The 44,227-nt window shown below is 47.6% G+C and carries 35 protein-coding genes and 2 pseudogenes (1 of these 37 only partly in view); 9 read left to right on the top strand and 28 right to left on the bottom strand.

What is annotated here, in order from left to right; all coding sequences use genetic code 11:
• The 6 genes from HWY38_RS16550 to fabD form a co-directional block, all read right to left on the bottom strand.
• Positions 1 to 9,102, bottom strand: a 9,102-nt coding sequence (locus HWY38_RS16550) for an SDR family NAD(P)-dependent oxidoreductase (protein WP_224182214.1), incomplete at its 3' end; no start/stop codon positions are given.
• A 39-nt stretch (positions 9,103 to 9,141) separates the two neighbouring features.
• Entirely contained in the window at positions 9,142 to 9,879 is a 738-nt protein-coding gene (locus HWY38_RS16545; RefSeq protein WP_007408405.1) for an SDR family oxidoreductase, read from the bottom strand.
• A 14-nt stretch (positions 9,880 to 9,893) separates the two neighbouring features.
• Positions 9,894 to 11,258 carry a long-chain fatty acid--CoA ligase gene (locus HWY38_RS16540; protein WP_263433366.1) on the bottom strand — a complete coding sequence of 455 codons (1,365 nt, stop codon included), beginning with the start codon at positions 11,256 to 11,258 and terminating at the stop codon, positions 9,894 to 9,896.
• Positions 11,255 to 11,527: an acyl carrier protein gene (locus HWY38_RS16535; RefSeq protein WP_003153264.1), complete on the bottom strand. Its 273-nt coding sequence runs from the start codon at positions 11,525 to 11,527 to the stop codon at positions 11,255 to 11,257. The genes HWY38_RS16540 and HWY38_RS16535 overlap by 4 nt, the downstream gene beginning before the upstream one ends.
• Positions 11,528 to 11,551: 24 nt before the next feature.
• Positions 11,552 to 12,532 (bottom strand): LnmK family bifunctional acyltransferase/decarboxylase, encoded by a 981-nt coding sequence (locus HWY38_RS16530; protein WP_224182212.1) that lies wholly within the window; start codon positions 12,530 to 12,532, stop codon positions 11,552 to 11,554.
• 40 nt (positions 12,533 to 12,572) lie between these two features.
• A complete protein-coding gene (gene fabD, locus HWY38_RS16525) occupies positions 12,573 to 14,831 on the bottom strand; it encodes an ACP S-malonyltransferase (protein WP_224182211.1) in 2,259 nt (752 codons plus the stop codon).
• A 733-nt stretch (positions 14,832 to 15,564) separates the two neighbouring features.
• Here fabD and loaP point away from each other — a divergent pair.
• Positions 15,565 to 16,095, top strand: coding sequence for an antiterminator LoaP (gene loaP, locus HWY38_RS16520; protein ID WP_007612427.1), 531 nt, complete (start codon positions 15,565 to 15,567; stop codon positions 16,093 to 16,095).
• Between the two features lie 44 nt (positions 16,096 to 16,139).
• Here loaP and HWY38_RS16515 read toward each other — a convergent pair.
• Positions 16,140 to 16,323 (bottom strand): annotated as a pseudogene (locus tag HWY38_RS16515) (AzlD domain-containing protein); the annotation flags it as partial.
• Between the two features lie 5 nt (positions 16,324 to 16,328).
• On the opposite strand from HWY38_RS16515, the pseudogene HWY38_RS16510 reads away from it, so the two are divergent.
• The 3 genes and pseudogenes from HWY38_RS16510 to HWY38_RS16500 all read left to right on the top strand — a co-directional run.
• A pseudogene (locus HWY38_RS16510) lies at positions 16,329 to 16,541 on the top strand (hypothetical protein); the annotation flags it as partial.
• Between the two features lie 139 nt (positions 16,542 to 16,680).
• On the top strand, positions 16,681 to 17,697 hold the full coding sequence (namA, locus tag HWY38_RS16505) for an NADPH dehydrogenase NamA (protein WP_032874116.1): 1,017 nt from the start codon (positions 16,681 to 16,683) through the stop codon (positions 17,695 to 17,697).
• A gap of 113 nt (positions 17,698 to 17,810) precedes the next feature.
• Entirely contained in the window at positions 17,811 to 18,584 is a 774-nt protein-coding gene (locus HWY38_RS16500; RefSeq protein ID WP_032874113.1) for an alpha/beta fold hydrolase, read from the top strand.
• Between the two features lie 49 nt (positions 18,585 to 18,633).
• Here HWY38_RS16500 and rpmG read toward each other — a convergent pair whose 3' ends face one another.
• Positions 18,634 to 18,783 carry a 50S ribosomal protein L33 gene (gene rpmG, locus HWY38_RS16495; RefSeq protein ID WP_003153246.1) on the bottom strand — a complete coding sequence of 50 codons (150 nt, stop codon included), beginning with the start codon at positions 18,781 to 18,783 and terminating at the stop codon, positions 18,634 to 18,636.
• Positions 18,784 to 18,861: 78 nt separating this feature from the next.
• Complete coding sequence (rnz, locus tag HWY38_RS16490) at positions 18,862 to 19,788, bottom strand: ribonuclease Z (RefSeq protein ID WP_224182210.1); 927 nt, start codon at positions 19,786 to 19,788, stop codon at positions 18,862 to 18,864.
• A gap of 208 nt (positions 19,789 to 19,996) precedes the next feature.
• On the opposite strand from rnz, the gene zwf reads away from it, so the two are divergent.
• The gene (gene zwf, locus HWY38_RS16485; RefSeq protein WP_012117935.1) at positions 19,997 to 21,466 is read left to right on the top strand and encodes a glucose-6-phosphate dehydrogenase; all 1,470 of its coding nucleotides are present in this window, start codon (positions 19,997 to 19,999) and stop codon (positions 21,464 to 21,466) included.
• 90 nt (positions 21,467 to 21,556) lie between these two features.
• Here zwf and gndA read toward each other — a convergent pair whose 3' ends face one another.
• Together gndA and HWY38_RS16475 are read right to left on the bottom strand one after the other, a co-directional pair.
• Positions 21,557 to 22,966 (bottom strand): NADP-dependent phosphogluconate dehydrogenase, encoded by a 1,410-nt coding sequence (gene gndA, locus HWY38_RS16480; RefSeq protein ID WP_003153241.1) that lies wholly within the window; start codon positions 22,964 to 22,966, stop codon positions 21,557 to 21,559.
• A 108-nt stretch (positions 22,967 to 23,074) separates the two neighbouring features.
• A complete protein-coding gene (locus HWY38_RS16475) occupies positions 23,075 to 24,319 on the bottom strand; it encodes a DNA polymerase IV (protein ID WP_032874108.1) in 1,245 nt (414 codons plus the stop codon).
• Positions 24,320 to 24,394: 75 nt separating this feature from the next.
• On the opposite strand from HWY38_RS16475, the gene HWY38_RS16470 reads away from it, so the two are divergent.
• Together HWY38_RS16470 and HWY38_RS16465 are read left to right on the top strand one after the other, a co-directional pair.
• The gene (locus HWY38_RS16470) at positions 24,395 to 24,676 is read left to right on the top strand and encodes a hypothetical protein (RefSeq protein WP_003153239.1); all 282 of its coding nucleotides are present in this window, start codon (positions 24,395 to 24,397) and stop codon (positions 24,674 to 24,676) included.
• A gap of 32 nt (positions 24,677 to 24,708) precedes the next feature.
• Positions 24,709 to 25,545 carry a membrane protein insertase YidC gene (locus tag HWY38_RS16465; RefSeq protein ID WP_038459107.1) on the top strand — a complete coding sequence of 279 codons (837 nt, stop codon included), beginning with the start codon at positions 24,709 to 24,711 and terminating at the stop codon, positions 25,543 to 25,545.
• A 114-nt stretch (positions 25,546 to 25,659) separates the two neighbouring features.
• Here HWY38_RS16465 and HWY38_RS16460 read toward each other — a convergent pair whose 3' ends face one another.
• The 3 genes from HWY38_RS16460 to mce are packed head-to-tail and all read right to left on the bottom strand — an operon-like array spanning position 25,660 to position 28,730.
• On the bottom strand, positions 25,660 to 26,775 hold the full coding sequence (locus HWY38_RS16460) for a M20/M25/M40 family metallo-hydrolase (protein WP_224182209.1): 1,116 nt from the start codon (positions 26,773 to 26,775) through the stop codon (positions 25,660 to 25,662).
• Between the two features lie 16 nt (positions 26,776 to 26,791).
• The gene (locus HWY38_RS16455) at positions 26,792 to 28,315 is read right to left on the bottom strand and encodes an acyl-CoA carboxylase subunit beta (protein WP_411908477.1); all 1,524 of its coding nucleotides are present in this window, start codon (positions 28,313 to 28,315) and stop codon (positions 26,792 to 26,794) included.
• Positions 28,302 to 28,730 (bottom strand): methylmalonyl-CoA epimerase, encoded by a 429-nt coding sequence (gene mce / locus HWY38_RS16450; protein WP_224182208.1) that lies wholly within the window; start codon positions 28,728 to 28,730, stop codon positions 28,302 to 28,304. The genes HWY38_RS16455 and mce overlap by 14 nt, the downstream gene beginning before the upstream one ends.
• A 93-nt stretch (positions 28,731 to 28,823) precedes the next feature.
• On the opposite strand from mce, the gene prli42 reads away from it, so the two are divergent.
• Positions 28,824 to 28,919, top strand: a complete 96-nt coding sequence (prli42, locus tag HWY38_RS16445) for a stressosome-associated protein Prli42 (protein WP_007408390.1) — start codon at positions 28,824 to 28,826, stop codon at positions 28,917 to 28,919.
• Positions 28,920 to 28,932: 13 nt separating this feature from the next.
• Here prli42 and HWY38_RS16440 read toward each other — a convergent pair whose 3' ends face one another.
• The 6 genes from HWY38_RS16440 to brxB form a co-directional block, all read right to left on the bottom strand.
• Positions 28,933 to 29,463 (bottom strand): L,D-transpeptidase, encoded by a 531-nt coding sequence (locus HWY38_RS16440; protein WP_038459114.1) that lies wholly within the window; start codon positions 29,461 to 29,463, stop codon positions 28,933 to 28,935.
• A 69-nt stretch (positions 29,464 to 29,532) separates the two neighbouring features.
• Entirely contained in the window at positions 29,533 to 30,486 is a 954-nt protein-coding gene (locus tag HWY38_RS16435; protein WP_007408388.1) for an aromatic acid exporter family protein, read from the bottom strand.
• A 76-nt stretch (positions 30,487 to 30,562) separates the two neighbouring features.
• Positions 30,563 to 31,285: an amino acid ABC transporter ATP-binding protein gene (locus HWY38_RS16430; protein WP_045208196.1), complete on the bottom strand. Its 723-nt coding sequence runs from the start codon at positions 31,283 to 31,285 to the stop codon at positions 30,563 to 30,565.
• The gene (locus HWY38_RS16425; protein ID WP_003153227.1) at positions 31,278 to 31,937 is read right to left on the bottom strand and encodes an amino acid ABC transporter permease; all 660 of its coding nucleotides are present in this window, start codon (positions 31,935 to 31,937) and stop codon (positions 31,278 to 31,280) included. The genes HWY38_RS16430 and HWY38_RS16425 overlap by 8 nt, the downstream gene beginning before the upstream one ends.
• A gap of 61 nt (positions 31,938 to 31,998) precedes the next feature.
• Positions 31,999 to 32,766 carry a transporter substrate-binding domain-containing protein gene (locus tag HWY38_RS16420; protein ID WP_003153224.1) on the bottom strand — a complete coding sequence of 256 codons (768 nt, stop codon included), beginning with the start codon at positions 32,764 to 32,766 and terminating at the stop codon, positions 31,999 to 32,001.
• A gap of 245 nt (positions 32,767 to 33,011) precedes the next feature.
• The gene (brxB, locus tag HWY38_RS16415) at positions 33,012 to 33,449 is read right to left on the bottom strand and encodes a bacilliredoxin BrxB (protein WP_015417784.1); all 438 of its coding nucleotides are present in this window, start codon (positions 33,447 to 33,449) and stop codon (positions 33,012 to 33,014) included.
• Between the two features lie 178 nt (positions 33,450 to 33,627).
• Between brxB and HWY38_RS16410 the strand changes: the two genes are divergently transcribed.
• Positions 33,628 to 34,524, top strand: a complete 897-nt coding sequence (locus HWY38_RS16410) for a YegS/Rv2252/BmrU family lipid kinase (protein WP_022552989.1) — start codon at positions 33,628 to 33,630, stop codon at positions 34,522 to 34,524.
• Between the two features lie 43 nt (positions 34,525 to 34,567).
• On the opposite strand, the gene HWY38_RS16405 is transcribed toward HWY38_RS16410, so the two are convergent.
• From HWY38_RS16405 to HWY38_RS16370, 8 genes are all read right to left on the bottom strand, one after another.
• On the bottom strand, positions 34,568 to 35,830 hold the full coding sequence (locus HWY38_RS16405; RefSeq protein ID WP_224182207.1) for a dihydrolipoamide acetyltransferase family protein: 1,263 nt from the start codon (positions 35,828 to 35,830) through the stop codon (positions 34,568 to 34,570).
• A 21-nt stretch (positions 35,831 to 35,851) separates the two neighbouring features.
• The gene (bfmBAB, locus tag HWY38_RS16400) at positions 35,852 to 36,835 is read right to left on the bottom strand and encodes a 3-methyl-2-oxobutanoate dehydrogenase subunit beta (protein ID WP_003153216.1); all 984 of its coding nucleotides are present in this window, start codon (positions 36,833 to 36,835) and stop codon (positions 35,852 to 35,854) included.
• A 12-nt stretch (positions 36,836 to 36,847) separates the two neighbouring features.
• Positions 36,848 to 37,840 carry a thiamine pyrophosphate-dependent dehydrogenase E1 component subunit alpha gene (locus HWY38_RS16395; RefSeq protein ID WP_224182206.1) on the bottom strand — a complete coding sequence of 331 codons (993 nt, stop codon included), beginning with the start codon at positions 37,838 to 37,840 and terminating at the stop codon, positions 36,848 to 36,850.
• Between the two features lie 22 nt (positions 37,841 to 37,862).
• Entirely contained in the window at positions 37,863 to 39,284 is a 1,422-nt protein-coding gene (gene lpdA, locus HWY38_RS16390) for a dihydrolipoyl dehydrogenase (protein WP_082998725.1), read from the bottom strand.
• Positions 39,274 to 40,389: a butyrate kinase gene (gene buk / locus HWY38_RS16385; RefSeq protein ID WP_224182205.1), complete on the bottom strand. Its 1,116-nt coding sequence runs from the start codon at positions 40,387 to 40,389 to the stop codon at positions 39,274 to 39,276. Before buk ends, lpdA begins: the two co-directional genes overlap by 11 nt.
• Before the next feature lie 17 nt (positions 40,390 to 40,406).
• Complete coding sequence (gene bcd, locus HWY38_RS16380) at positions 40,407 to 41,501, bottom strand: branched-chain amino acid dehydrogenase (protein WP_007612452.1); 1,095 nt, start codon at positions 41,499 to 41,501, stop codon at positions 40,407 to 40,409.
• A gap of 13 nt (positions 41,502 to 41,514) precedes the next feature.
• Complete coding sequence (yqiS, locus tag HWY38_RS16375) at positions 41,515 to 42,408, bottom strand: phosphate butyryltransferase (protein WP_015417787.1); 894 nt, start codon at positions 42,406 to 42,408, stop codon at positions 41,515 to 41,517.
• 123 nt (positions 42,409 to 42,531) lie between these two features.
• Positions 42,532 to 44,227, bottom strand: the 3' portion of a protein-coding gene (locus HWY38_RS16370; RefSeq protein ID WP_063636704.1) for a sigma-54 interaction domain-containing protein. Its footprint extends 374 nt past the window's final position; 1,696 of the gene's 2,070 nt are visible here — the last part of the coding sequence; the start codon falls outside the window, past its right edge — the gene reads right to left on this strand; it ends in the stop codon at positions 42,532 to 42,534.

Raw genomic sequence — 44,227 nt, 5'->3', positions numbered from 1 at the left:
GTCAGCCGCACATACGGCGCCGCTTATGTCCTCAGCATTCATTCCGCCATACAGCGTCACGTATCTGAAAGACTCTTCTTGTCCGCCGCCTTCATTCGGCGGTGATTCCTGCCACTTTGGCTGAAGCAAGAGCGGTTTTCCCTCCGTTTCCTCTTCCAGAAAACGGGCGGTGAGCCCCGTCAATCGGACACATACCGCACCGTTTTCATCACACAGCTCAATATGATAGGCGCCGTCCGCTGAGGAAAGCACCGCCCACATCGTCTCCCGGCACGCAGAAAACACCTGCATATCCTGGAGGGCAAACGGCAGAAACGGCCGTCCGGACGCGGAACCGTCTGAGAGCACGAGGCCGATAGAAGCCTGAAGAGCGGCGTCCAGCATGCTTGGATGCAGGATGAACGGCTCCTTTTCCTCGCGGGCGGACGGCGGAAGAGTGAGCTTTGCGAGCACTTCTCCGCTTCCGGCATAGACGGCGTCAAGCGCCTGATGAGACGGTCCGTAGGTGATGCCGAGGCTGTCGAACGCTTCATAGCACTCAGCCTTTGACATACGCCGGCCGCTGCAGCGCGCCTGAACCGCTTCCACATCGAGAACAGGAGCACGCTCCGTCTCTTCGAGCACGGCCTTTCCCTGGAAAAAGACAAGCGGCTCTTCTCCTTCGGCATACGCTTTAAAAGCGATGTCTCCGTTTTCTTCCGGCTGAAGTCTTACATGAAGCGTCACTCCTTCAGAAAGCGCCGTCACCGGCCGGAGCCAAACGATCTGTTTAAGCCGGACACCCGTTTTCCCGCCGGGCAAATCTTCAGCGGCAAGTGTAACGGCGGCCCGGGCCATTTCTAAAGCAGCCGCGCCCGGAAGCACCGGTTTTCCATTGACGATATGATCGGCAAAAAACGGTTCATGCCCAGAAAAAACAGAAGTAAAGCGCTGGGCGGTAAAGGTCGATGTATTCGTATGGAGCAGCGGGTGAAGTCTGGCTGCTTTCTTACTTTCCGCTGAGCCTGTTTTGTCAAGTGACACATCAGCTTTTGTCACCCAATATCGGTCTTTGGCAAAAGGGTAGGCCGGGAGACTGATGCGGCCCGGGTTGCTCTGATAAAGAGCTGACCAATCGACGTCAAGTCCTTTAACCCAAAGGTCAAGCAGCTTTCCGTATTTCCCTTTTTTCAGCCAGGCATTTATAGTAAGCACCATATCTTCATCAGAAGTGAGCGAAGCCGCCAATGAATGATGTTTGGCTGTCCTGCCCCGCCAGATATGAGCATGTTCGATATTATGATCGTTTGAGAAACTCATAAGCTTCATTTTCAGTTCTTCTATCGACTCGGCCGTAAATGCAAGCCGCTCAGCCATCGGTTCTCTTCCCGCCTGAAGCGTGTAAGCGATCTTGGCCAAATCTCCGTCAGAACGTTTTTTTCTTATGACATCATCCAGAAGCTGGCGGGCGCGCTCTGTCAATTGCTGCTCATTTCGCGCTGATAAAATGATAACAGCCGGTTTTTGCGGAGAAACGAGCACGTTTTCCATTGGTTTCAGGCTCTCAGACGGCACATATTCCTGAATGATGACATGTGCGTTTGAACCTCCTGCTCCAAACGAGGAAATGCCGGCAATTCTCGGATATTCCTTCATTTCACCCGTGATATTCAAGACAGGTCGTTTCCATTCCGTTTCTTTTTGTTGCACGAAAAACGGAGTGTGCTCAAACTCAATATTCGGATTCAATTCCGCCGCATGCAATGAAGGGGCAATCCTCTTATGTTTCAATTGCAGAAGCAGTTTGGTGATCCCCGCAATCCCCGCAGCGCTTTCTAAATGTCCGATATTTGATTTAATGGAACCGATGGAACAAAACTGCCTGTCTTCTGTTGTCAGGCGAAAAGCTTTCGTTAACCCGTCGATTTCAATCGGATCACCGAGCGCAGTGCCCGTTCCGTGGGCTTCCAAGTAACTGACCGTTCTCGGGTGAATGTCTGTCCGTTTCAACGTCTCTGCGATCAGATCAAACTGCGCTTTCGGATTCGGCACCATATAAGCGTTTGTCCTGCCTGCTGCGTTCAGCATGCTTCCTTTAATAACGCCGTAAATATGATCGCCGTCTTTCTCCGCTTGAGCAAGCGGCTTTAACACAATCGCCCCTACTCCTTCACCGTCAACAAAACCGTCCGCACTGTCTCCGAAAGATTTGCATTTATCACCGGGAGACAGCATTGAAAAAGCAGACAGCCGCTCATAGTGGGCCGGATCAACGATAAGATTGACCCCGCCGGCAATCGCTGTTTCACTCATTCCGCTCCGCAGGCTTTCTGCGGCGAGATGGACAGCTGTTAAAGAAGAAGAGCATGCTGTATCCACAGCCATACTCGGCCCTTGGAAATTGAACAAAAACGATACTCTGTTTGCGATAGACCAGTCGCTGGGGACTGTCGGGTAATTGCTGTTCATCACACCGACAAAGACTCCGATTTTCCGGCTGTCACAAAGCGTGGCCGGGGTGTACCCCGCATCTTCAATGCTTGAATAAGCAGTCTGCAGAAACAACCTTTCCTGCGGATCCATCCTTTCAGCTTCCGCGGGAGATATACGGAAAAACAGCGGATCAAATTTATCAATGTCATCGAGAAAACCGCCCCATTTTGAATAAATGGACCCCCATTTTCCGCGTTCCTCGTTATAAAACGTTTTCCAGTCCCAGCGATCTTTCGGCACTTCAGTAATAGAATGCCTGCCGGCTTTTACATTTTCCCACAGCTCATCAACGTGATCGGCGCCCGGATATCGGCCTGACAGACCGATGACAGCGATATCCTGGATATAGGGATCTCCGTTCGTCCTGCTGCCTTCCTCGTTTTGAGGAATCTTGTTTTGTTTTACATTCAGGTTATCTGTGTGATCAGACAGCTGCTCCTCACGCACACCCATCGCTTTCATAAATGCTCCCCGCTGAGAAAGAAGCAGGTAATCCGCGATTTCTTCTATCGTCTGATATTCAAAAAAGAGGGTGCTGGTCATTTGCTCAAACACGTTACGAAAAGCATTCGTGAGCCTGACGACCAGAATAGAATCCAAACCGTATGCGGTTAAGGAAACCGACGGATCCATTCTCCCGCTCGGAATCTTCAGCGTTTTTCCTATTAATTCCGTCAGATATGCGATGCCCCGTTCTCTTACGTTTGGAATCGGCGCGGCGCTTTCTGCGGGAGCCTGCACCCGTCCGGCGTTTTCGGGATGAGCCCGTCCATTCCCGAATTGCCGCTCGAGCGCTTCTTTACGGGAAGACAGAAAGTAATCAGCAAGCTCATCAATGGTTTGATATTCAAAAAACAAAGTGCTGCTGACAGAACCGAAGACGTCTTTTAACGCGTTGGTCAGTCTGACGACCAGTATGGAATCCAATCCGTATGCGGTTAAAGGTTCATGGGATAAAAGACGATGCGCCGGCACTTTAAGCGCTTCACCGATTACCTTCTTCATCAGCTCAACGCTTTTTTCTCTCAGGCTGAAATGCAAAGTATCATCCGAAAGACCATCTGCGTCATACGGACGGCGCTCCGGCTTCTCTTCTGACGCCTGCGGGAGGGCAAGCCTGACCATTCCGTCACTTTCAGCCGCTATAATCTGCTGGCCTAAGTCGTGTGCGGCTTCAGCCGGAAACAGAGGATGGACGAATCCTTCAAGCGAAAGCGCTTCCGCCCAGCCGGACGGCTCAACCCCCGGACAGCCCGGAATCCGTAAATCATGATCCTCATACAGCCACCAGCCTTCAAGAAGGCCGAACGTCACATGGTTGAATATGGTGCGGCTGTTGATCTCATTTATAAACAGCTGGCCGTTTTTTTGCAGCATTGCTTTCGCATGGCGCAGCGCAGAGCGGATATTTTTTGTCGCATGAAGCACATTGGTCGCGATCACTGCGTCATACGTGCCGATGTCCGGCGCTTCTGTTGATACCGGCTGCTCAGCGTTGAATATTTTATAAGTGACATAAGGATATTCCGGACCGAATATGTCTTCTGCATGTAAAAGAAATGCTTTAGAAATATCCGTGAAACAATATTCGGCAATATGCGCTTCATACGGTTTCAATTTTCTCATGACCGCGGCGCTCGTCCCGCCCGTTCCGGCTCCGATTTCTAAAATGCGGATTTTCACCTGCGGGTCTTTTTCCAGACGTTCCTTCAAAACTTCAATCAATGTGTCAGCAAGCTTGTCATTGAAAAAATCAGAAATGATATTATTGCGGTAAATGCCTTCCACAAGACGGAAGGAGGAGTCAGGGAACATCACTTCCGTTGCAGGAAGCTTACCGGTTAAAATGTCTGGAAGCACACGCAATGTCTCTTCTGCCAATCTGACATGCGCCCTCATGTCTTTCTGGCGCAGCCAAGTCTCTTTTTTCCGCTCCCATTCCTCCCACACCTGCCCTAAATCCGTTTTTTCCGGAGCAAGCGCTAATTCAGTCAGGAGGACAAAGCTCTCTTTCAGCCATCTGCTGTATTGTTCCGTTATGCCGGCAGCCGATTGAAATAACGGCAAAGCCTGATCAAGCCCGGCTCCCATCTCATAAAGGGTTGATACAAGCATTTTTTCAATAAGGGATTCCATCTCTCTCATGCAGCTCATGACACTTGATGCTTTTAACCGCTCAGCTTCGTCATTCTGCGTGATGTTAACCGCTAATTGTCCGAGTGCGGAAGGAATCTTTTCCGGATAAACCGTTACTTGTTCTTTCAGATCGTCTTTCATAAAAAGTGGATCTGTCGTTTTGATCAGCGCCAGCTGGTCATGAGGTCCGGAAAGCAGGGTTTCCAGCGTTTTCATCGCTTCGGGCGCCTCAATAGAAGCGATTCCGTCCCGCTCCATCCGTTTCCGGTATTGTTCTGAAGCCACGACGCCGACACTTCCCCAAAAACCCCAATTGACAACTTTTACAGCATACGGCGCTTTCTGTGAGATCCGCTTAGCAAAAGCGTCTTTAAACGTGCACCCGGCGGCATAATTGCTTTGTCCCGGCGCTTTTTGAAACGACATCATCGAAGAGAAAAACAGCAAGAAATCAAGTGGTTCCCCTTCAGCTACCCGGGCAATCTGCAAGCTGACATCAGTTTTTGCAGAAAGTGAAGCGCGGAACTGCTCCTCTTCCATATTGGCAAAACTTCGGTCTGATAACACGATGGCGGAGTGAATGATTCCGCGGACCTTTCCATTTTCCTTCACAATAGTGTCATACGCCCGTTTGAGAGAGTCATAATCCGCAGCATCCGCGCTGAAATATTGCGGTGCGGGACCTAAAGCTGCGAGTCTTTTCAGCCTTCTTTCAATCTGTATATCTTTTTTCCTTCTCCCGATCCAGACAATTTTCGCCTGATAGGTCTGAATCATATATTCAGTCCATACTTCCCCTATTCCGCCTGCTCCGCCGATAATCACATAAACCCCGCCGTGCCGGTATAATGAAGGCTCATCTGTATGAGGCCGGCAGACGGCCAATTGCTGGCAGTGCCACTGACCTGCACGAAAGACCCACGGGTTTCCCTCGGGGTCCGCCGGTAAAGAGAAGACATCGGGAAGATGCCGGTATCCCCTTTGAGATTCCAAATCAAGAAGCCGGATGCTCCAATTGCTGTATTCTTTTGCGAGCGACCCCGCTAATCCGTGTATGCTTGCATGACTGGGATTGACCTCATCATGTTCATGAATTGGCTGTGCTTGAAACGTGCAGATTGTCAATGATAGTTGTGCCGTGTCAAAATTCAGAAGCAGAAGCGCTTTTATCAGCCGGAAAAGCTGCATGACCCCGTGCTCCTGTCCGTCGGCCGTATCCGCATCATAAACGGATGGAACGGGATGATCCGGCGCCGCCCATATCATGTGTTGAAAAGAACCTTGCGCTTTCAGTGTTTCAGCCATTTGTTCCGCGCTGTCCAAAGAAGTGATGTCCGGAAAACGGACATCGGAATACATCTCTTTCAAAGCCTGCTGAAAATCCAGCCCGGCCCCGATGACGATTATTTTTTCTTCACGCATGAAAGGCATGCCGGTTTCCGGAATGGTGACGGTGTTCCAAACCGGTGTCATAAGCAATTCCGTTTCACGGCTTTTCTTCGGCGTGAGGCCGGCTTTTTGGTTAAACCCGGCGCTTTCCTGCACCTCTTTTATGATAAAATCTTTCACTGCCGCCAACAGCACGCCGCGCTCATCACAAATATGCAGATCAAATTGGTGAACGGAGGCCGCTTTTACCTCCGCATGCACAAATACGGTTTTCGCTAACGGTTCAAGCAGCAGTATTTCTCCGAAGGAAAACGGTACGATAAGCGCAGGCTCTTTTTGAAATTGCAGCACATGCGCCATTGCGGTTTGAACAGCGCCATCCATTAAGGACGGATGTAGGATGTACTGTTTAAAATCGGCTTCCAAGTGTGACGGGAGCGTTAATTTGGCCAGTGCTTTCCTTTCTGTATAAGAGAATTCGCGGATGACCTGAAAACTGTCCTTTTGCACGATTCCCGCCTCAGAGAACGAGTGATAGATGTCTTTCGGCTCCGTTCTCTGCGCAAATGGCGCCGGGAGCTGAAAGACCGGGGCCTCAAAAGACACTCCTTTTTCTTTACAAATCACTTCTCCTTGCGAAAAGAGAGCGCCGTCCGCTCCTTTTTCTTTAATTACATAGCTTATACGCTCTTTTTCTGCTTCAAACTCTATCATGACGGATCTTGGGTCTGTCCCTGTCACAATCGGCTCCATGTACCACACACTTTGAAGAGAGACGGCCGGGCGTTCTCCCCACAATGTCGCGCCGTATGCCGCCATTTCCAGATGACAGACTCCGGGAAGCACATATTTTTCGTTCACTAAATGATCTTTAAAGAAATATTCATCCTTGGAAAATATCTTTTGAAACGTTCCTTTCCGGGCGGATGAAATATTCTCATCAAGCAGAGGATGAAGCGCTTCACGCCTTTTGGTATTTTGGGGCTTTTTTGTATACCGCTTTTTTTGATCGGTCAGCCAGGACGTTTCCTTTAAAAACGGATACGTAGGAAGCGGAACTTTCTGATACGGCGTTTCCGGCTTTTTGCAACCTTGAAGGCCTTTCACCCACAGCGCGGCAAATTTCTCAGGATCTGAAACGGACTGACCTGAAACGTCCGGCCGCCCGGGTGACGCTTTTCCGAAGTACATATGCCTGCCGTCGCTGTGACCGCTTACAAATTCGTCCAATCGCTGTTTCAGCTCAGAAAGGGATGATGCAATGACAGCAAGCCGGAAGGAGAAAGGCTCTCTGCCTGACAATAAGGTGGCAGCGATATTTTCCAGACTGTATCCGCCGGCAGAAGGCGAGTTTTCCAATCGGGCAAGAAAGAAGCTCAATTTCCCGGCATATTCTTTCAGCTGCTGTTCGGAATGTGCGCTTAATACGACGGCATGAGGTTTTTGCTCAGTATTCCCGTCCGCTTGCCGTTTTGGCTGATAAGCACCTACGATCAGATGGGCATTAGAGCCTCCTGCGCCGAATGAACTGATTGCGGCGATTCTCGGTTTATCTCCTTCAGCCGGCCACGGCCGGTTGTTTCGGACGACATAAAATGGCGAATCAGAAAAAGAAATCTTGCGGTTCAGTTCCTCGGAGTGCAGACTGGCGGGAAGCGTTTCATGTTTCATGCTTAAAAGCACCTTGATTAAACCGGCGATCCCTGCAGCCGCTTCCAAATGTCCGATATTGGATTTCACCGAGCCGATTCCGCAGTCATTTTTCTCATCGGTCTGTTTATCAAATGCCATAGACAGTCCGCGTATCTCAATCGGATCGCCGAGCGCCGTGCCGGTTCCGTGAGCTTCAATGTAGCTGATATCCGCCGGACTTACCGCGGCTCTGTTTAGAGCGGATAAAATCAGGTCCCGGTGCGCTTCCGGATTCGGCACCGTATACCCGGTCGTTTTGCCGCCGTGATTAGTGGCGGACCCCTTAATGACACCGTAGATGTGGTCTTTGTCCGCAATCGCTTTTTTCAATGGTTTTAACAAAACGGCTCCCACGCCTTCGCCGGGCACGTAACCGTCTCCGCCTTCACCGAAACTGCGGCATTTTCCTTCAGAAGACAGAAAATGCGATTGGCTTAAAAACATGTATTTTTGCGGATGTAAGCTGAGGTTGACGCCTCCGGCAAGCGCCATTTCACAGTCGCCCGACATAATGGCCTGACAAGCCTGATGGACGGCGACAAGCGATGAAGAACACGCCGTATCAACAGCAATGCTCGGGCCATGGAGATCAAGGAAATAAGAAACCCGGTTCGGAATGCCCCAATATAAGGAGCCGGGGCCTTTGTACTGATCTTTCAGGAAACCTTCTTCGTGTGCAATTAATGAATATTCATTCCAGGTCACTCCGGCGAATACCCCGATTTGATCCGTCGGCCTCGCCGCCGGGTTCCCGTAACCGGCATCCTCCATCGCTTCCCAGCAGCACGTGACATACAATTTTTGCTGGGGGTCCATTAAATCAGCTTCCCACGGGGAAACAGAAAAAAACAGCGGGTCAAATTGATCCGGATGATCAATAAAACCTCCCCATTTACTGTATGACGCGTATTCTGCCGTTTTCTCTTCCGAGTAATAAGAGCTGTCCCATCTGTCATCTGGGATTTCGGAGACACAATCTTTATTTTCCATTAAATTGTCCCAAAAATCATGCTGGTTTTCCGCTTTCGGAAACATCCCGCTCATTCCGATAACCGCAATATCAGAGCTCCCGTCCGTTGCCGGTTCAGGCACCTTTTCAGCCGCCTGTACAGGAAGCAATTCTTCTTCCTGCCGGCTTCCCGTATCAGGCTCCGTTTCTGTGAATTCAAGAACGCTTTCGGGATTTCGTTTCTGCGCACTTAAAAACTCACTCAATTTCTCAATGTTCGGATATTCAAACAGCAGCGTTTCAGAAAGGCCGGTAAATTCTTTATGCAATATGGTCATGATTTCTTCACTGATGAGAGACGTCACGCCAAGAGTAAAAAAAGCGGTTTTATCTTCCGCTTCGGTCACCTCGGCACCCAGCTTTTGCGCTATTACCGTTCTTAAAAATTCGTTAATACATTTCATGAGGATACCATCCCTTGTACAAAAGAATTTTTCTGTGCTTTAACAAGTTAATCCGCCGTCTATGGCCATTGTCTGTCCGGTCATAAAGGACGATTCAGGAGAAAGCAGGAAACGAACGAGTCCGGTCATATCGTCTGTTTCGCCTAAACGTCCCATCGGCGTCCTTCTGATAATCTGCGATTTTTGTTTTTCCGGCATATTTTTCGTCATATCGGTGTCCACAAAACCGGGCGCAAGTGAATTGACACGGATTCCTTTAGACCCGAGCTCCCTGGCCAGGCTTCGCGTCAAGCCGTCAAGAGCCGCTTTGGATGCGCTGTAGACTGAAGTGCCTTTAAATCCTCTTGAGCCGATAATGGAGCTTATGTTAACGATTGAACCGGAATTTTGTTTCAGCATGACACGGGAAACGTTTCGGGTCAGCTTGATGACTGAGCCGATATTCAGATTGAGTATGCGGTCAATGTCTTCATCATTGGTCAGGGGCAGCAGCTGATCAAGGTTCAAACCGGCGTTATTGACCAAGCCGTCTATTCTGGAAAACTTGCGGTATACTTGAAGAACAAACTGTTTCATGGCGGCATCATCCGCCGCATCCGCCGCTTCCCAATAAAAGCGGCCGCGGTACTTTTCACTCTCTCTCAATGTGTTAATAAAATCAGATTCACTGCGGCTGAAAGCGGCTACTTTGTAATCCTCATCCAAAAGCGTCTGTACAATCGCTTTTCCCAGCCCCCGGCTTCCTCCGCTGACGACCGCTACTTTTCCGTTATTCATATTTGCCTCCTGTTTTACACGTTTCTTATTTTTTTAAATCGATCATTAGACAGTTTTCGATCTGTAACAGAGATGATCTGCGGTATCTGATATGGCTGCAGCTTCTGTTTGCAATGAGCTACGGCCCGCTTTCTGAAAGATTTGATATCTTCCTCTTTTTCAAGCACGGCCTCTGCCGTGACAATCTCGCCCGTAATCGGATTTTTTCTGCCCGTTATGAGAACATCCCGGACATTCGGTATCTCCAGAAAGACGCTTTCCACCTCTGCCGGAAACACTTTCTCTCCGCCCACATTAATGATTTCGCTCTTTCTTCCGAGAATTCTTATATATTCGCCGTCTGTTTCCACCTGGTCACCGGTGTCATACCAGCCGTCTTCATCGAAAGGTGACGGTGCGTTTAAATAGCCGAGCATCGCCGACTCAGAACGGACCCAAAGCGTGCCTCCGGTAATTTTGGTCTCTGTTCCGGCGCCGCCTACTTTCATCCAAGTGGATTGGCTGTCTTTTGATTTCGTTGAGAATATCCCCAGTTCAGTTAATCCGTATGTTTGTTTCAGCCGTACATCCGGAAACATCCGGTGGATGCCGCGCAGCGTTGATTGCGGCATCGGTTCTGTGCCGTAAGTGATCAGCCGGAGTGAAGAGAGGTTATAGCCGGCATCCGCCTTGGACATCAGCAGCATGTTTAAAAAGGTCGGGGTGGCGGGGAGCACTTGGACAGCATGTTTGTCGACCGCCTGATAAACGGACTCCGGCGTTCTGCTGACTGATGTGACGATCGTTCCCCCGTTAAACAGAATCGCAAACAGCGTATTAATGCCGCCGATATGATCTAATTTCAAAAAAATGAGCGTACGCAGCGGTTTTCTCTTCGCCGTTTTATATTTTTCAAGCAGCCGGCCGGCGCTTAACACGGATGCTTTGCTTTTGCCGGAGGTTCCCGATGTGAAAATAATAATGCCTGATTCCCCTCTCTTGCGCAGGTCATCAAGCAGAGGGTGAGAGTCGCTTTCAGAACCTTCACGAAGCGTCCAGCTGTCATTTTCATTTATTTCAATGATTTGATTCACTTTCGCGTCTTCAAACATATCGAGATGCTTTTCCCTTGATTCATTGCTGAGAGGGACAACGATATTTCGGTTTAACAAAAGCGCCATCAGCAAAAAAATGGCGTTCGGGGAATAATCCCCGATAAGCGCCACACATTCTCCTTCACGTATTCCGTTTTGTTTAAGTTCTTTCTGAAAAAAGCTGATTCGTGTCAGCAAATCATCATACGTAAAAGTCTGCCCTTTAAAAATGAGAAACTCACTGTCTTGCGTTTCCCTAAGCTTATCAGTCACCCAGCTGATATCTCCCCTGCTTTCTGTTTTCATGATTGTGCACTGTCCATATATTTTTGATAAATATCACAAATGCTGCCGACGGTTGTAATGCTGGAAATCGTTTCTCCTTGGGAAAAAGGATCTACTCCGGTTTCCATCTCCATCTGTGCGACTAATTGAGCGATATCCAGTGATGAGAAGCCCAGATCCTCTATGACTCTCACATCATCTCCCGCTTCGACGGCCCGATATGACTGCTGTTCTTGAATGTCCTGAATGATTTGAGCGATGATCTGCTTCATTTCCTTGGTTTGTTCCATTTGCTTTCAGCTCCATTCTTCATTTTATAAACTTCTGATGACCCGTTTATAATCCGGAATATGATCTTGTGAAGAGGTCGGCACCGCCAGCAGCTTATCCACCTTGGAAATGGCCAGCAATGTATGATTTCTTTTCATATAGACTTCAATCTGATAGCTGATTTTCGCCACTGAGATCATACCGAGGGACTCACCGTGAAAGTCGGGATCGCATTCTTCAATGTGTCCCGTCATATAAATATCAAGCTCTTCATCTGCAAAACAATTTCCGTAATAATACGTCTCTCTTTCAAGCAAAAATAAATGCCGCGCGATTGAAACCGGAAAACCCGGCTTCGACCGGCGCGTCATCCATTCAAATTCCGCCGCATCCATGATCTTGCTGAATTTCGCAAACACCATGGCATGCCCGGGCGCAGCATCCTGATCAACAGGAACCCGATATGAAACGGGGTCTGCTGTTTTGATATTGCCCGGCTTCATACCGAAGGCGTCCGTTCTGATTTTCTTTGACCGCATCAGCGCGTAAGGCGGCTTGGCTAGCTTAGAAAGTTCCGTAATGCACTCAGCCTTAGGCGCTGAGACTTTGCGGGTCGAACCTTCTGTTTGTGTGACGTCGACGACAATTAAACTATTGGCTTTCATAGAAGGAAAACGTCCCAGGTCCCACTCGCCTTTATCAGAGCTGACCGCTCCTTTCGGCCCGAACAAATAATCAGATTCTAATATGGTTTCTCCAAACCGGGAGATATCGACTCCGACGGAAACCTCGTCCCATAATCGGTACTGATCAAGAGGCTGATCTGAAGGAACTTTGAGATGTGTCATAAAATAAGCCGGATACAAAATCAGCCCTTGGTGATCGGCCATCTGATCAGGCCGGAATCCCGTTCCGTCCGTTAAATGGTGACTGTGTGCGTTGCCGAATAACAGCAGCAGCGCGTACTCATTCAAATTCCCTAACCCGACATGGCTCATCGTTAATTCATGATTTTCAATCAGCATGGTCTGTCCTCCGCAGAAAAAATGTAATGGCTGGTCATACTCAGCCTGTAATCAATACCAGCCTTTGCGCAAGAAGGCCGGCTGTTTCTTCCATGAGCTGTTTGCCGATCAGATCGACATGCCTGTTTCTCCAATTTTCAAGCGGGGTTCCTTTCACCCACTGATTAAACGCGCCGAGCGCAGGGCCGCAATGAATTTGGTAATCTATTTTACTTTCGCTTTTCCCTTCCAGAGCGAGCCTTGTCGTATGAGAAAAATACCATTTAAATACCATCGCCATTTTGTGTTTCGGATTCTGTTCGGCTTTGGCGATCTGTTCAGGAGATTTATCACGTTTCAACTGCTCATACACTTCTTCAAAACCGCGCTGGAAATACTTATCTTCAATTAATGTTTTCGTTTTCTCATCTATTTCATCTAAAGAATTGTATTGTCTGTACAAGTCAAAGAGTTTATTGGCTCTTGCCGGGAAAAACAGTCCTTTTTTCAGCACCTGCACCCTTGCGCCCGCTTCAAACATATCTCCCGCGGGAGCGTATGACGTATCCTGCACGTTCGCTTCCTGAAGCAGATCTTTCACTGAATCACTTGTCCCGGCTTCGACTGTGCATTGATTAATAGAACCGGTTCCGATAAATTCGGCGCCGAGCAGAAACGCCGCAGCAGCCGCTTCCGGAGTGCCGATGCCGCCGGCTGCGCCGATTCTTACTTTTTTCGCATAACCGTGCTTCTCCATCATGCGGTCTCTGAGTCTGATCATGGCAGGCATTAATGTATACGGAATCCCTTGGTCGGTATGCCCTCCTGAATCCGCTTCAACGCAAATGTCATCAGCCATCGGAATTTCTTTTGCAAGCGCCGCTTCCCCGGCTGTCAGCCGATTATCAGACACAAGTCTTTCCAGCACATGAGCCGGAGCCGGATTCAGAAAGGCCTCAGCGACTTCAGGCCGGGATACTTTCGCGATAATTCTGTTTTGAACTGACACCGATCCGTCATGATTCCTGCTTAATCCCTTTGCCCTGTATATAACGAGAGCGGGGGTTATGCCCATAAATGCCGATGCTTCAATAAGATGAATGCCGTTTTTCAAATATAAATCTATCATTCTGACTTCCTTGTCAGGTGACATCATATGATGAAGAAGATTCATTCCGAATGTTTCCCCTTGCCGCAGTGCAGACCGGATGGTTCCGATGGCCTGTCCGATCCGTTCGATACTCAATCCGCCCGTTCCGAAAAAGCCCAGCATTCCCGCTTTTGCCGCTTTAATGACCATCTGTTCCGAAGCAATTCCCCTGTACATGGAGCCCGTCATGTAAGCATATTGGATGTTATAATCTTTTTTAAAATCTTCGTTCCCTAATCTCATTCCCGCCGTTTTTTGCGGATCAGCTGCCGATGCTTTAACATCAGCAGTATCAGACTCTTCTTTCGGCATAGGTAATGGGGCGGCATCTTTTTTAATCTGACGCGTCAGTTTTGTCAGCACTTCCCCGGGGCCGACTTCTGCAATTTCATTATTTTCAAGTCCCATCAGACGGCGTATCGTGTCCGTCCACTTTACCTGATTGGTCATTTGCAAAGTCAGATTCGTTTTGATTTCATCATTCTTATAAGGTGCGGCATGAAGATTTGAGATCACCGGAAAACGAAGAGGCGAAAACGCCGTTTCTTCTAAATAATCCGCGAACTCTTTTTCAGCATCTTTCATATAGCGGGAATGGAAGGCGCCGCTCACATTTAAAGGAAGGTACATTCTCACGCCGGCTTTTTCAAAGACGGGGCCCGCTTTTTCAATGTCTTGTTTCGTTCCGGCGATCACAATTTGTGAAGGTGAATTGTGGTTAGCGATATCAATGCCGGTCAGATGATAATCGGATAGAACCTCTTTTACTTGTTCAGCCGTAAACCCCAAAACCGCCGCCATGCCTCCGGGAGCTGCCTTGCTCATGAGCTCCCCTCTTTTTTTTACAAGCTGCAAACCGGTCTCAAAATCAAAGCAGCCGGCCGCAAATAACGCATTATATTCTCCTAAACTGTGCCCTGCGGCGTAATCAGGCTCTCTGCCGGACTCTTTCATTTTCTTTAAATAACTGAGTGCACTCACCGTATATAACGCCGGCTGGGTAAATTGCGTTTTCCCCAGCTGGTGATTCGGATCCTCCAGACACAATTCTTCTATAGAGTAGCCTAATATGTCATCAGCCTGACGTGTCAGATCTTGAAATTCATCAAACAGTCCGGCTCCCATTCCTTTAAATTGAGAACCCTGCCCCGGGAACACAAACGTAAGCATCTTATCCTCATCCTTTCCGCATCGCCAATTTTGTACATCACATGTGGTTCTCCATACAAAAACGTCTCTTATATCATATATTGACTGGTGTAAACACCGGCATAAAAATAAAAACACAAGCGCGTTTGCGATTCATCACAGGTTTAAAAATCGCAAACGCATTGTGTTTTCCTTTTCTAACATAATTTATATTAAAACATATTGCTTGTTTACTGAATGTTTCTCATGACAAGCTGCAGTGCCAATATGCCCGAAAACAGCCATGACGGCACACTTCTCCCTTATCATGTATATGTAGATATATACACTGCAATCATTTTTATAATCCCTATTTCCTCTTCAACGTGCCGAAACAGCGATTGAAATTTAATAGGTGCTTTACATCAATTTAATAAATTTAACAAATAGTTGCTATTTAAAGAGAATAATATCAATTTATAGATAATAATGTCAAGGCTTTATTTCGTTATTTTCTGACATTTATTCCACAGTTTTATATTCGGTGGACAGTCGGCATAATTGTTTCAGGATAAATGTCAGATAATTCCCTGAACCCTTTTCATGTCAAAGAAAATTCATCGCTTCTCTGTCAATTGGGTCTATACTTATTTTTCATTTTCATATATTATGTAAAAAAAAGACGAATTAGAAAAATTTTTAATCACTTTAAATACTATCCATTAAATACTTTCTTTGTATAATAATTTCTTATTATTCTAAGGAGGATCCAGTCATGAAATGGTACGCACTTTTTGTAGAGTCGGGAAAAGAAGAAGCAGTGCAAAAATTTCTGCGTCTGCAGTTTGATGAGCAGGCTCTCTACTCAATCATACCCAAGAAAAAAGTCACAGAACGAAAAGCCGGAATCAAATACGAGGCACTCAAAAAGATGTTTCCGGGATATGTTCTGTTTAAAACGAAGATGACAGAGCGGACATTTCATAAAATCAAAGAACTCCCCATTTCATGCAGAATCGTGAATAACGGCGCATATTATTCCAAAGAGCGTAAAACCTATTTCACGACAATTAAGGATGAAGAAATCCTCCCTATTATCAGGCTGATCGGAGAAGGAGACATTGTAGATTATTCAAAAGTCTATATTGAAAATTCAAAAGTAACCGTTGCCTCAGGGCCTCTTAAAGGAATGGAAGGCATTATTAAAAAGATCGATAAAAGAAAAAGACGCGCCAAAATCTGCCTGTCTTTTATGGGACTGGACAAAATGGTCAACGTCGGAATTGAAGTGCTCTCCAAACCCTAGCATTTCAAAAAAAGCATCAACAGCATGTGCCGTTGATGCCCTTTTTATATAAACAGACGAAAGCCCGACATCAAAATAACTCCGCTCACCACCGTCACGGTGAGACTTTTTGTTTTCAAGGCGATCACGATGGTCGGGATAAGCACGATCAAACCCGGCCAATTGATCAAAAGCGTTTGCTGTAAAAATGCAGACCGGCACATAAGAAAGCCACTTTAATACAGGCTGCGCCCATGACGTTACTGAATATTCACTTGCAGCTGAAAAATATGAGCCCCGACGATTTCAGAGCCGCTCAAAAAAACGGAATATTCGGTGCCTTCGGCGCAGTGATCTTCATCAGCAGTATTTTCATCCTGACAAACTGGTTCAAAGGTGGCCACGCAGTCATCGGTGCGTTTCTCATCTATATTTGCTATATGATCGGCTGTAAATGCCTGTTATGAAGATACGGCACCGATGTGTATAAAAAAATGCCCTTCCAGAACAATAATAACAATGCGCTCAGTCGTGAGCAGTTTATATGACTGAATGATCATGAATTGTTATAATTAATGTCTACAAACATTCCGGGAGGCGAAATAAATGGCCAGAAAATTATTTACCCCATGGACCGTTAAAGATGTAACGATCAAAAACCGTATTGTTATGGCACCGATGTGCATGTATTCCTCACATGAGAAGGACGGAAAACTGCAGCCTTTTCATATGGCGCACTATATATCGCGTGCAATCGGTCAGGTCGGTCTGATTATCGTTGAAGCGACAGCCGTTAATCCGCAGGGACGTATTACCGATCAAGATTTGGGCATTTGGAGCGACGATCATCTCGAAGGCTTTGCCAAACTGACAGAACAAGTGAAAGCGCAAGGGTCTAAAATCGGCATTCAGCTCGCGCACGCGGGACGTAAAGCTGAGCTTGAGGGAGACATTTACGCTCCGTCAGCTATTCCGTTCGACGAGCAGTCCAAAACACCGGCTGAAATGACGACAGAACAAATTAAAGAAACCATTCAGGAATTCAAACAGGCAGCGGCGCGCGCGAAAGAAGCCGGCTTTGACATTATTGAACTTCATGCGGCACACGGCTACTTAATGCACGAATTTTTGTCTCCTCTGTCCAATCACCGTACAGACGAATACGGAGGCTCACATGAAAATCGCTACCGCTTCTTAGGCGAGACCATTGAAGCCGTCAAGGAAGTCTGGGACGGCCCGTTATTTGTCCGTATTTCTGCATCGGATTATACAGACAAAGGGCTGGACATTGCGGATCATATCGGTTTTGCGAAGTGGATGAAAGAACAGGGAGTCGACCTCATTGATTGCAGCTCAGGCGCACTCGTTCAAGCTGATATTAACGTCTTCCCAGGCTACCAAGTGAGCTTCGCGGAGAAAATCCGTGAACAGGCCGAAATTGCAACAGGTGCCGTCGGTTTGATAACGACGGGAACAATGGCGGAAGAAATTCTGCAAAACAACCGCGCTGACCTTATTTTTGTCGCGAGAGAACTTCTGCGCGATCCGCACTTTGCAAGGAGTGCAGCGAAGCAGCTGAATACTGAAATACCGTCACCGGTTCAATACGACAGAGCATGGTGATGAAGTGACAGCCGGAGTTTTTCGATCCGGCTGTCTCTTTTTTTATTTTTTGAGAAACGATTGCCGAAGCTTCTCCGTCTTCCCTATAGAACCAATTAGAGGGGATGACTCCAATGAAAGCAGCATGGATGGAAAGGACATATCTGATTGACGGGTGTCCGTTTTATACGAAACACCGTAAAGGCGCCGGCGAAGTGACGATCGTCTTTGAAGCCGGCTACGGCACTTCTTCTGAAACATGGACATCATTACTCGCTGACATAGATGAAGAATTTGGGGTTTTCACATATGACAGAGCCGGAATCGGCAAAAGCGGACAAAGCCGAAACAAGAGAACGGCGGACCACATGGTACAGGAATTAAACACTCTTCTTCTGAAGGCCGGCGTCAAGCCTCCTTATCTTGTCGTCTCGCATTCATACGGCGCGATTATCAGCAGACTTTGGGCGAGCCGGAACCGCCGGGATATTCTCGGGATGGTGATGCTTGATCCGGTTTCTGAGGATCAGGAGACGAAAGTGCTTCCGCTTCTTCCCGAAGAAATGAAAGCTGCCTATTTGAAACAGTTCGTATTGGAAGGATCACACGCGGAATTTTTGACGAGCCTTCGTCAGATCAAGCATCAGCAGATTCATTTCGGCGATATGCCGCTGTTGATTTTATCATCGGGAGAGCGGGATGAGCACTTAAAGCACGCTCATGAACAATGGGTGAAACTGCACAGAAGCATGCTTGATGTCTCTTATCAAAGCGGATGGATTCAGGCCAAAAACAGTTCTCATGCCATTCACCACGATGAACCGCACATCGTCCACCTTGCCATTTATGATGTTTGGTGCGCGGTGCGCCAGCAAATGAATGCTCCTGCCTATCAGGCGGTAAACTGATTAAACAAAAGCCATTGTGCAGCGGCACAATGGCTTTTGTTATCGTGATCTATTTTGTCTCACGATGCAACGTATACTTTTTCAACCGGGGTGAATACTTTTTCATTTCTAACCGGTCCGGATTCGTCCGTTTGTTCTTCGTCGTAATATAATTTCTGTCCCCTGTCTCTGTACAGGCCAATGTAACATTTACACGCATCATTTTCACCCCTTATATAAATCGTAATTATTACGTTTTATTATATCTCACCAGAAAAAAATGTCAAGCGTCCATTTTTTAAGACCGCTCCACAGTGACCTCCATGAAGTCAAATGCGATCTTACTGTTTTCAAATACCGCTTTCGCCTCATGTTCGAGACGCTCTATCGGCGATTCACCCTGATACCTTGCGCTGATATGAGTTAAGATCAGCTGTTTGGCGCCTGCTTTTTTTGCCGTTTGCGCAGCCTGTTCTGTCGTCGCGTGATAATAATTATGTGCGAGCTTTGCATCTTCCTTGGCAAACGTCGCTTCATGAACAAGCACATCCGCATTGCGCGCCAGCTCCGTTACCCGCTCTGATGCCCTCGTATCCCCGGAAAAAGCGACGATTCTCCCTTTTTTCGGGGGTTCCAAAAAATCCCGCCCGTTAATGATTCTGCCATCGTCAAGTGTGACCGTTTCGCCTTTTTTGATTTTCTGATAGACGGGTCCGGGCGGGATATTCATTTCTTTTAATCTGCCGGCCTGCAATGCGCCGGGAATATCCTTTTCCTGAACCCGGTAGCCGAACGCTTCCACGCCGTGAATGACGGATGCTGCGGTAACAATGAATTGCTCATCTTCAAAAACCGTCCCCTCTTCGATTTCATGTACGGTAAGAGGATACGTCAGATGAGTCGCCGTCACGTTCAGGCTTGTTTCGATAAAGGCTTTAATACCTTTTGGCCCGTAAATCGTCAGCTCTTCTTCACCGCCCTGAAATGAACGGCTCCCCAACAGACCCGGAAGACCGTAAACATGGTCGCCGTGAAGGTGGGTGATGAAAATCTTCTCAATTTTCCTCGGTTTGATTGTTGTATGTAATATCTGATGCTGAGTGGCTTCTCCGCAATCAAACAGCCATACGGAACGCCTTTCTTCAAGAAGCTTCAGCGCGACGGACGTTACGTTTCTCATCTTTGCCGGCATGCCGGCCCCCGTCCCTAAAAATAATAATTCCACAATGCTTCCTCCTAGATCTTTGTACTACTAAGGATACAGGATCAGGCTGAAAATGTGAATTCACCCGGGCCTTCTCCGGCCTGATTAATTTTTTTCCGCAAACCGCAAAAAACAGGCTGAAATGTTTGCTTTCAACGAATTTTAGATTTAAAATGAAGGAAATATGCGGGGTTTTAAACCATGCTTCAGATAAAGTGAGGTACTCTAAGTGAAAACAAACGACAAACCAAAAGCAGTAATTGTAATATTTGGTGCCACAGGGGATTTGGCAAAACGAAAACTTTACCCATCCATTCACCGTTTATATAAAAATGGTCAAATTGGTGAAGAGTTTGCAGTTGTAGGTGTTGGAAGAAGACCTTGGTCAAACGAGGACCTCCGGGAAACCGTTAAAACGTCTGTTTCTTCTGCCGGGCAAAAAGACATAGACGATTTCACATCTCATTTTTATTACCATCCGTTTGATGTAACGAATCCGGGTTCCTATCAGGAGCTGAATGTCCTGCTTGATCAGCTTGAACATACATATGAAATCCCGAACAACAGAATGTTTTACTTGGCGATGGCTCCTGAGTTTTTCGGCACTATCGCAAAATCACTTAAAAACGAAGGTGTCACAGCGACAAATGGCTGGTCCCGTCTCGTCATTGAAAAACCGTTCGGCCATGACCTGCCGAGTGCGAAAGAGCTTAACAAAGAAATACGCGAAGCTTTCACGGAAGATCAAATTTACCGGATCGACCATTACCTAGGCAAACAAATGGTTCAAAATATCGAAGTCATCCGGTTTGCGAATGCGCTGTTTGAGCCGCTGTGGAATAACCGCTACATCTCAAACATCCAGATTACGTCAAGTGAGGATCTCGGCGTTGAGGATCGTGCGAGATATTACGAGAAATCAGGCGCACTCCGTGACATGGTTCAAAACCATATTTTACAAATGGTCGCTCTCTTGGCGATGGAACCGCCGATTAAACTGAACACGGAAGAAATCCGCAGCGAAAAAGTGAAGGTGCTGAGAGCCCTCCGCCCTGTCGCTCCAAACGAAGTGAGTGACTTCTTCGTCCGCGGACAATACCAAGCGGGAACGATTGACGGAAACGCTGTACCGAGCTATACAGATGAGCAAAATGTAGCACCGGATTCCAATACGGAAACATTCGTGTCCGGAAAGCTGTTAATCGATAACTTCCGCTGGGCCGGCGTTCCGTTTTATATCCGCACAGGGAAACGGATGAAAGAAAAATCAACGAAAATCGTCGTTCAATTTAAAGACATTCCGATGAACCTTTATTACGGCAATGAAACGAATGTAAATCCGAACCTGCTTGTCATCCATATTCAGCCGGATGAAGGCATCACACTATATCTGAACGCTAAAAAATTAGGCGGAGCCGCACATGCTCAGCCGATTAAGCTGGATTACTGCAGCAACTGCAGTGATGAAATGAACACACCGGAAGCCTATGAAAAATTAATCCATGACTGTCTGCTCGGTGATGCGACAAACTTTGCCCATTGGGACGAAGTGGCGCTTTCATGGAATTTCGTCGATGCGATTTCCGAAACGTGGGCAGCCGACAAAACCCTTTCTCCGAATTATGAAGCCGGGTCAATGGGACCGAAAGCTTCGGACGATCTTCTTGAAAAAGACGGTCTCCACTGGTGGAATATATAAGAAAACAACAAAAAACCGCGGCGCCGTTCATGACGGCCCGCGGTTTTTGATATCAGAAAAGCCCCCGCAATAACTGCGGGGGCTTCTTCATTACTTCATCCATTCAGTATGGAAAATGCCTTCTTTATCTGTGCGTTCATACGTATGCGCGCCGAAGTAATCACGCTGCGCTTGAATCAAGTTTGCAGGAAGCACTGCCGTACGGTAGCTGTCGTAATACGCAAGTGCGCTTGAGAACGAAGGTACCGGCACGCCTTGAGCTACGGCAAGTGAAATCACTTGGCGAAGGGCGCCTTGGTAGCTTTCTGCAATGTTTTTGAAGTAGCTGTCTAACAGCAGGTTGTCAAGCTCCGGTTCACGGTCATATGCGTCTTTGATCTTTTGCAGGAACGCCGCGCGGATGATACAGCCGCCGCGGAAGATCATCGCGATTTCACCGTATTTCAGATCCCAGTTATATTCTTCAGACGCGGCTTTCATTTGGGCGAAGCCTTGTGCGTAAGAACAGATTTTACTCATGAAGAGCGCTTTTCTGACCGCTTCAATCAGCTCTTCTTTATTTTCAGTGACCGGCTTAACGTCTGGTCCGGACAGAAGGCCGCTTGCTTTCACACGCTCTTCTTTCATTGCGGAAATGAAACGCGCAAAAACAGATTCAGTGATAATCGGAAGCGGCACGCCTAAGTCAAGAGCGCTTTGGCTTGTCCATTTACCCGTTCCTTTTTGGCCTGCTTTATCAAGGATGACGTCAACAAGCGGTTTGCCCGTTTCTTCATCTTTTTTAGTGAAAATGTCAGCCGTGATTTCGATCAGATAGCTGTCAAGCTCTCCTTTGTTCCACTCAGCGAATACTTCGTGAAGCTCTTCGGCAGACAATCCGAGCACCTGTTTCAAAATGAAATATGACTCAGAGATCAGCTGCATGTCACCGTATTCGATACCGTTGTGCACCATTTTTACATAGTGCCCCGCTCCGTCCGGGCCGATGTATGTCGTACAAGCTTCTCCGTCCACTTTAGCAGAAATGGCTTCCAGAATCGGTTTCACGAGTTCGTGCGCTTCCTTTTGGCCGCCCGGCATAATAGAAGGCCCTTTCAGCGCTCCCTCTTCACCCCCTGATACACCCGTTCCGATAAAGTGAATGCCGCTTTCGGCAAGCTCTTTGTTCCGGCGCTGCGTATCTTTATAGTATGTATTTCCGCCGTCAATCAAAATATCGTCTTTTTCCAGATGAGGAAGAAGAGATTGAATCGTCGCATCCGTTGCAGTTCCCGCTTTAACCATTAATAAAATTTTACGGGGTGTTTCAAGAGACTGAACAAACTCCTCAATGCTGTATGTACCGACAACATTTTTGCCTTTTGCCTCTTCTAAAAACTCTTCCGTTTTGCTGCTTGATCTGTTGTATACAGACACAGAAAATCCCCGGCTTTCGATGTTAAGAGCCAGATTTTTACCCATTACCGCAAGACCGATAACTCCGATTTGTTGTTTTGACATATTCTAACGTCCCTTCTTCAAACGTTTAACCATTTTAAAATTTAAATTAAAATAAAATGATATTTATACTAAAGAAATTATCATACATAACCCCTTTTTTCAAGTTATTCACCTTTTCTTTTCATCCTGGAAAAAGTCTCTGTTAAAGCTCGTTCCCCTTGTTTTGCTTTCTTCTTTTTTTATAACGGCGCCTTTTCTGATCAGGTTTTGGCCGTACTTTTCATTCAGCTCGTTCATCATCTGAAAAATCGGCTCATCCTTTGCGTCCTCCTTGAATGAAAACAGATCAAGCTGTTTATACGCCTGCTGTTTTTCAACCAGTTCCGTTCCGGTGATGCCGAGAAGCCTTACCGGGTTTTGGTTCCAGTGCTTGTCAAACAGTTCCATCGCCGCTTCCATGATGTCTTTTTTCTGATCAGCCGGATTGCTGAGGGTCATGCTTCTTGTGACTGTTTTCCAATCCGCATACCGAATCATGATGAACAGCCGGCAGGCCATGACCTCCTTGCGCTGGAGCCGTTCGCTCACAGACAGCGCGAGCCGTTCAAACACGCCCGTTAATTCATCCCAGTCAGCCGAATCATGCGACAGGGTGGATGAGTTGCCGACGCTTTTAAATTCATAAATCCGCTCGGGATTGACTTCTGCAGGATGGATGCCGTTCGCTTTATCCTTCAGCCTCGGGCCGTTTATGCCGAGAAGCGTTTTCAGCGCATGTTCATCTCCTTTTGCCAAATCACCGATCGTTTTGATGCCGAGCGTTTTTATTTTTTCCGCAGTTTTCGTTCCTATACCGTGCATCTCTTCAATCGGAAGAGGCCATAAGACGTCCGGCAGCTCTCTTTTTCTTAAAATGGTGATGCCGAGCGGTTTTTTCATGTCAGACGCCATTTTGGCGAGAAATTTATTCGGGGCGATGCCGATGCTTGACGGAAGCAAAAGCTCTTTTTGCAGTCTCGCCTGAATGTCTTCGGCTGTTTCATACGCCCTGTGTCTGTGCGGTGTGTCCGTAATATCCATGTATCCTTCATCAATAGAAACAGGCTCGACTAAATCCGTATACTCCCTCAGAATGCTGAACATTTCTTTTGATGAACTCCGGTAGCGGTCAAAATTCGGAGGCACGACGATGAGTTCCGGACAGAGGCGTTTTGCCCGCCACACCGGCATGGTGGTCTTTACGCCCCGCGCTCTCGCTTCGTAGCTGCAGGTGACGATGATTCCTTTCCGTTCCTTCACGTTTCCGGCAACGGCGATAGGTTTTCCTCTTAAAGACGGATCATACGCCATTTCTACGGAGGCATAAAAACTGTTCATATCGATATGAAATATAATTCTCCCTTTTCCGGCCACTCCCGGCGCCTCCTTTCCTTTCATAGACAACCTTATATATATGTAGTAAAATAAGAGCTGAATGGATGTGATAAAATGATTCTTGAGTCAATGAATGACTTTTTATTTTTAGTCGATTTTTTCACAATTATTCTTCCCGCTCTGACCGCGATCGGCATCGCTTTTCTTTTGCGTGAACGCCGCGCAGGAGAGCATTGGAGAACGAAACGAATAGATGAACATCAAGCAGTCGTTCAGCTGAACCGAACAGACTTTCTTATTATTATATATCATCGCATTACAACTTGGATACGTAAAGTCATCCGCATGAATTCACCGGCGAATGATGATGAAGATGTCAGCTTCCTCCTTTTATAACGGCAAGTGAAGATAAAAAGGAGGAAACATAATTGTCTAAAACATATCAAAAATGGATCGCATTCGGATTGTTTTTTATCGTACTGTGCACAGGCCGCTCGGCTTTTGCGGCGACATCTCAGACTCAGACGGGAGGCCTCGGGAATATCGGTTTTTTCCACGATTACCTGATCGAGCCGTTTTCGGCACTTTTAAAAGGTGTGGCGGGCCTGTTCCACGGTGAGTACGGACTGTCGATTATTCTGGTGACGATTATCGTCCGGATCGTTGTATTGCCTTTGTTTGTGAATCAATTTAAGAAACAGCGGGTGTTCCAGGAAAAAATGGCTGTGATCAAACCGCAGGTCGACAGCATTCAGGCTAAAATAAAACAAACGAAAGATGCGGAAAAACAAAAAGAACTGCAAATGGAAATGATGAAGCTTTACCGTGAGCACAATCTGAATCCGATGGCAATGGGATGTCTTCCGATGCTGGTGCAATTCCCGATTTTGATCGGTTTTTATTACGCCATCCGCTCAACGCCGGAAATCGCTTCACACTCATTTCTGTGGTTCAGCTTAGGGCATTCTGATATTCTTGTATCACTGTGCGCGGGGGCCATGTATTTCTTACAGGCTTATATTTCCCAAAAATTAAACGAGAAATATTCACCGGCTGCTCAAAATCCGGCCGCGATGCAGTCAGCAAAAATCATGGTCTTTATTTTCCCTGTCATGATGACCATTTTTTCACTTAACGTACCGGCTGCGCTGCCGCTTTACTGGTTTACAAGCGGACTGTTTTTGACAGTGCAGAATGTACTTTTACAGCAGACGCATCATAAAAAGAAACAGGCTGCGGCTCAGGCGGAGCCCGCCAAATCATAATACTGAAACCCTGCCGGAACCTATCCGGCAGGGTTTTTTTCTTGTATCTGCAAAGCTTTAAGCCTAATACCATCAAGAATGAAAAAAGCACCCAATCAACTGGGTGCTTCGTTTTTAGTTGGCCGCTGTTTCGATAATGGCAACGACCATTTCCGCCGTTTTGACGAGCTCTTCAATCGGCATTTTTTCATTTTTCGTATGGATTTGTTCATAGCCTACTGACAGGTTGACTGTCGGAATGCCGTGGCCGGCAATGACGTTTGCGTCACTTCCGCCGCCGCTTGTCTGAAGTTCGCTCGGACGGCCGATTTTTGCCGCCGCTTTTTTCGCGACTTCCACAACCTGATCGCCGTCCTGATATTTGAAACCCGGATACATGACCGCGATGTCCACTTCCGCGCGGCCTCCCATCTCAGCTGCAGCAGATTCGAAAGCTTCTTTCATTTTCTGCACTTGCGCTTCCATTTTTTCAGGCACTAATGAACGCGCTTCAGCCAGAATATCAACCTGGTCGCAGACGATATTGGTTTGCGTGCCGCCTTCGAAACGTCCGATATTAGCCGTTGTATCTTTATCAATACGGCCGAGCGGCATTTTTGAGATAGCTTTTGACGCGATTGTAATCGCGGAGATGCCTTTTTCCGGTTCTACTCCCGCATGAGCCGTTTTCCCGAAAATGGTTGCTCTCACTTTCGCTTGTGTCGGCGCGGCTACAATAATGTTGCCGACTTTTCCGTCTGAATCAAGCGCAAAACCGTATTTCGCGGTAATGTCTGAACGATCCATTGCTTTTGCCCCGACTAATCCCGATTCTTCTCCGGCCGTGATAATGAATTCAATGGTGCCGTGCTCGATGTTTTGTTCTTTCAGCACTTTAATGGCTTCAAACATTGCGGCAAGACCCGTCTTATCATCAGCGCCGAGAATCGTCGTGCCGTCGGATTTTACATAGCCGTCTTCCACAATCGGCTTAACGCCTTTGCCCGGAACAACCGTGTCCATGTGGGATGTGAAATAAATCGTATCCGCATCTTTTGTGCCCTTTAACGTACAGATTAAGTTGCCGGCTCCATGCCCCGTCACTTCTTTTGTATCATCTTCTTTTACGCTCAATCCTAAATCAGTGAATTTTTGTTTGAGCACCTTGCTGATTTCCGCTTCATGTTTTGTCTCTGAATCAATTTGAACGAGTTCAAGAAATTCTTCAAGCAGACGTTTTTCGTTTACCATTTTCAGTTCCCTCCGTTTAAAGCGGTATATTACCGTGCTTTTTTTTCGGTCTTTCCTCTTCCTTATGCGCAAGCATGTCAAATGCCTGAATCAATTTTTTCCTCGAGTCTTCCGGCCGGATGATATCATCCACCATTCCGCAGGCCGCCGCTTTATACGGACCGGCGTTTTCCTTTTCGTATATGGCTTTTTTTTCGCGCTTCGTTTTCTCCGGGTCGTCAGAAGCCTGTATGTCTCTGCTGTATAAAATCGACGCCGCGCCTTCCGCTCCCATCACGGCGATTTCCGCATTGGGCCAGGCGAATACAAGATCTGCCCCGAGCCCTTTCGAATTCATGGCGACATAGGCGCCTCCGTAAGCTTTTCTGATGATGAGCGTCACTTTCGGCACCGCCGCTTCGGCAAAAGCATACAGCAATTTTGCTCCGTGACGGATGATTCCCGCATGCTCCTGCTGAAGGCCCGGGAGAAATCCCGGAACATCAGCGATCGTCAATAACGGAATATGAAACGCGTCGCAAAAACGGATGAATCTCGACGCTTTGTCAGCGGCATCAATCGTGAGGCTTCCCGCCAAGTGTTTCGGCTGATTTGCGACAACACCGACTGTACGCCGTCCGAGTTTCAGAAAACCGACAGCAATGTTTTTGGCAAAATACGGCTGAATATCAAAAAACGTTCCGTCATCCGCCAGTTCTTTTATAACCTGTAACACATCGTAAGGTTTCGAACTGTCCGCGGGAACGAGGGTGTTTAATAACGGTCTGGCGTCTTCCTTTTTAACGGGCAATGCCGTCTGTCCGCCGTGCGGGAGATAAGAAAGCAGGGTTTTCACAGCGGAAAGAGCCTCTTTTTCCGTTCGTGCGGAATAGTGGGCATTTCCGCTTATCACATTATGTATTCCCGCACCGCCTAAACTTTCCGCGTCAATCTGTTCACCCGTAACCTGTTCAATGACTTTCGGGCCTGTAATAAACATGTGCGACGTATGTTCCGCCATAATCACAAAATCCGTCAATGCGGGTGAATAAACAGCACCGCCGGCACACGGCCCAAGGATGACAGAAATTTGCGGAATCACTCCCGAGTAAAGGACGTTGCGCCTAAAGATATGACCGTATCCATTTAATGATACCACACCCTCTTGAATTCTCGCACCACCTGAGTCGTTCAGCCCGATGATCGGAGTTTTATTTTTCGCCGCCAGATCCATTACCGCCGCGATTTTTTCCGCATGTGTCTCGCCGAGCGTCCCGCCGAGTACGGTAAAGTCATGGGCAAACAAATACACGGGCCGTCCGTCAATTGTGCCGTATCCGGTAACGACTCCGTCTCCCGGAGCATTTCGGGACCCGGGCATGCGGCTTTTGGCAAACGGCTGCAGCTCTGAAAAACTGTCTTCGTCCAATAAATAGTCAAGTCTTTCTCTTGCCGTCAGCTTGCCTTTTTTGTGCTGTTTTTCATTTTTTTCCGCACCGCCGCCATTTGTTAAAAAGGAACGTCTTTCGTTTAAGTGTCTGATATGATCACTCATGCTCATCTTGAGTTTCTCCTTTTTCAATTGTTTCACAAAGCTCAATCAGGACCCCGTTCGCCTCTTTTGGAGAGAGAAATGCGATCTTCTTCCCGCCCGCTCCGTTTTGCGGTTCATGATGGATCAAAGTCATGCGGCATGCTTCAAGCTCCTTGATCGTTTCCTTCATATCGGCGCAGCGGAATGCCAAATGATGCAGCCCTTCGCCTCTTTTCTGTAAAAAAGAGCTGACGGGAGACGCGTCCGACAGCGGCTCAATCAGCTCAAGCTTTGTGCCTCCCGCCTCTAAAAAAGCAACTCTCACATTTTGGCCGCTTACCAGCTCGTCTCCCATATACGTAAGCCCGAGCATCCGTTCGTAAAATCCTTTCGCAGCTTCAATAGAGCTGACGGCAATGCCGACATGATCAAGTTTTTTCATAGCGCGGCCACCTGCTTTCCGCCATAGGATATGGCTTGTTCATACAAGCAAAACACGTTAAAATGATAGACAGTAATCTTAAGGAGTGAAACAATGTCTCAAAAATTTATGAAAAGCGCCGTCATCGTCATTTTGGGCGTATTTATACTTTCAACCCTCCTCTCAGGCATTATGATGTATTTGCGGTAAAAAAGCAGGCGCCTCATTGCAAGGGGGTTTCCTGCTTTTTTATGAGGGCTTTCCGCTCTATTGCAATGTCCTCGAATGAGCGGTTTTCTTTTGTAATCAATACTTTCGTTCCGGGAGGGATAATCCGGAAAATACGGATGACATCCCGGTTTTTCATACGGATGCAGCCGTTTGATACAAACCCCCCGATCAGCTCTTCTCTGTTTGTTCCGTGAATGCCGTATATCCTGCCGTCGGTTCCTTTCGCGTCAAAACCGATCCAGCGGGCGCCGAGCGGGTTTTCCGGCGCGCCTCCCTCTACATTTTTCTTCCGGTAATACGGATTGACGGCTTTGACCGTTACCGTAAATTCTCCTTCAGGCGTCAAATCATCCGTTTTTCCCGTCGCCACCTGATAAATGCCTTCTATTCGGTTATCCTTCACAACAGCAAGCGCATTTGTGGCTTTATTGACGATAATATAAGGGTCACCCGGCAAAGGGTTCGCGCCAAGCGGCCAAAGCGGAGACAGCAGCAGGGCGGCTGACAATAAAAAAAATCGCATGGGCTCCCCTCCTTTTTTCATTAGAATGACCAATGAAAGGAGGACTCATGCGATTGATCCATATGTTTTTTACAGCTTGATGCCTTTGAAATAACTTTTAATCACGAGATATTGTTCCATCTCACCGAGGAGGTGGAACAAAGCCGCCCGAGCTTCAAACTCCTCGCGCGTTGCCGGGAGCGGCATTTCTTCAAATTCCGTTCTCATTTCTGCAAGTCTTTTTAAAAATTTATGAGCGGTATTGCCGGGATGAATGGCTTCCCTTAATTCATGGATGAAATGGGCGATTATTTTGCCCTGCTCCACCGTTATTGAAATAGAGGTAATCTTCGGCAGCAGCCGTTCAATGATTTCAAATTGTTTCTGTCTCATCTTAAAATAATGATAGTAGAGATTTTCATGGCGCAAAATATGATTCTGCACGTCCCGATAGGCGAGGTTTTTCGCCTCTTGAATCATCTGATGCGTCTCCGGTATTTCCTTCCCCGACCAATCTTGCTCACCAGTTAACAAATACCGTTCGATTTCGGCGAAGATGACGGAAAAGTTGTCCTCGATTTTTTTCCGGTACGCCGCGAGTTTTCTGTCGAGGCTCGGCATATACAGATTCATTAACAGCGCGACGCCGATACCTACGGTAATCAGCTGGAACTCATTCCAGATAAACGCCATCGTAATGCCGCCGGACATATATAAATGAAGAATGATTACTGAGCTGGTAACGATCCCTTCGTTTATTTTTAAAACGACTGTAGTCGGAATGAACAGCACCAGCAATATTCCGATCGCAAACGGATAATAGCCGATCAGTCCGAAAAAGACATATGAGAAGACGATCGCCAATAAACAGGCGGCAAATCGGGCCCACGAGGCCTGAAGCGACCGCTTTTGCGTAATCTGGATGCACAATATGGTGATGATTCCTGCGGATGCGAAGTTTTGCAGATGCAACAGCTGGGCTAAATAAATGGCCAGCGCCGTTCCAAGTGCGGTCTTTAGTGTGCGGTAACCGATTTTAAACATTGCTTGCTCCATTCTGTTTGTTTCTTTCTCAAAAAAAAGAAGAAGAGCATTCTTCTTCTTTTCTTCCAGTTATATTTTATAATATTTTTTCTAAAAAGTCCTGTGCTCTTTTTGACTTCGGAGAAAGAAAAAATTCTTCCGGCTGCCCGTCTTCCACAATCGTCCCTTCATCCATAAATAATACGCGGTCTGCGACTTCTTTGGCAAATCCCATTTCGTGCGTTACGATCACCATCGTCATGCCCGTCTGCGCGAGCTCTTTCATTACCTCAAGAACTTCTTTGACCATTTCCGGGTCAAGAGCCGAGGTCGGTTCATCAAACAGCATGATGTCAGGATTCATGGCAAGCGCACGCGCGATGGCGACCCGCTGCTTCTGTCCGCCTGACAAACGGTTCGGATAGTCGTTCCGTTTGTCAAGCAGTCCGACTTTTTCAAGGAGAGCGCACGCCTTTTCCTCCGCCTCCTGTTTAGACTCTTTCTTCACGCTGACCGGCGCGTATGTGATATTTTCAAGCACCGTTTTATGAGGAAACAAATGAAAATGCTGAAATACCATGCCGATATTTTCCCGCACTTTCAGTTTATTCGTTTTAGAGGCGGTAATTTCGTTTTCTTTAATGGCAATCGTTCCGCCGCTCGGGGTTTCCAGCAGATTTAAGCAGCGCAGAAACGTTGATTTGCCGGAACCGGAAGGGCCGATGACAGCGACGACTTCCCCTTCTTCGATCTGTGTTGAAATGTTTTTCAGTACTTCATGTTTCCCGAATGATTTTGACAGATTGTCGACCTTAATCATTGGCTTTCAGCTTCCTTTCTACGCCTTTTCCGATGAATGCTAAGATCAAAACGAGCACGTAATAGATTAAGCCCGCCACGATAAGAGGTTCTAAGTAGTTGTATGTTGCGGCGCCAGACTGGTAGGCCCGTCTCATAATGTCGCCAAGACCGATAACTGTGACGATCGCCGATTCTTTCGTTAAGGTGATTAATTCGTTAATAATAGCCGGAGAAATGTTTTTAAACGCCTGCGGCAACAGCAGATCTTTCATCATTTTTCCGTATGGCACGCCGAGAGCGACGGCAGCCTCTTTTTGTCCTTTGTCAATTGCGTTGATTCCCGCTCTGATAATTTCAGAGACGTAAGCGGCTGAATTGAGCGATAATGCGGTGACCGCCGCCCAAAATTGATCGATCTGAAAGCCGAGGAGCTGCGGCATACCGAAATAGATGATCATCAGCTGCAGCACGAGCGGCGTGCCGCGGAATATCGAAGTATAAAAATCCGCAATCCATTTCAGCGGACTGATCGTGCTGATTTTAAATAAGCTGAGCACGATGCCTAATACAAGACCGATGACCGCCGAAACGAGCACAATTTTCAATGTGACCGCAAGGCCTTCCAATATAAAAGGAATTTGGGGGATTGTCGCTGAGAAATCCAAATTCATACGTGTGATCTCCTTTGTCTTTATTCAAGATAAAAAGCTCAACGAAAAGTTGAGCTTTCTTTTATTTCTCGTTGGTGAACCATTTTTTCTTCAGTTTTTCGATTTCTCCGTTTTTCTCCATTTCTTTCAGCGCTTTGTTGAACTTCGCTGTCAGATCACTGTCTTTGCGGAACGCAATCGCGGAGCCCGATTCGTCTGATTTCGCATCTGCTGACGCAAAGCCCTGCAGATCGTTATTTGAACTGAAATAGCCTTGTGCTACGATGTCTTCGATAATCGCGGCATCAAAACGCCCGGATTTGATCTCTTCGGTTAAGTCTGAGATCCGGTTGCGGTCTTCGAGCTGAAAACCGTATTTCGAAGCGAGCTTCTTGCCTTTTTCTTCTTGAATGGAGCCAAGCTGAACACCGACGGTTTTGCCTTTCAGATCATTTAGGGATTTAATGCTGCTTCCCTTTTTCGTAACGATCATATTGTTAGCAGTATAATAAATATCAGAAAAATCAACTTGCTTTTTCCGTTCCGGCGTAGGTGTCATTCCAGATAAAATCATATCTACCTGCTTGGACTTCAAGGCTGTAATCAGGCTGTTGAAGTCCATGTCCTGCACCTCAACGTCATAGCCGGTCTTTTTGCCCAGAGCTTTTGCCAGATCAACGTCAAACCCGGTGATCTGATCGCCGTCTTTATATTCAAATGGTTTATAGTCAGCCGATGTACCCATAATCAGCTTGTTCTTTCCGCCTTCTGAGCCTGAATTGCCTGATCCGCAGGCGGACAGCGCAAAGGTGATACATGCGGCAGCTAATACCAACAGCCATTTCTTCATGATTCATTTCCCCCATATCTACTGATCTCTTAAATTTGAATATTTATTCGTTAACTTGTATTTTAAACACTTTTTAATTGTGATGCAATACTATTTTTGAAAAATATATTTTCCTTTCTGTGTTTATTATAGTCATTGTTTTTCAGATTAGTGACAGCTGAACGCCGATGTATAAATATTTATATTTATACAGATTCCATATGAAAAAACCCCGCAAGCGCTTGGCTCCGGGGTTTTTCTTTCACTTATACTTCTTCACAATATTCTTCAAATGCTTCCTGCAGTTTTGTGACGACGGCCATCGGCTCATGGCCTTCAATTTCATGGCGTTCCACCATTTTCATGATTTTACCGTCTTTTAAAATGGCAAATGACGGAGAGGACGGCGGATAGCCTTCAAAGTACTCTCTCGCTTTGGCTGTCGCTTCTTTATCCTGTCCGGCAAATACCGTCACAAGCTGATCCGGGCGTTTATCGTAATGTACGGAATGGTATGCGGCAGGCCGTGCAATACCGCCTGCGCATCCGCACACAGAGTTGACCATGACGAGTGTCGTTCCTTTTTTCGAAAGCGCATCGTCCACTTCCTCAGCGGTTTTCAGCTCTGTATACCCGGCGGCCGTGATTTCCTGGCGGGCTTGACGCACGACATCATTCATAAATAAATTAAAATCCATATTCAACTGGGACCTCTCCTTTTTGATCATCTCTTCTTATGATAGCAAGGAACCTCCCTATCGGCAAATGACACCGCTCATATCCAATTGTTTTTTGTCCCTTTTATGTTCCCGATGTAAGTTTATGACCCTTTAAAAACGGGAAACTTGGTAAGGAGATTGTCTGAAATAAAGGAGCAGTCATATGAGCCAACGGAAAGCAGTTTTAATTTATAACGGAAACGCCGGTCAAAAACAGATTGATAAAACGCTCGGCACGGTCGTCCCCATTTTGGCCCAGTCAGCTGACGAACTTTTGATTAAACCGACCAAACATCAGGATGATGCCCGTCAGTATTGTGAAAATCTCGACAGTTCAGTTGACCATTTATATATTTTAGGCGGGGACGGCACTGTGCATCAATGCATCAACAGCATCAGCAAGCTTGATCACAGACCCGCTGTCGGCATTTTGCCGGGAGGAACGTGCAACGATTTCTCCCGGGCGCTCGGCATCCCGCAAAACCTTCAAAAGGCCGCTGAAGCGCTCGCGGCCGGACATAAACAGATGATTGACGTCTGTAAAACGGATGACGGCTATTTTCTGAACTTCTGGGGCATCGGACTGATCACCGAAGCATCAAGCCATATCAATGAAACTGAAAAAGCATGGCTTGGTAAAATCAGCTACTTCACGAGCGCCTTGCGGACGATGACAAGCGCGAACCCGTTTCCTGTCAAATTGACGATTGACGGCGAGGTGAAAGAAGACGAAGCCGTAATGGTGCTTGTCATGAACGGGCATTATATCGGGACAAACAGAGTTCCCCTGCCTGATGCCAGCCTCCGGGACGGCTTAGCCGATGTGTTAATCTGCCGCAACACAAGCCTTGCCGCGCTGCGGGAGCTGATGACGATGGAGCAGGGTTCATTTGATGATTTCAAAGGGGAGCTGTCCTATATTCAGGCCTCCAGAATTGAAATCGAAACCGGACGTGAAATGGACGCGGATACAGATGGCGAGGTATACGGAACAACACCTTGTACGATCGAAGTGAAAAAACATCATCTCACTATGCTTGTTCCCGAGGATTCACAATGAAAATAAAAAAACTCCTTTTGCCGCCCGGGCAAAAGGAGTTTTTTTAATAGACGGAAGTATGTTCATCAATGTTTTCTAAGATCTCTTTGACGCGTCCGAGGAATCGGCCGCACACGAGCCCGTCGAGCACTCTGTGATCTAAAGACAGGCAAAGATTAACCATATCACGAACAGCGATCATCCCGTTATTCATAACAACCGGACGTTTGACGATAGATTCTACCTGAAGAATCGCCGCCTGGGGATGATTGATAATGCCCATAGATTGAACTGACCCGAAAGATCCCGTGTTATTGACGGTAAATGTGCCGCCCTGCATATCTTCCGCGGTAAGTTTTCCGTTTCTCACTTTTTTCGCAAGATCCGTTATTTCTCTGGCTATGCCTTTAATCGTTTTTTCATCAGCATGCTTAATAACCGGAACAAACAGCGAATCTTCCGTGGCAACGGCAATGGAGATGTTGATGTCTTTCTTTTGGACGATTTTGTCTCCCGCCCACATGCTGTTCATCTGCGGGAACTCCTTGAGAGCCTGCGCCGCCGCTTTTACAAAGAAAGCGAAAAACGTTAAATTAAAGCCTTCTTTCTGTTTAAATGAGTCTTTAATGCTGTTTCTGTACGCCGTCATGTTCGTGACGTCGACTTCCATCATCGTCCAGGCATGCGGAATTTCTGTTTTGCTTTTATGCATATTGGCGGCGATGGCTTTTCTGACGCCTGTAACCGGAATTTCAATATCACCGGCTGACAGAGCTGGTGCCGGTGCTTGTTTTTGCTGTTGTTTCGGCGCTTGTTGCGTTGTTTGAACGGCAGCCGGCGCCGGTGCTTCCGACTTCTGCTGCATTCCCGAATCAATGATCTTTTGAATGTCTTTTCGCGTAATTCTTCCGCCTGCACCCGTTCCTTCAACTTCTTCAAGCTGAATGCCGTGTTCTCCCGCTAATCTGAGCACGGCCGGCGAATAACGCGCTTTATTTGACTGATCTTTACCTTGACGGTTTGCATCCGTGTCTGAAGGGGTATTCTGCTCTTCTTCCCGCTTCGGCGCCGCTTCGGTTTCCGTTTCTTCTGTTTCAATTTTGCAGATGATCTCGCCGACTGCAAGAGTCTGGCCTTCTTCTCCCACAAGTTCTGTAATCGTACCGGTAAAAGAAGACGGCACCTCCGCATTCACTTTATCTGTCATGACCTCCGCAATGGGGTCATATTTATTCACTTGATCACCGGGGGATACCAGCCATTTGCTGATCGTCCCTTCCGTCACGCTCTCTCCGAGCTGAGGCATAGCCATTTGTTCAATCGCCATGTCAAAAACCTCCTTACGTCTTTAAAACTCCGCTAATTCTCTCATCGCGGCTTCTGCTTTGTCAGGATTCATCATGAAGTATTTTTCCATTGTCGGCGCATAAGGCATTGCCGGAACGTCAGGACCTGCAAGCCGTTTGATCGGCGCGTCTAAATCAAATAAGCAGTTTTCAGAAATAATGGCGGCGACCTCGCTCATAATGCCGCCTTCTTTCGTATCTTCTGTGATCAGCAATACTTTTCCCGTTTTAGACGCGGCTTCAATGATGGCTTCTTTATCTAACGGATAAACCGTACGCAAGTCTAATACGTGCGCGGAAATTCCGTCTTTTTCAAGACGCTCGGCAGCCTGCAGAGCAAAATGGACGCATAATCCGTACGTAATAACAGTAATGTCGCTGCCTTCGCGTTTTACATCCGCCTTTCCGATCGGAAGGACGTAATCATCCGCAGGGACTTCGCCTTTAATCAGACGGTACGCCCTCTTATGTTCGAAAAACAGCACCGGATCTTCGTCACGGACTGCAGCTTTCAACAGCCCTTTTGCGTCATAAGGAGTTGAAGGCATGACAATTTTAAGGCCCGGCTGGTTGGCAAAAATAGCCTCCACAGATTGGGAATGATACAACGCGCCGTGCACGCCGCCGCCGTAAGGCGCTCTGATGACCATCGGACAGCTCCAATCATTGTTTGAACGGTAGCGTATTTTTGCCGCTTCTGAAATGATTTGGTTGACCGCAGGCAGAATGAAATCAGCAAACTGCATCTCGGCAATCGGGCGCATGCCGTACATCGCGGCGCCGATCCCGACACCGGCAATCGCTGATTCAGCAAGCGGCGTATCCATCACCCGCTCTTCTCCGAACTGTTCATAGAGACCCGCCGTGGCTTTAAACACGCCGCCTTTTCTCCCGACGTCTTCCCCGAGAACAAACACGCGCGGATCTCTTTCCATTTCTTCTTTCATTGCTGCATTAATACTGTCAATATAAGACATTACAGACATAAGTATTCCTCCCTACTTCGCATAAACGTGATCAAGCGTTGATTCAGGAGATGCGTATGGCGCTTTCTCCGCTTCGTCTGTCGCTTCGTTTACGATAGCCATGATGTCATCCAGCATGGTCTTTTCTTCTTCTTCACCTAGAAGCCCGGCTTCTTGCAAGTATGCTTTGTATAAAAGAAGCGGATCTTTTTTCTTTGCTTCTTCTACTTCTTCGCGTTCTCTGTAGCTGCTGTCGTCGTCATCACTGGAATGCGGTGTCAAACGGTAGGAAACCGTTTCTATTAATGTAGGGCCTTCGCCTTTAGACGCCCGTTCGCGCGCTTCTTTTACGGCCCGGTAAACTTCCAGCAGGTCGTTTCCGTCAACAGTGACTCCCGGCATGCCGTAGCCTGCCGCCCGGTCGGATATTTTCTCGCACGCCACCTGTTTGTCATACGGGACAGAAATGGCATACTTATTGTTTTCACACATGAAAATGACCGGCAGTTTATACACGGCGGCAAAGTTTGCCCCTTCGTGAAAATCCCCCTGGTTGGAAGATCCTTCTCCAAAGGTAACAAAAGAGACGATATCCTTTTTATCCATGCGTCCCGCAAGCGCGATTCCGACTGCATGAGGAACCTGCGTCGTAACAGGGGATGAGCCCGTTACGATTCTGTTTTCCTTTTGCCCGAAGTGGCCCGGCATCTGCCTTCCGCCTGAGTTCGGGTCAGCTGCTTTCGCAAAACCCGACATCATCAAATCCTTTGCAGTCATACCGAATGCAAGCACAACTCCTATATCTCTGTAGTACGGAAGCACATAGTCGGTATCACGGTTTAAGGCATAGGCCGCGCCTACTTGTGCCGCTTCCTGTCCTTGACATGAAACAACGAACGGAATTTTGCCCGAGCGGTTTAAGAGCCACATTCTTTCGTCGATTTTTCTGGCTAACAGCATGGTTCTATACATTTCAACGGCTTCTTCGTCAGAGAGCCCTAATGCTTGATGGCGGTTTGTAGTCATTCAAACCCCTCCTTCTTTCCTTTTAAAAATGAATCGCGTTTCCGTCTGCTGCTAACGCAGCTTCTCCAATCGCTTCTGACAGCGACGGATGCGGATGTATGGATTGGCCGATTTCCCAAGGCGTCGCGTCGAGCACCTTGGCAAGCCCCGCTTCAGAGATCATATCGGTGACGTGCGGGCCGATCATATGAACACCGAGAATATCATCTGTATTCCGATCGGCGACGATTTTGACAAAGCCGTCGCTTTCTCCGTATACAAGAGCCTTTCCGATCGCCATGAACGGAAACTTCCCGATCTTCAGGTCATGCCCTTTTCGAAGAGCTTCCTCTTCTGTCAGACCGACGCTCGCCGCTTCCGGATTTGAATAAATACATTTCGGCACAAGAGCGGCATCAAGCGGAGCCGGATTAAGACCCGCCATATGCTCAACGGCAATGATGCCCTCACGGGAGGCCACATGCGCAAGCTGCAGCCCGCCGACAACATCACCGATCGCATAAATGTGCGATTCCTTCGTCTGCCCGGCTTCGTTCACGATGATAGAACCGTTTTCCGCTTCAATATCCGTGTTTTCAAGCCCGATCCCTTCAATGTTCGGCTGGCGGCCGATGGAAACAAGCATTTGTTCCGCGTGATACGTTTCTTTTTTTCCATTCTTTTCAGCGGCAATTGAAACGCCGTCCGCTTTTTCCAATGTATCCGGAAGCACTTTCGCACCCGTCACGATCTTAATTCCTTTTTTCGTTAACAGTTTTTCCATCTCGCTTGAAATATCACGGTCTTCCGTCGGCAAAATGCGGTCCGCATATTCAATCACAGTGATATTGACGCCGAAATCGTTCAGCATGGATGCCCATTCAATTCCGATGACACCGCCGCCGACGATCATCATGGATTGGGGCAGACGTTCAAGCTCAAGCGCTTCATCTGATGTCAGAATATAAGTACCGTCTGCTTCTAAACCCGGCAGCATTTTCGGCCTTGAACCGGTTGCGATAATCAATTGTTTCGGTATCAGCATGTCGTTTTCTTCACCATTTGCGTATTCGACGGAAACCGTACCGGGAAGAGGTGAGAAGATGGAAGGGCCGAGCATACGTCCGTACCCGTTGAATACATCAATCTTCCCCTTTTTCATCAAGTGGGCGACACCGCCGGCCAGCCGGTCAACGATTCCCTGCTTTCGTTTCTGCACGCTGTCAAAGCGGAGGGAGACACCTTCTGTTTCAATGCCGAATGCTGCCGCTTCCTTTGCGGTTCGGTACACTTCCGCGCTTCTTAACAGCGCTTTACTCGGGATACATCCTTTATGCAGGCATGTTCCGCCGAGCTTTTCTTTTTCTACAACGGCCGTTTTTAAGCCGAGCTGGGCCGCTCTGATGGCGGCTACATAACCGCCCGTGCCGCCGCCCAGAATGACCACATCATACTCAGTCGCCATTTGTTTTCACTCCTTCGCCGATCTGATATTGCTTTGACTGCTCCTCACCGGCTAAAACCCGAAGGGCGCCTTGCGCGAGAGATTGCAGTTCATTTTCTCCTGGGTACACCAGTACATCCGAAATCCAATCTATGTACGATCTGATGGCGGATACGAAACTTTTCCCGTACGCCAATCCGCCCGTCAGGACGATAATGTCTACTTTTCCTTTTAAAACGGCGCTTGCCGCCCCGATTTCTTTTGCTACTTGATAAGCCATGGCGTCATAAATGAGACGCGCGTTTTCATCTCCGGCCTGAATGCGTTTTTCCACCTTCACCGCGTCCGTTGTTCCCAGGTAGCCGGAGAGTCCGCCCGTGCCGACAAGTTTTTTCATCATATCGGCTTTTGAATACTTGCCGGAAAAACACATTTCCACCAAATCACCCGCCGGAACGGTTCCCGCGCGCTCCGGGCTGAAGGGTCCTTCTCCGTGAAGCCCGTTGTTGACATCTGTCACCCGTCCGCAATCATGGACACCGACTGTGGTGCCGCCGCCCATATGAGTGACGATCATCTTCATCTGTTCATACCGTTTGCCGAGGGACGCCGCCGCCTGACGGGCAACAGCTTTTTGGTTCAAAGCATGGAAAATGCTTTTCCGCTTGATTTCAGGTATTCCTGATACTTTAGCGAGCGGAGTCATCTCATCCACCACGACCGGATCGACGATATACGCGGGGATATTTAATCCGTCAGCTATTTCCCTGGCAATAATTCCGCCCAGATTAGAAGCATGCTGGCCGTTGTAGCCGTTTTTCAAATCAGTGATCATGGCGTCATTCACTTCATAAGTGCCGCCCTCAATCGGTCTGAGCAGGCCGCCTCTGGCACAAACGGCATCGAACTTTGAAATGTTGATGCCCTGTTCGTGCAAAGACTCAAGAATGCTTATTTTTCGAAATTCGTATTGGTCGATAATGCTGTTAAATGTTTTCAGCTCTTCTTCGGGATGCCGCAGCGTCTTTTCAAAGATACAGCGTTCATTGTGAAAGACACCGATTTTCGTTGATGTTGAGCCTGGATTCAGAATGAGAATGCGTTTTTCCTTTTCGAACATTTTCATACCTCCAGATCAAATTCCTATCGTCTGCTTAATATACTTTGGCCGTTTTGCAGAAACTGGCTTCTTGAACGGCGCATGCGCTCAATTCGTTCCTCAGCCAGACGGTCAGCCGCTAAGTATGTCGGAATGCCGTCACGCGCGGAAATATCGAGCACCCGCTCAATGTTTGCATAGATGCCTTCAACCTTTTTCAAAGCCCGCTCAGCATTGTAGCCGTAAAGCTCATCGGCCACATTGATGACGCCGCCTGCATTGATGACATAATCCGGAGCGTACACGATTCCCATTTCATGAATGGTATCGCCGTGACGTGTTTCTTTCAGCTGGTTATTGGCCGCTCCCGCAATGACTTTCGCCTTCAGCTGTTTAATCGTGTCATCGTTAATGACGGCGCCGAGAGCACATGGGGCATAAATATCGCACGCCTGTGAGTAAATGTCGTCGGGATCAACTGCGCGGGCGCCGAAGTCCTCAACGGCACGTTTAACAGATTCTTTATTGATATCCGTTACGATTAAAGAAGCGCCTTCTTCGTGAAGGTGGCGGCATAGATTGTAAGCCACATTTCCCACGCCTTGCACGGCAATTGTTTTACCTTCCAGTGAATCAGTGCCAAACGCCGCTTTCGCTGCGGCTTTCATCCCTTTGTAGACGCCGTATGCCGTAACCGGGGACGGATTTCCTGATGAACCGAATGCCGGAGAAATTCCGGTTACATAGTCTGTTTCATCATGAATGATGTCCATATCTTCAACGGTTGTGCCGACGTCTTCCGCCGTAATATACCTTCCGTTTAAGCCTTGGATGTAGCGCCCGAACGCGCGGAACATTTCTTCATTTTTATCTTTGCGCGGGTCTCCGATAATAACGGTTTTCCCGCCGCCTAAGTTTAAACCGGCAGCCGCATTTTTATAAGTCATGCCTTTTGCGAGTCTTAGTGCATCTTCAATCGCCGCTTCTTCACTGTCATATGTCCACATTCTTGTTCCGCCGAGTGCTGGGCCGAGCGTCGTATCATGAATCGCGATGATCGCTTTTAATCCGGATTGTTCATCTTGGCAGAATACCAATTGTTCGTAATCATAAGTCTCCATATATTTAAAAATTTCCATAGGTTCGTTCCTCCTACTGTTCTTGTGATGCGCAAATCGCAAGCGCAATTGAATACAGTTTATTTTCTGCGGTATCCGCTCTGCTAGTTAATGCGATCGGCGCTTTTGCACCGGCGATGACGGCAGCAACATTTGCTTTCGCAAAATAAATCATTGACTTATAAAGCATATTTCCGGCCTCGATTGAAGGAACCAAGAGAATATCCGCCTGGCCCGCTACGCTTCCGGAAATCCCTTTTTGCAGCGCAGCCGCTTGGGATACGGCATTATCCAAAGCAAGCGGTCCGTCCGCAATGCAGCCGGTAATCTGCCCTCTGTTGCACATCTGGACGATCGCAGCCGCGTTCAGCGTCGCCTCCATTTTCGGATTAACCGTTTCAATAGCGGCAAGGACTGCGGCTTTCGGCATAGGATTCCCTACTGAATGTGCGACATGAACCGCATTTTGCAGAATATGCCCGAGCTCTTCAAGAGACGGGGCAATGTTCAGCGCTGAATCAGTCACATACATCAGCCGGTCATAGTCCGGCACCTCAAAAACGGCTACATGTGACAACACCCTTTTTGAACGAAGCCCTTCATGGCGGTTTAAAACCGATTTCAGAAGAGTTGAGCTCGGGAGATTCCCTTTCATTAAAACGTCCGCCTCTTGTTCACGCACTGCGCGCACTGCTTTTGCCGCAGATTCTTCGGGTGAATCGGCGTGGATGATTTCAGCATTGAACTTCGGCTCATTTGCCAGAAGCTCTTTCAGCTTTCCGCTGTCACCCGTCAGTAAAAATCGTGCCGACAAGTGTTCTGCCGCCATTTTGACGGCCTGGATCACTTCTTTATCTGCTGCGTGGGCCACTGCAATGGTTTTTGCGTTTTTTGCCGCGGCTTTTTCAACTAGGTCTCTCAGCTTCATTTTGTACCACCTTCCTTGTGCGAATCCGCTTTTAACAATGCAAGTTCCGTGCCAAATATGCGGGAGGGTTTATTTCCGGCTTTTTTCAAGAAAACATGCAGCTGTTTGCGCTTTCTCTGCAATTTATTGCATGCCGTCATTTGCAAGGCCGTACTTGTCCATTTTGTAGTACAGGTTCCGAATGCTGACACCAAGCGCTTTTGCCGTTTTGGTTCGGTTGAATTTATGCTTTTCAAGCGTTTTTTGAATGACGTGCGCTTCAAATTTTTCAACAGCCTGAGACAGCTTTTCCCCTTCCACATCCGGAAAATCACTTTGGGTGCCGTTTTTTTCATTCAGCTCTGATTCAAAAACAGGCAGATGCTGCTGTTCGATCCGTTCCATGTGCGGCTCTAAAAATATCATTGCCCGTCCGAGAACATTTTCAAGCTCCCGGACGTTTCCCGGCCAGCTGTAGGCTGATAAAGCTCGCAGCGCGTTCGGCGCGAGCCCCTTTACATTGCGGCCGTAATCCTGATTGATTTTTTCAATGAGCCGAATGCTCAGCGCTTCAATATCTTCTTTGCGCTGCCGAAGCGGCGGGATTGAGATCGGATAGCGGTTAATCCGGTAATACAGATCTTCACGGAACGCGCCTTCCGCCATGGCCTTTTCGATATTGACGTTTGTCGCTGCGATAATTCTGACATTGACAGAAATCGCTTTAGCGCCGCCGACTCTGATAATTTCTTTTTCTTGCAGAACTCTGAGCAGCTTTGCCTGGGTGCTTTGGGTCAGCTCTCCGATTTCATCTAAGAAAATGCTGCCGTTATTCGCTTCCTCAAAAAGTCCTTTTTTGCCTCCGCGCCTCGCGCCCGTAAACGCGCCTTCCTCATAGCCGAAAAGCTCGGATTCTAGCAGGGATTCAGACAGGGCCGCACAATTGACCCGGATGAATTTATTGTATTTTCGGTCGCTTTCATTATGGATGGCGTGGGCGAAAAGTTCTTTTCCTGTGCCGGATTCTCCCCGCAGCAGAATCGTCGCTGGCGTTTTCGCCCCGAGCTTCGCCTGTTCAAGGGCGACCAGCATTTGTTCACTCGTGCCGATGATGTCGTCAAACGTGTATTTCGCTTCAAGCGTGCGGATGATCTGGCGCGCCCGATTCAGCTCAGCAGTCAGCGTTTTAATTTCTGACACATCGTGAATGACGCCGACGCTGCCTTTTAAAATACCGTCCACAATAACGGGGGCGACATTTACGATAACATCCTTTTTATTGGGGCCGACCTTCATCCTCACACCCCGCACGGGCCGCCTTGTCCCCAATACTTTCAGGTGCATGCTTTCCCCTTCTGAGATATCGGTGGAAGCGGGTTTTCCGATGACTTCGCTTTCTGACAGCCCGGTCATTTTTGTATACGCTTTGTTGATTAACATTCCGATGCCATTTTCATCAACGACAGAAATGGCCTCGTCTGATGATTGTATAATCGCTTCAAGCATGGTGCGGATTTGTTTTAAGTTCGTGACCTCTTCCGCCAGTTCAACTGCGTCGGTGATGTCTTTAAACACGCATAACGCGCCGAGAAGTTTTCCGCCTTCATCAATGATCGGCAGTCTTGTCGTGACAATCTGCAGGTGCTTTCCGAGAAGCTGCTTCTGGTTATATTCCGGCTCTCTCGTTTCCAGAATCCGCGGCAGCTTTGTGTTCGGCACTACATCTTTAATTTGGCGGCCGATGACATCCTCCCGTTTTTGGCCGACCATTTTTTCTGCCATCTGATTAAATAAAATGATCGTTTCGTTGACGTCTATAAAAATCATGCCGTCGTGCGTT

The sequence above is a fragment of the Bacillus sp. KS1 genome (assembly GCF_020075515.1).
GTDB lineage: Bacteria > Bacillota > Bacilli > Bacillales > Bacillaceae > Bacillus > Bacillus velezensis.
The sequence above is the reverse complement of the archived record's forward strand: the minus strand, read 5'-3'. Positions and strand labels throughout refer to the sequence as shown.

Excerpts from the sequence above, each read along its gene's own strand:
- HWY38_RS16545 (WP_007408405.1), bottom strand. The coding sequence starts at position 9,879 with ATGAATAACGGAAAAGTAGCGGTCGTCAGCGGAGGAAGCCGGGGGCTG.
- HWY38_RS16540 (WP_263433366.1), bottom strand. The coding sequence starts at position 11,258 with ATGAAAACAGAAAGCAGGGGAGATATCAGCTGGGTGACTGATAAGCTT.
- HWY38_RS16535 (WP_003153264.1), bottom strand. The coding sequence starts at position 11,527 with ATGGAACAAACCAAGGAAATGAAGCAGATCATCGCTCAAATCATTCAG.
- HWY38_RS16530 (WP_224182212.1), bottom strand. The coding sequence starts at position 12,532 with ATGCTGATTGAAAATCATGAATTAACGATGAGCCATGTCGGGTTAGGG.
- fabD (WP_224182211.1), bottom strand. The coding sequence starts at position 14,831 with ATGCTTACGTTTGTGTTCCCGGGGCAGGGTTCTCAATTTAAAGGAATG.
- loaP (WP_007612427.1), top strand. The coding sequence starts at position 15,565 with ATGAAATGGTACGCACTTTTTGTAGAGTCGGGAAAAGAAGAAGCAGTG.
- namA (WP_032874116.1), top strand. The coding sequence starts at position 16,681 with ATGGCCAGAAAATTATTTACCCCATGGACCGTTAAAGATGTAACGATC.
- HWY38_RS16500 (WP_032874113.1), top strand. The coding sequence starts at position 17,811 with ATGAAAGCAGCATGGATGGAAAGGACATATCTGATTGACGGGTGTCCG.
- rpmG (WP_003153246.1), bottom strand. The coding sequence starts at position 18,783 with ATGCGTGTAAATGTTACATTGGCCTGTACAGAGACAGGGGACAGAAAT.
- gndA (WP_003153241.1), bottom strand. The coding sequence starts at position 22,966 with ATGTCAAAACAACAAATCGGAGTTATCGGTCTTGCGGTAATGGGTAAA.
- HWY38_RS16470 (WP_003153239.1), top strand. The coding sequence starts at position 24,395 with ATGATTCTTGAGTCAATGAATGACTTTTTATTTTTAGTCGATTTTTTC.
- HWY38_RS16460 (WP_224182209.1), bottom strand. The coding sequence starts at position 26,775 with ATGGTAAACGAAAAACGTCTGCTTGAAGAATTTCTTGAACTCGTTCAA.
- HWY38_RS16455 (WP_411908477.1), bottom strand. The coding sequence starts at position 28,315 with ATGAGCATGAGTGATCATATCAGACACTTAAACGAAAGACGTTCCTTT.
- mce (WP_224182208.1), bottom strand. The coding sequence starts at position 28,730 with ATGAAAAAACTTGATCATGTCGGCATTGCCGTCAGCTCTATTGAAGCT.
- prli42 (WP_007408390.1), top strand. The coding sequence starts at position 28,824 with ATGTCTCAAAAATTTATGAAAAGCGCCGTCATCGTCATTTTGGGCGTA.
- HWY38_RS16440 (WP_038459114.1), bottom strand. The coding sequence starts at position 29,463 with ATGCGATTTTTTTTATTGTCAGCCGCCCTGCTGCTGTCTCCGCTTTGG.
- HWY38_RS16435 (WP_007408388.1), bottom strand. The coding sequence starts at position 30,486 with ATGTTTAAAATCGGTTACCGCACACTAAAGACCGCACTTGGAACGGCG.
- HWY38_RS16430 (WP_045208196.1), bottom strand. The coding sequence starts at position 31,285 with ATGATTAAGGTCGACAATCTGTCAAAATCATTCGGGAAACATGAAGTA.
- HWY38_RS16425 (WP_003153227.1), bottom strand. The coding sequence starts at position 31,937 with ATGAATTTGGATTTCTCAGCGACAATCCCCCAAATTCCTTTTATATTG.
- HWY38_RS16420 (WP_003153224.1), bottom strand. The coding sequence starts at position 32,766 with ATGAAGAAATGGCTGTTGGTATTAGCTGCCGCATGTATCACCTTTGCG.
- HWY38_RS16410 (WP_022552989.1), top strand. The coding sequence starts at position 33,628 with ATGAGCCAACGGAAAGCAGTTTTAATTTATAACGGAAACGCCGGTCAA.
- HWY38_RS16405 (WP_224182207.1), bottom strand. The coding sequence starts at position 35,830 with ATGGCGATTGAACAAATGGCTATGCCTCAGCTCGGAGAGAGCGTGACG.
- bfmBAB (WP_003153216.1), bottom strand. The coding sequence starts at position 36,835 with ATGTCTGTAATGTCTTATATTGACAGTATTAATGCAGCAATGAAAGAA.
- HWY38_RS16395 (WP_224182206.1), bottom strand. The coding sequence starts at position 37,840 with ATGACTACAAACCGCCATCAAGCATTAGGGCTCTCTGACGAAGAAGCC.
- lpdA (WP_082998725.1), bottom strand. The coding sequence starts at position 39,284 with ATGGCGACTGAGTATGATGTGGTCATTCTGGGCGGCGGCACGGGCGGT.
- buk (WP_224182205.1), bottom strand. The coding sequence starts at position 40,389 with ATGAAAATGTTCGAAAAGGAAAAACGCATTCTCATTCTGAATCCAGGC.
- bcd (WP_007612452.1), bottom strand. The coding sequence starts at position 41,501 with ATGGAAATTTTTAAATATATGGAGACTTATGATTACGAACAATTGGTA.
- yqiS (WP_015417787.1), bottom strand. The coding sequence starts at position 42,408 with ATGAAGCTGAGAGACCTAGTTGAAAAAGCCGCGGCAAAAAACGCAAAA.